Consider the following 57,671-nt stretch of genomic DNA (forward strand, 5'->3'; position numbering starts at 1 on the left):
AAAGATATGGCAGCTAACAACTTATGTCAAGGCGGAAAATAGAATGGTTACATCAAGAATGCAGATAACATCATAGTATTGGAGGAAGGGCGCATTGCCGAACAAAGTAAGCATCAGGAACTACTCGATAACAAGGGGCTATACGCCAAGCTATGGAATATACAGGAAAAGACATTGGGGTGGAAGTTGTAAATCTAAAATAACGAACGGCACATATCCCTCAGTCACCCTACAGGATATATGCCGTTCTCATCTAAAAACCGGTCTTAATTTTATTGAGTTTTTATCAAGAGTTCGTTATTCTTCTCTCCGTTATACCAATCTGTTTTATCCTGACCGCCACTCATCGCCCAAGCTGCAAAGTCTTTGTAAGCATCGAGGAAATTACCCTTTTCAACGACATGGGCTATCGGAGCCGGAACACTCAAGCCCCAAATCAAGCCTTTTTTGTCATAATAATAATCCTTTCCCAAACCTGAATTATCACTGGGATATGTATCGTATACCGGATTGTATCCTCCCAGATGGATTTCAGTACCCTGATTGGCTTTTGCCAGATAAAAGTCGAAACTTTCAAAGTCAGCTGAATTTACATCTACCTCGTTATTCATGTATATATTGATATTCAAATGCGGAAGTTCCGTAACAAGATATTCTTTTTCTGTATTAAAGAAGGTACTACCGGAAGGCTTTGAAACTACCGTAACCAATTTACGGAAGTCCATAATTACTTCGCCACTAGGACCGGCGAACCAATCTATAGTTGTAATGGATGTATCAAAACCCTGATATACTTCAATTTCGCCAATATCTTTTGCTTTAATATTCTTCAATCTTACGCACGGAGCATAAGGATAAGAGCCTCCCATAGCCCTCAACTCAATACCAAACTGTATGGCATCAATCGCACTCTCAACTTCTTCACCGTGATAGAATGGAATTTGTACCTTATAGCCAAGGACAAAATCATTAAAATCGTAATCCCCTAAACTCGGAAACATATCTTCGAACATGACAGTACCCCATCCATCATTAGGATACCAGATTTGACCTTCTCCTCCATTTCTGTTTCCCGCCCTTGTCTCAGGACTCGGTTTACTGTCCTTGGGGAGCGTGAAATGAACGATATTGTCCTTGTCGGCAGTAGCTGCCAGAACTGTTTTCTTACCATTTACCGTTTCGTATTGCAGGTAAGCTTCTTTAGAATTGGCAGGCAGGCTCAGAGGAATTGTTAAGATTCCGTCGTTTGTCTGTAGAGTTGCCAGCATTGCATTTTCGGTGCATTCGCGGTCGGAGTATACTAAAACATCCGATACACTTTGAGCCGTGATTTTGCATTGTGCATTTTTAGTCATTTTCCAGTCAAACCCGTTCGGGACGACCAGGTCGGCTACTGTTTTTTCTTTTTGCGGTTGTTTGTCTGCATCATACGCACTTTTTTCGCATGATGTGAAGATTGACGTGCTTAGCAATAAGAACAAGGTGAAAATCGATTTTCTTTTCATGTTGCGTTCTTTCTTTAATAATGTTTTTAATATTTAATTTCGTTTGCCATTATCTTTCCTTTTTAAAGTTGGTTCATATACTTGAATTTATTGAGGCGGATTTATATCCCCTATTTATTACTCTCGGGAAGCACAAAATGCAAACCAGTAGTTTAATCTTTAGCTATAAAATTGAGGTTACTTACCAAGTTACGACGGTAACGACGTACAAAGATGCACTTATTTTCACATACGGGCAAACGAATCTTAAAAAAAGTAGAAATAAAGTCAGTACGATGAAGAAACTCTTTGGATGAGTTTCTTCATCTTGTTGTAATCGGTACGGGTATTGGGGTCAATCATTTGCTCAGGTGCTTTTCCTAAGTTCATATAGTTTCGCAAATAATGCGAATCAGGAGTTGAAACTGATTCATAACGGAGAAGAAAGGAGGAAAAGGAGTAATAAGGCGGTAAGGTGATAAAGTGGTTGCACTATATATCACAGAGCGTTCTCCCGCTATCACTTTATCACCCTACCACCTTATCACATTTTGTTCATATCCGCTCAAGAAGGAGTTAAATTCAACTACTGATTCGCATAAATAATAAAACACCATATCACAGTTGAACATCTTCGAATCACGCCCCAGACTTTCTTTAGCAAAACAATAGTTGCCATACCCACGGCTTCATTTCCGTAATCATCGCCTCAATGTCTCCCGTTAGTTACCTGGCATCCTTATAATATTGGAATATCTCCCGTACATCATTCTTGCCGAAGGAACAAAAGAAACCGAAGGAAAGTTGTTGTAACTAACGGATATAAAAAACTCCGGCATCGCTATCGCTACACCGGAGTTTTTTTTAACACTTATGATAACTGGAATATTTTCAAATCATCCTCCACATCACTGACGGTGCCCAACTGGAAAGTATCAATCAATACCTTCGCCACATTAGGCGACAGGAATGCCGGCAACGTAGGTCCTACATGAATCTTCTTCACGCCCAGGCTCAACAGTGCCAACAGCACAATGACCGCCTTTTGTTCGTACCAGGCAATGTTATATACAATAGGAAGTTCATTAATATCGTTCAGTTCGAACACCTCCTTCAATTTCATTGCGATGACTGCCAAAGAGTAACTGTCGTTACACTGTCCGGCATCCAGCACACGAGGAATGCCATTAATGTCGCCCAAAGGCAATTTATTATAACGATACTTGGCACAACCGGCGGTCAGAATAACCGTATCTTTGGGTAATGCCTTGGCAAACTCCGTATAATAGTCACGGCTCTTCATACGACCGTCACATCCAGCCATCACAACAAACTTACGGATAGCGCCACTCTTCACGGCATCCACCACTTTGTCCGCCAGTTGCAACACCTGATTGTGGGCAAAGCCACCGATAATCTCACCATGTTCTATTTCCGTGGGCGGCTGGCATCGCTTAGCTATTTCGATAATCTCAGAGAAGTCTTTTCTGCCTTCCGCATCTGCCTGAATGTATTTACAACCGGGATAACCGGTGGAATTCGTAGTGAACATACGTTCTTTATATTCAGCATTTGCCAACGGGGGAACAATACAGTTCGTAGTGAACAAGATAGGGCCATTAAAAGTAGTGAACTCTTCACGTTGTTTCCACCAGGCATTTCCATAGTTACCCACAAAGTGAGCGTATTTCTTGAAAGCTGGATAATAGTGGGCAGGAAGCATTTCGCTATGCGTATATACATCTACACCCGTTCCTTCGGTTTGTTTCAACAACTCTTCCATGTCTTTCAGGTCGTGTCCACTTATCAGGATGCCCGGACGCTTCCCTACTCCGATATTTACTTTAGTAATCTCTGGATTACCGTAACGGCTGGTGTTCGCCTTATCCAGCAGAGCCATGGTCTTCACGCCATATTCTCCGGTTTGTAGCACCATCTTCACCCATTCGTCTGCTGAGGGTGACTTTGCAGCGCTGGCTGCCAAAGCATGTTGCATAAAAGTGTGAATAGAGGCATCATCATAACCCAGGCGCATAGCATGTTCCAGATAAGCAGCCATACCTTTTAATCCATAAGTCATCAACTCTTTCAGAGAGCGTAGGTCTACGTCCGGCTCACGCAACACACCAACCATCTCTGCCTTAGAAGCATATTCTTCACGGTCACCCCGCCATTGCAGTTCGTCAATTGACGGTAGGGAAATCCCCTTAGTTCCAGCTTCTTCCATCAACCGATTGCGCAATTCCAACCCTTTATCAACCCTGCGGAGAATACTTTCATCATCGAAGTTCGCATTCGTAATAGTACAGAACAAAGAATCTACAACGAAACTATTCACCTCAGGAGATACAGCATGTCCGGCATTCCTCAGTTCGTCAGCAAGTACCGATACACCACGCACCACAAACATCAGCAAATCCATTGCCTTTGCCGTATGACTTTCTTTTCCACACACACCTTTCAGGATGCAACCAGTTCCTTTCATGGTTTCCTGACATTGGTAACAAAACATTTTAGCTTCCATCATCATATTCTTTTTATTTAGTTATAAAATAATCTCTAAAGAAGATAAGCGGCATCTCAGCATAACTTTTTCATGCAAGCATGAAAGTTCTGCATTCGATTTGCATTATCTTTGTGCAAAGATGGAGCGTTTGCGACAGATAAATTGTCACCTATGTTACATCCAATCACAAAAAACTTAAAAAGAATGGAACCACATGTATTATTGCAGATGCCATTGTTTCAAGGTACAACAGAGGAGACGTTATTACGGTTCGTCCTCTCTCACCAACATATTCTTAAATCTTATAAACCGGGAGATTTCATAGCCTTGCAAGGAGACATATACCGTTCACTCTACATCCTGTGCAACGGAACCGTCCGCACACAGATGGTCAGTGCCGAAGGAAAGCAACTGACCATAGAGACTTTACGGGCTCCCAAGCTCCTTGCCCCTGCATTCATTTTTGCATCCGAAAACCGTTTCCCGGTAAATATCGAAACCCTGGAAACGGCCGAAGTACTTATCCTGAACAAAGACGCATTCCTGGAATTCATGCACCAGCATCCGATAGTCATGCAAAACTTCCTGAAACTGATATCCGACCGCAGCCTCTTCCTCTCCAAGAAGCTGAATGAGTTTGCCTTGCAGAGCCTGAAATCACGCTTACTTAACTACATAAAGATGCACGGTACCCTCACTTCACAACAGGAAGTCGCGCACATACTCGCCGTAGCCCGCCCATCACTGGCACGTGCCTTATCCGAGTTAACCAACGAAGGGTGCATACTGATAGCAGGAAAAGAGATGAGAATTGACGAGGAAAATGCAAAGAAATACCTGTAAGCTCAAAAACTCTTATGTTCATTTCGCATGGCATTCGCATATAATTCTTATATTTGCACAACCAAGCATCTAAATATACATAATGAGAAAAATCACTCTGACCGATGAATATAAAGAGCAATTGTTCCTCATTCCCCTATTCCGGGATTTGCCGCTCAACATCAAGCATTCATTGCTTGACAGATTGGACATCTCAGTATATGAAGTCAACAAGAAAGACATAATAGCTACCCAGGGAACCCTTTGCAAAAAACTATACGTATTGCTGGAAGGAAAACTGCGGGTCGATATCATCGATGGACTAGGCAATGAAGTCATGATTGAGTATATCGTAGCCGCGCGCGCATTTGCCACTCCTCACTTGTTCAGTTCGGACGGGACACTACCGGCTACTTTTACAGCCATAGAAGATGGAATACTACTCACGGCCAGTAAAGAATCTATGTTCAAACTCATCAGTGAAGAACCAAAGATATTACACAATTTTCTATGTATCACCGGTAACTGCAATGTCTGTACGGTAACGCGCCTGAAAACACTTTCACGGAAAACTGTACGGGAACGCTTTGTAGTCTATCTGTTGGAACACAGGAAAAAGAATACTACGACGGTCAACATTATACATAACCAGGCCACACTTGCCGAATATCTGAACGTAACTCGTCCGGCACTGTCGAAGGAAATCAATAAAATGATAAAGGAAGGAATTATAGAAATGGAAGGAAAAACAGTACGGATTCTGGATGAAGCATTATTAGAAAAGTACGTATAAGATACCTCCTATACGTACTTTCTTTCCATATTATCTTACCACTTTACAAACAATACACGGGGATTGATATTTACTGAAACCCACCCCCAGTCTTGCCAGCTTTTGTGATTACCACCTTTCACCACGTCCATAGTCTCTGTTCCGCGCATGATGGAATATCCGGCAGAGAGTTTCACATCTTTCATCACCGACCAGTTGATCTGGTAATCCACTTCCGAACCTAATGCTTTCTTCAAGCCTGATAACTTTGCTGCTGTAGAGAAGTGATGGTAGTTCAGGTCCATATCCACCTTATCGGAAGCACGGAAACGAACGCCCAGACGCTTGTCAAACAAACCGGGAGCATACCCGGATACAAAGTCGGAAGCATAGAAATAATCCATGGCACCATAGAATTTATGGTGCGTACCATACAGGGGATTGAATGCTTTATACTTGTCGCCGCTGCCGTTACTACCGCTCAGATAATCTGCACTTGCCACTACTGTCCAAGTTTTATCAATGGCATAGGCGGCTTGCAAGCTTGCCATGAAAGCGGATACTTTCACTGCTTTCTGGTTTTTCCCTGTCTGATAATAGAAGGCACCGTCTACGTTCCAGTCACTGTTTTTATAAGTAAGGTAAGTTCCCATCGTTTGCAGATAGCGGGTATGGGACGTTTTAGTGGCTGCATCTCCTGTTTCCAAACCCAGATTCATGAACAATAATGAAGCCCCGAAAGGCACCTGATCGGGCGTATAGTGATACCAAAGTGTTTGCATGTTCTTGTAGGGCTGTGCTCCGGCTTGATAGTAGGTGCCGCCTATCTTAGTCTCATCATTCTGGTTGAAAGCAAGGATAAGGTGCAATTGGTTATTTTTGTTGGCATACCCCAGTTTCAATGCATCATGGTAGCGTCCGGCTATGTTCCAGTCCAATCCACCCAAAATACGTTCGTCATCATAAACAAGGCTTTGACGTCCCAATTGGGCAAAGAAACCTTCGCCGAAGTTCAGTTTGGCCCATGCCTCGTTCATAATGAAACGGCCGTTCTTGTCAATCTGAGGGTCTTGTCCCCATACACCGACGTGCTGTGCAGAGATTTTCATCTGCAAGTCGGAACGCTTATACTCCATAGAGAGACGTGCACGATTGTTGATGAAACCCGCAGGCTCCTCCCCTTCATTGCGGGGAACCAAAGCACCGTTACGATACTCCGCGCGGGGTCTGATTTGGATAGACATTGAAAATTCATTCTCTTTTTCTGTAGTTTGCGTATACGCCATGCTTGGTAAAAGCATGAGAAGCATTGCCCAATAAGTAGTTTTCATGATGATTATCAGTTTTAATTATAAGTATGAATACTTGCTCCCTGTGCGGAAGGCAGGTAGTTGATGCCATACCAGCACATTTGCAGTAATACAAATGATATCAGAAGTAGAATTAAAGCCTTGCGATGCAGTAGCGGTTTGCCAAGACGGAAATGTACATATATAAGGTAAGAGAACCAGGTAGCAGCCGCCCAGGTTTCTTTCGGATCCCACGACCAGTAATGTCCCCAAGCCTCCTTAGCCCACACAGCCCCCGAAAGCATGCCCAATGTCATAAATGCCAGACCTACGTAAGTCAGGTTATCGCACAAGTCCATTTCCCGGCTCTCAATCGGTTTCTTCTTGAACCATAGCAGATAGATGGCCATCACCGCGGCCGCTCCCAACATGGCATAAGCAAACATATACACAATGACATGCGGCGTAAACCACGGACTTTGCAAAGCAGGCATCAGGGTTTTGTTGTGTATCTCCGGTTTGAAGATATTGATGCAGATAAATACCAGCGACAGGATGAAGCTGAAACTAAGTATCCACTTATACCTCCAGCGAGTGTACGTGATAAGTCCGGCCAGCGGGAGGAAGAAAGAATACCACAGGCGGGTCTCCCCCATCGTCCGCATAGGTGGGCGTTCCAGTGAAATCCACATACCCACAATGAAGCAGAAGAAGATGGCAAGTCCTATCAGAGTAAGCCCGCCTACTATCGCCGGTTTCCTCCCCCGCCAGGCGGCAAAAGCGCCGAAGCCCCAGAAGTGCAGGGCAGCAATGGCAAACGGTACAAAATAATCCCACGTCATTCAGTGTCCTCCTCTTTTCTCTTTTGTGCGTTAATAAACAGACAGACAGCGCCAAGCATCATCATAACGATACCTGTGTAAACAGCCGGCAACCACGGGTCGCGAACCAACTCAAATACACTGATGTCACTCCAACGTCCCTTCGTGTCATCATAACTCAATTGGTAGATATTCCATCCCGCCACATTCAGGGGGTGGTTCACTGCAATCGTATCTTCCACTTGCTTGCCGTCTTCCGTATAGACTTTCACTGTCGATGCAAAGCGTTGCGGCTCACGCTCCGGCATGATAAGGCTTGTCAGTGAGTCGAGACGCAATGCTTTATAAGGGAAAATGAAACTGCCGCAACTCACCCAACCTTCTTTCGCAGCTTTCGTCTTCTTGTTCAGAGCTTGCAGGTAAACGGCATACGTGGCACCTACGGAATGGAATTCGGTAAATTTCAATGTATCTTCCGTAGCAACGGAGGCCGCCCACGGGATAGTCTGTCGGATGGATATCAACCAGTCAGCTAACTGCCCGTCCGTCACACCTTCTTCGAGCAACAAATGTTCAGGTGTTTTTTCGGGTAATGTGCGTCCTGTTTCGTTGTCAATCAACATCAGTTTCGGAGGATATTCGTCAATTGTGAAGTCTTTCAACTCGATGGCAAGCGGAAGTTCGATTAGCTTGCCGTGTTCGTCGATTGCCCGCCACTCGGCATTGTCTATACGGGTAGTCATCCGCAACCTGTGCATATCGGCGTTGCCTAACGTGGCCGTAACCAAAGCGATGAACAGCCCAGCATGATTCAGCAGAAAAGAAAGCTTCTTCCACCTGAAAGGAAATCCTGCACGGAGCGTAGTCAGTCCCAACACCGTCACCAACCATATATAGAGCAATACAAAAGGCCATGCCGAAAGCATCCGCGAGAAACCTAACACATCCGCCGGATGACCGGAAGGTGCTTGGCGAATGAGTCCCATCACCACCGTAATGCCTGCCACCCACAGGAGGGAAGACACTGCCGCCGTATAATGACTCATCCATCCAAAGAAATAAACACGCTTGCGCAGGCAATGCATAGCTACTATCCCGCCCAGATACACCATCAATACAATGATGTTCACCGGGTAAGCGAACAAACTCCAATCTATTTCACCGATTGTAATCTGTAGCAGCCATCCCGTCACCAACAATCCTGCGCCTATCAGGCATCCTTCTTTAAATCCCCACGGTCTGATCCACATATCTCTGTTTTATTTCTGGGCCAGACGACCGTTAGCTTTCGCTTTTTCCAGCCAAGCAGGTACAGTTGTTTTCAGAAATTTCTCTTTAGCAGCTCTTTCCGCATCCATGTCGAGACCAATGTATTGTTGTGCTTTCTCTTTGGTTGAAATGTCCGGCATCGGCACATCATCCGTAAAACCATGCTTAGCCAATACTTTGGATACAGCCAGACGAGCCTGCATAGCCTTGTCCAGTCCGTGCGAAAGGATACGCTGAATCTCTTGCGGAGCATGGAACGAACCGCCATGAGAAGCCACGCCGAAATCCCAACGCCACTGAGCCTGACGGATAAGGGCGAGTACATCCTTCATCTGGTCGTCCGTAGCGCCTTTATCCCATGCAAACTTAGCCTCGATGTGAGCTTTGGCAAGTTCCTGCTCCAAGCGATTACGGATTTCATTAGCCTTACGCTGACGCTCGTACACATTATTACGCAATGTCGCCTCACTCTCACGGTGGCAAGTCTGACAAGTGCGGTCAATCATCGCCAACGGGCTTTGTATGTGATGGTCGCTGAACTTCACGCCACCCTCACTTTTATAGGGCATGTGGCAATCGGCACAAGAAACGCCTCTCTGCCCATGAATACCCATCTGGGCAATTTCATAATCGGGATGCTGTGCTTTCAGTATCGGTGCGCGGCTCAGTTTATGAATATAATCGTAGAAGCCTTCATTATCATAATAAGCCTCCATATCTTCCACCGTAAAGCCCTTATCCCAAGGGAAAGTCAGATACTTGCCATCCCCCTTGAAATAATATTCCACATGGCACTGCGCACATACCAGTGAGCGCATCTCCTGCGGAGTAGCTTTCGTGATGTCCCTTCCCTGGCGTGCGAAAGCCTCGATCAAAGCCGGACGGCTGATATGCAGATTCATATTCTCCGGTTCGTGGCAATCGGCACATCCGATAGGATTCACTATTTCAGAACCCATAGCGCCCCACTTATTATTATAGAAAGCATCCACACCAACGGCTTCCATCATGCGGGGAACATCCGGACTCTTGCACGTCCAACAAGTAGAAGGTTGCGGACCGTCTTCCGCCGTGGCAGGCGCACCCGTACGGAGGCTTGCCGTGATGTCTTCAATCGCATGCATGTGTCCGCGGGGAGTGGAATAATCTTTAGAGAAAGCATATCCCGCCCACAAAACCACCATTTCGGGACGTTGCTCCAACACATCAACGGCGATGTTTCCGTTGAACTCGCTTTGGAAATCAGTCTTTGCCGTCTCCGTCCAGGTCTGATATTCACGAGGGAAATCATCCTTAAAGACTTCATTACGGGCTTCGATGCCTGTAATTACGGTCTTGCGGTTATTGAACACGCTTGCCAGTTCCGCCCGTCGCTCTGTCAGTGCGGAAACACATAATCCTAATACAAACACGACCACCATCGAACCGCCGAACAGCAGCCAGCCTTGCCATGATTTCAATTTCTTTTCCATACGTATATTGATTTTATTTCATTTTCATTATTTCTTCAGCATCTTTTGCAGCCACTCCGGCACGGGCGACTCAGGATAGGGAACCAACGCATTAGGCGTAGCCGACAATGAGTTCTTTCCACCATGCGGCACGTCACGGTGGCAGTCCCAGCAAGCCTTGCCCTCTCCCACCTGAGACATCATATAATCTATTTTCCCGGTCTTCACGAACTCCGTGTTCAGCTCCGTATGGCAGCGGATGCAGTTGTTCATGATTACCTCCGAACTGGCCGCATGAGCCTTGATAACCTGCGGCTCACTCTTGGTGAGAAAAGCCGCCACGTGCTTCATACCGTCCATCCCCTTGAACGTCCATTTCTTGACGGCATTCTCATGGGGAACGTGACAGTCATTACAAGTGGCATCACGACTATGCGAGCTGTGAAACCAAGTGGCATAATAAGGTGCCATGATGTGGCAGTTCACGCATGCCGACGGATCATCCCCCAGATAGGTATGCGCCCGCAGCAGATACATGAACAAGCCTCCCCCGCCCACAACAATGCCACAGATGACAATCGCAGCCACTTTCCATTTGTACGAAGGTAAAAACCTGTTTATAAATGACAATTTCTTCATAGGAAAAAGTATTTTTCACAAAAGTAGCGGCTTTATTTTATAAAAAGTGTAATAAAGATTACTATTTTATTAGTGTCTTGCGCTATCTTTACATAGTTCCATTGAGTAAAAGTTAAGTCTCATCCGTATATCTTCAATAAACACTTAATGTAATTATAGAATATGAGAGTAGTAAGTTTATTGATATGCCTTTTCATTTCAGGAATATTGCAGGCGCAGAAAGGCCATATCACCTTTCAACAACAGTTACCGGACAGCCACCCGCGCTATCTGACGGATGCCAAAGGCAAAAGCGAAACCCTCCATCTGATAAAGACGGAAGCCTGGGCAAAAGATGTATTTGAAAAGTTGAAAAGACGAACGGACATCTACGCCAACCTGACAGACGCCCAACCGGACTGGTTGCTCTCCCGCCTTGCCATGTACTGGCAATCGCATGCCACGGACGTATATATAAAAGGTGAAACCTTCGACCATGCCGGAGGGGAAAAAGCCCCGGCACCCACCGTAAGATATACAGGTACGCGCGGCACCTTCGCCACCCACGGACGCCCGCGACTGGAAGACGTCGTACCCTACGATGACACCGACGGCAACGTCACCTTCTGCAACAACGCCTTGCCCGGACGTCCGATGGAAAGCGTACACCCCTCCAAGACCGGACGGAACATAGAGAATCTGAACCGCGAAATCATGGGTATCGCCCGTGACGCCGCCTTCCTCTATTGGCTGACCGGAGAAGAAAGATATGCAAAACTCGCCGCCGGAGTATTCGATACCTATATGACCGGCATCTATTACCGGAATGTTCCCATCGACCTCAACCACGGCCACCAGCAGACGCTGGTAGGAATGAGTTCTTTCGAGGTTATTCACGAAGATATTCTTTATGATATCGTTCCCCTTTACGATTTCCTGTATGACTACCTGAATGCCCGGCATACTGACAAAATGGATATATACGCAGAAGCTTTCAAGAAATGGGCGGACAATATCATCGCAAACGGTGTTCCTCACAACAACTGGAACCTGATGCAGGCACGCTACATCATGAATATCGGCATGATATTGGAAGATAACAAACAATATCCCGACGGAAAAGGGCGTGAATATTACATCGACTACGTACTCAACCGTTCCAGCATCCGCCAGTGGAGCCTGGCACGGTTGGCCGATTATGGTTTCGACCCGCAGACCGGCATCTGGGCGGAATGTCCCGGATACTGCAACGTCGTTCTGAACGATTATACCAGCTTCGCCACCCTCTTCGACCGCAATCTGAACTTTGATTTAGTAAAGGCATTGCCCGTCATTTCCAAAGCCGTGTCCGCCACCCCGCAGTATCTCTTCCCCAACCGGATGTTATGTGGCTTCGGTGACACCCACCCGGGTTATTTGAACACCGCCCCCATCTCCCGCCTGATACAGAATGCGCAACATAATGGTAAGAAGGAGCAGGAAGACTACTTCACCGCCATGCTGAAATGCTTCAACCCCAATGCCGGACAGGAGACAGGGATGAAAAAGGATGTACGCGTCTCCGTCAACTCCTTCTTTGACGACAAACCGCTGGAGCTGAACCCCGCCATAGAAGCCGGAAAGATAGAAGATTACGTTTCTCCCCTCTTCTATGCCCCCAACGTCTCCTGGCTGGTGCAGCGCAACGGCATGAATCCCCGCTACAGCCTGATGATTTCTCTGAATGCAAGCGAAGGTAACCACATGCACGCCAACGGCATATCTATGGAACTGTACGGAAAAGGCTATGTCCTCGGCCCCGATGCAGGCATCGGCCTCTATCTTTATAGTGGACTGGATTATCTGGAATATTATTCCCAGTTCCCCAGCCACAACACCGTATGCGTGGACGGAATTTCCAGTTATCCGGTCATGAAGAGCAATCACTCTTTCGACCTGAAATCCAGCTTCCCCGCCCCCGCCAAACCGGGCAGCGCATTCACACCCATCACTTACAGTGATGTCTACTTCCGCGAACCCGAAAGCCGCGCCGACCAGACCCGCCTGATGGGTATCGTCACCACCGGCCCCGAAACCGGATATTACGTAGACATCTTCCGCAGCCGTAAAGAGCAAGGCGGTGACAAGATGCACGATTACTTCTACCATAACCTGGGACAGACATTAACCCTGACCGCCGCCGACGGCTCGGACCTGAACCTGCAACCCACGGAAGAGTTAGCCTTTGCCGGTGCCCACCTGTATGCCTATTCTTATATATATGATAAGAAATCGGCCGCCACCGATAAAGACATCAAAGCCACATTCACCATCGACATGCCCGACAACGATGACATCTCCATGAATCTCTGGATGAAGGGAGAGGCCGAACGGGAAGTCTTCACCGCCCTGTCGCCCATGACGGAAGGCTTGAGCCGCACTCCGGGTATGCCTTATAACATCAGAGAGCAACCCACACTGACCTTCGTAGCCCGACAGAAAGGAGAAGCCTGGAACCGTCCGTTCGTAGCCGTCTACGAGCCCTCGTCACAGAAAGAACCCGGCTGCATTTCCGAAGTCAGCTTCCCCGAAGTAAACAGCAAAAATAAGAATAGTGCCGTCAGCGTATGCGTCAGACAAAAAGACGGACGTACCGACTATATCCTTTCTTCTGACCGCCCGGAAGAAACATGCAGCAGCGGAAACATGAGCGCACAAGCCACTTATGCGTTATGGGGCAACAAACAAGGAAATGACTGCACGCTGTTCTTGGGCAACGGTACCTTGTTGAGTACTCCTAACATAATCATCAAGTCGGCAACTCCCGCCAATGTACTACTGGAATATAAAAACGGAACCTGGCACTATACAGCATCTGCCGACTGCACCGTCAGCCTAAACAAGAAAACATATAGGCTGAAAGCTGTTTCAGAAGCAACAAAGTTGAAATAGGCAATACATTTTCAGTCGTTTTGTTGAGATAAATTAACGCCACGGGTCATTTTACAACTATCTGATTATCAATAACGTAAAATGACCCATAATAAGGTAACGACTGAATAAGGATGAAGTAACGACTGAATGGGAATGAGGTAACGACTGAATAGGGTTAAAGTAACGGCTGTTTCTCAAGGAAACCTCCCTTGTAAACAACTTTATACAATGCTGAAAAATAGTCGTCAAATCATCATTTCCATCAACTCCAATGCTTTTTATTCTTTTTTGCGTATATTTGCTGTGCTGAAACGAATATATAAAAACAAATGTCCCATACAGTGAAAAACATTTTAAGATATATCCTCCTGTTATTCTTGCTGTTTGGCTTCTTGCCGGGCTATTCCCACTCCTACGTTTTCCGGGGATTATCCGTCACCGAAGGACTGTCCGACCTGGTGGTCAACGCATTGTATAAGGATTCCATCGGTTACGTTTGGATAGGCACCGGAAATTCCCTGGAACGTTTCGACGGCACTTACCTGAAACATTTCCTCATCACCGGAGCCAACGAAAAAATAAAGCGGGTGAATGCCATAGCCGAAACCGCAGGAAATCAGATATGGATGGGCAACGGTATGGGACTTTGGCGGGTGAACAATGAAAAAGACATACTGGAACCCATTGCCGCAGAAACTTTGCGATATGGTGTCCGCAGCCTGTTGCCCGACAGCCGGGGCGCCCTCTACATCGGCAGCGAAGCGGGCCTCTTCATCTACGAGAACGGAAATCTGGAACAAATACTGATAGACCCTAATGTCCTTTCCGCATCCAACATCATCACAGGCCTGAGTCTCGGCGAAGACAACACCTTGTGGATGGTCACCAACGAAGGACTCTATGCCCTGTCGCTGACCGACAGGAAAATCACCCCTTATCACTACATTGTAGAAGACAAGCATCTCTGTTCCTACAACAATGTCACCCGCATCGGCACCATGCTCTACCTGGGCACCATGGGGCAAGGCATCATCTGTTTCAATACCCGGACTCACCAATTCAGTCACTTCATCGACGTAGGGTGCAATGTCATATCTTCCCTGTCCAGCGACGGAGAAGATGTTTTGTATATAGGCACCGACGGAAACGGAGTACATTTCGTCTCCACCCGGAAGATGAAGTCTATACGCTCCTTCCGCCACGAACCGGGGCAGGATGAAAGTATCCGCTCAAATTCCGTATATTCCCTGTTGGTGGACCGCGACGGACTTATCTGGATAGGCTTCTATCAGTTTGGACTGGACTACAGCCTATATCAAAGCGGGCTTTTCTCCACTTACAGTTATCCGCCTCATTTCGACTCAAAAGATATGCCCGTCCGCAGCATAGCGATCACGGAGAGTGAAAAACTGATAGGCTCCCGCGACGGTTTATTCTATATCAATGAGGACAAAGGGATTTTCAAGAATTTCAAGACACCCGAACTGCGTTCCAGCATGATATTCTGCATCTATAAGTTCCAGGATAAATATTACATCGGGACTTATGGCGGCGGCATGTATATATTCAATCCTTCCGACCAGAGCATCCATGATTTTGAACCGGACGAGTCACAGCCCTTCATGCGTGGACAAATCTTCTGCATCAAGTCCGACAGCAAGGATAATCTATGGATAGGTACGTCCATGGGGCTATATTGCTATAAGGACGGAAAGCAAGTGAAGCACTACACCAGCTCCAACTCCAAACTGCCGGAAGGCAACGTCTACGAAATATACTTCGACTCTACCCGTAAAGGATGGATATGCACCGAAAACGGCATGTGCATCTGGGATCCTTCATCCGAAAGTCTGAAAACCGATGTTTTCCCGGAAGGCTTCATACATAAAGAGAAAATCAGAGTGATATACGAAGACTCCGGGCACGACCTCTACTTCTTGCCGGATAAAGGCAGCATGTTCATCTCCGACCTTTCCATGAGCCGTTTCAGGAGATTGCAGCCCCACACACTGCTGGAGGGCAAGGACGGCATGTTCATATTGGAAGATGAAGAACATTGGCTCTGGATAGGCACCAACAATGGGCTGTACCGATATGATAAGAAAGAAACCTTTATCCCTTACAACTTTATAGACGGCATCCCCAGTTCCATCTTCACCCTGTGCCCGCCCATACAGGACAAAAAAGGCATCCTCTGGATGGGAAATTCAAAAGGATTGATCTGCATGGACTTCAAACAAAACAACCGGATGAAAAGCTATAATTATCCACCGGTAATCACTGATGTCTATGTCAATGGCAAAAAGTCCGTCCGCCCCGTAACCGGAAACAACGGAATACCGGAAATAGAGCTTGAGTCCTCTCAAAACAACCTGACCTTTTATTTCTCGGGCTTCACTTATACCGAACCCGCATACATGACGTATGAATACAAACTGGAAGGAGAAGACGACGAATGGCAGATTCTCACCGGAAAATCGGATATCACTTACTACGACCTTCCGGCTGGAAAGTATGTATTCAAAATCCGCCATATAGGAAATCCCGACTCGATGGCGTGCATAGCCGTTCAAATCCCCTACCCGATAGAAACATGGAGCATCATAGCCATTGCTATAGCCGCCGCTTTCCTGGGCTATGTCTATTTCCAACGGAAGAGGAAAGAGAAACAGGCAAAAGCCGTTCAGCCCCAAGCTCTGGTACGCGAAGAGGCCAAGGAAATCGAGAAGCAGGAGAAAACCGCGGAAGCCAAATACAAGACCAATAAAATCAGTACCGAAGAGTGCAAGCACCTGACTGAGAAACTGGAAGCACTGATGCTCCGCGAGAAGCCTTACACCAATCCGGAACTTAAAATAGCCGACCTGGCAACCATGCTCGGCCGCTCGGCTCACACCCTGTCTTACCTGTTCAATCAACACCTGAACCGGAATTACTACGATTACATCAACGATTATCGTATTGAAGAATTCAAGCGCCTCATCAATGAAGACGAGTATTCCAAATATACTCTGAGTGCCCTTGCCGAATTATGCGGCTTCAGTTCACGCGCCTCCTTCTTCCGGTATTTCAAGAAAACTACAGGCATCACTCCCAATGAGTATATCCGAAGCATCGGAAAGAACAACGAATAAGCCACTAATTAAAGTACATTGAATGTTTTTTAGCAATTATCTTTCAATATATTGAAAGATAATTGCTATTTTTGTTGCAGTAAACTAAGGAATCATGGAAAAAAGAGTCATCAAAAGCTTGATAATAGAGAAGCAACATGAGATTCCGCAAATGGAACTCATGCCCAGAAAATTAGAACTGGAGGATACATGTAACTACGTATTCGTAGGGTTACGGCGTGCCGGAAAGTCCTATCTTATGTTCCAGCACATACAAAGTTTACTTGCAGAAGGAAAAGCGCAAATCGAGGACATCCTTTACATCAATTTCGAAGATGAGCGGATAGCCTCTATACGCTCAGAAGAGCTTAACCTGATATTGGAAGCCTATCATGAGATGTATGGCAACAAGCCTTTGATATATTTGGATGAAATTCAGAATGTGGTAGGTTGGGAGAAATTCGCCCGTCGGCTGGCAGACTCCCAATATAAAGTATTCATAACCGGTAGCAATGCTCAAATGTTAAGCAAGGAGATATATACAACGCTCGGGGGAAGATATATTGCCATGGAAATATTTCCTTTTTCCTTTCCCGAATATCTTCAATACCACCGGTTCGCTCTGCCACGTAATTGGGAATATGATATTTCAGTAAAGACAAATCTGGTAAAACTGTTTCAACCCTATTTCTATTTCGGCGGATTTGCCGAGACATTCCCACTCAGAGATAAGCGCTCCTGGCTGAACTCCCTGTTCCAAAAGATTCTTTTGGGAGATGTGATTTCCAGAAATGATATACGAAACGAAAATGCCATCCGCCTGATAGTGAAGAAGCTGGCAGAAAGCGTCATGCAGCCTTTGGCATTGGCACGCATCCTGGGAGTCATCAAGTCGGCAGGTTGTTCACTCTCACACAATACACTTGTGGATTATCTGCAATACCTGAATGACGCTTACCTGATTTTCAGCATTTCCAACTACTCCGATAAGCTGAGTGAAAAGGAAAGTATTAAAAAGAGATACTTTTTTGACAATGGTTTACTAAACACTTTTATTATCGAACCCGAAAGTAAATTACTGGAGAATCAAGTAGCTATCACCTTAAAGAAAAAATATGGTGACGGTTTATACTACTATAATAAGAATATAGAAGTAGACTTTTATGTTCCCGAGGCTAGAACAGCCATACAGGTTTCCTATGCGTTATCGCAAAGTGATACCCGTGAGCGTGAAATCAAAGCACTACTGAAACTATCGCAAGTATATCCACTCGACAAACTACAAATCATCACATGGGAAGAAGATTCCCTTATTGAAGAAGGCGGACTCTCCATTGAAATACTTCCCCTGTGGAAGTGGCTTCTTGATTAATTATACACCACCAAATATTCCCTCAGAGTCTCAAATTATTATTTGACACAGCCAGTCTCAAATTATTAAGTCACTATATATTAGCGACTTAATTTATTTTTAGTCCAATGTAATGAGATGAGATTTGTTAAGCCCTGCAAAAGATTGTTTTCCTGTTTTTACCTTTTATATTTGCAATCGTAAAGCTAACGTAAAACGTAACCAAAGTCTGAAACATGGAAAACAAAAAGATGAAATCCGTTCAATTAATAGCTGACTCTTATATGAGTTATCATCGTTCAGTCTGCTTCTATATATATTATAGAATCAACAGTAAGGACGATGCCGAAGACTTAGCCCAGGATGTATTTCTACGTCTCATGGATTATAAGCAAATGCTTCGCCCGGATACCGTGAAGTTTTTCATCTACACCATAGCCCGCAATCTGGTGAACGATTATCTGCGCCGTCACTATAAGAAGCAGGAAGTGACTTCTTATATATACGAGCACACCGTGACCTACACCAACGAAACGGAAAACCAGATTATCGCCAACGACCTGCTGGCTTGTGAAAAACAGAAGTTACACACCCTTCCGCTACAACGCAGGAAGATTTACGTCATGAGCCGCTATGAAAACAAGTCGGCATCAGAGATTTCCGCAAGTCTGCAACTCTCACGCCGCACGGTTGAAAACCATTTGTTCATCAGCCGCAAGGAAATACGTGAATACATCAAGCAGTGCATCTAATTAGATTATAATCGAAATAATAGTGTTAATTTTAAATTTATAAATTATGAGGAATGAATTTCTAAAATTCTCATCGAAAAGAATTCTGTTCTCAGCGGCAATGGTATCTGCACTCTGTGTAGGTAGCCCGCAGCAGGCTGTTGCCAATGTTAATGAAGTGCAGGCTGTTGCGCAGACTGGTACAGTAAGAGGTACCGTAGCAGATGCTGCCGGTGAACCCATTATCGGTGCTAATATCATGGTGAAAGGTACCACGAATGGTTGCATTACTGATATTGACGGTAACTTCAGTCTGAGTAATGCGAAAGGAACTTTAGTGGTTTCATTTATAGGCTATAAATCACAGGAGATTGTGGTAAAAGGAAATGAGACTAACCTGAAAGTGGTTCTGAAAGAAGATTCGGAAATGCTGGACGAAGTGGTGGTTGTGGGCTACGGTACACAAAAGAAAGCTACAATGACCGGTTCGGTAACAGTGGTGAACCAGAAGATGTTAGAGAATAAAGGAACCATGTCCAGTCCTGTACAAGCATTACAAGGCCAGGTTCCCGGTGTCATTATTACACGTAATTCTACGGCTCCGGGCGATGAAAGCTGGAACATGAGTCTGCGCGGTGCAGTCTCAAAAAATACGACCAGTCCGTTAGTCATTATCGACGGTGTGGAATATGAAAGCGTAAACGAATTGCGTCTGTTGAATCCTTCCGATATCGAATCAATCAACTTCCTGAAAGATGCTTCGGCTTCCATCTACGGTAGTAAGGCTGCCGGTGGTGTGGTATTGGTCACTACCAAGAAAGCACAGGCAGGGAAAGTGCAAGTGGACTACAGCGGTTCGGTGACAAGCAAGTTCATCGGTCTGTCTCCTCATCTGATGAGCCTGGAACAATGGGCTTCCTCTGTAATAGATGCACGTACCAACGACGGTTACGGTGACGATGATACCTGGATGCGTTATGCAAAACTGGCGTTGGCATATAAGAATCAGTACATCAATCTTGACCATAGCACGAACCCGTTTGGAAATGCTTTTACCGATGTAGCTGACTTTGTATTCTTCGATACCGACTGGCAGGACATCATGTGGGGAACGGCAGCTTCGACCCAACACGAACTTGCCATTTCCGGTGGTACGGATGCCTCGAAATACCGTTTATCTTTAGGTTACATGTATGATGACAGCAACTTGAAGTGGGGTAATAACAATAACAACCGTTACAACCTGCGTCTGACAAATACCTTTAAACTGTCTGACCGTGCTTCTATTGAATCGGTAATTGCCTATAACCGCCAGGATCAGGTGGCACCCACACAGATCGGTTCGGCACTGACCACCAACTCGCAGCAACCGGGATTCCCGTCGGCTACCGCCAACGGCAAACCATACGCATGGGGAACTTGGGGCGCTCCCAACTGGTATTGTGAATTGGGCGGCGACAACAAGTTGAAAGTATCTGCCATCAACATCAGCGAAACATTCAGATATTCCATCCTGAAGAACCTGACAGCTTCTGTTACGGCCGGTTACAATACATCGACGGCTATTCGTGATAAACAAAGCAAAGCCATTGACTGGTACAACTATGCAGGCGACCGTGTAGTTCGCAGCAATCCTACAGAGGACAAGAGCTCGTATTCCAAGTCCAATTCACGTACTGACTTTTACTCATTGTCCGGGCACCTCGACTGGTCTCACATCTTTGCCGATGTTCACGATGTAAAGGTGATGGTAGGTTCACAATATAACTTGAAAGAGTATGAAGGCACTTTCCTCTATACAGAAGGTATACTGCCTTCCCTGGAAATTCCCAACAGTACCAAAGACGTGGTTTACCTGAAGAACGGCGACGACAAATCAAACAAATGGCAAGAAGCCGTGATGTCTTATTTCGGTCGTATCAACTACAATTACCGTTCTAAATATATGTTGGAAGCACAAGGACGCTATGACGGCTCTTCCAAGTTCCAACCCGAAAACCGTTGGGTGTTCTACTGGGGTACCTCTGCCGGATGGAGAATTTCGGAAGAAGCATTCATGAAGAATCTGACGTTTGTAGACGAATTGAAGCTAAGAGCTTCTTACGGTAGCGTAGGTAATCAGAGTGGCGTTGACCGCTATGATGGTGCACAGTTATACAACTTCACCCCCAGCGGCGGTGCGTTGATAGGTAATGGAAAAATCTCTTATGTAGACACTAACGGTAAGTTGCCGAGTACCGACCGTACCTGGGAACGCATCCATAACTACAATCTTGGTCTTGATTTTGGATTCTTACGTAACCGCCTGACAGGTACGGCAGAAATCTTCTGGAAGAAGAGTGACAATATGTTGATTGACGTGATTTATCCGGGCATTCTGGGTGACAAAGCTCCTACGGCAAACTATGGTGCATTCAAGGCACATGGCTGGGAAGGTATGATTAACTGGTCCGATAAGATTGGCAAAGTAAACTATCACATCGGCGGTACATTTACCTACACCACCAATGAGTTAGTAGATAACGGTGGCAGTGGAGCCATCAAAGCAGGCGTACGCTCCGACCGTGAAGGATATCCCCTGAACTCTGTATTCGGCCTCCGTTACTGCGGTAAGATCCAGACGGAAGAGCAACTGAAAAAGTATGTGGATAAATACAAGAATACCAGCACCATCGGAACACTCAACAATCTGCGCCTCGGCGATAACATGTTTGAAGACGTGAACAAGGATGGTAAACTGACAGAAGAAGATTTTGTATATCTGGGTACAGACGATCCTAAAGTACAATTCTCCATCAATGCAGGTCTGGAGTGGAATGGTTTTGACCTTGCCATCGTTTTCCAGGGAGCAGGCAAACGTACTATCTGGCGTGAGGAAAGTACATGGAGAATTCCCATGCGTGCCGTTTATCTGAACACGAGCGACCAGCACATAGGCAACACATGGTCTCCGGATAATCCGGGCGCATTCTTCCCTGCACTGACCAACCAGTCTGAACTTAACAACTACAACTACCAATGTTCTTCATGGTCGGTAGAAGACGGAGCATATTTGCGTTTGAAGAATGTAACTCTGGGTTATTCACTTCCGGCTTCCCTGCTTGCCAAGACAAAAATACTGAGCAAGGCACGTGTATACGTTACGGGCAGCGACCTGTGGGAACACAGCAAAATTAACGATGGATGGGATCCGGAAGCGAACCGTAAAGTGGACAACTCCAAGCGATATCCTTTCCTGCGCACTGTAACTTTTGGATTGAATTTAACCTTTTAATTGAAGACAAATATGAAAAAATATACAATCAAATCTATCTTGATACTGGCAATAGGATGTATGCTACATTCCTGTCTCGACCTGGATCCGAAAGACCAGATTGCCGATGGTAACTATTGGCAGACTGCTACAGACTTCAAGTTGTTCTCCAATCAGTTCTATGGCTGGACACGCGATTTCAAAAACAGCGTCTACGATGCTCCCCACTCCGATAAGCGTTCCGACCTTATCATGGATAAAGGCAGTAAGAATGTATTTGCTAACGGAACCAACAGCATACCGGCTTCCGACGGCAACTACACCGATGCTTACAATCGCATTCGTCGTACAAATATCCTCTTACAGAAAGCAGAGAGTTTTGCAAATCAGAGTGACATCGCACAATATATCGGTGAAGCCAAGTTTTTCCGCGCTTACTGCTACTTTGACCTGTTGCAGCTTTTTGGAAATGTCATAGTAGTCACTACACCGATTGATGTTACTGCTCCCGAAATGCAAGCAGCACGCAACGACCGCAGCGAAGTAGCCGACCTCATCATTCAGGATTTAAAAGATGCCGCCGAATTACTTCCCGTCACTTCTACTGTTGAAAAAGGACGTGTAGGTCGCGAAGGCGCCTGGGCAATGCTTTCCCGTGTAGCACTCTACGAAGGAACATGGCAGAAGTTCCGTGGTAACACAGCTCGTGGTAAAGACTTGTTGGACATTGCGGCAAATGCAGCAAAGGAAGTGATCAACACTAAAAACTTCTCATTGTTTGCACCTGCCATTCTGGGTGACAGTGCACAGAAGTATATGTTTATCCTGGAAGATACAAAGTGTAACCCTGCCGGATTGCAGAAAAGCGCCAATACAGAATACATCTTCTCCCGCCGTCACGACGAAGCATTAGCTCCCATCGGTTCCAATATCACCAAAGAATGTTTGGCAAATGCACAAATGATCTCTCATAAGTTTGCGGCAATGTATCTCTGCCAGGACGGACTTCCCATCGAGAAATCCGAAGTATATAAAGGAGACCAAAAGATATTGGACGAATATCTGAACAGGGATAACCGTATGGTTTATACCCTCTGCAAACCTTATGAATATTTTTGGAGTAACCTGAACTCACGTGTCAACTGGACAGGCGATGCTGTCGACCGCGCTTCTGCTTCCATCAAAGGCTTGGTGCCTACCAGCGGAAGCGGTTACAACAACCAGAAATGGGCTTGTGAACGCTATGTGAATGACACCTACGAAAGCTACGACTACCCCATCATCCGCTACGCAGAAGTTCTGCTGAACTATGCCGAAGCCGTATTTGAACGGGATGAAAAGATCTCTGACGAAGACCTGAACCTCTCTCTCAACTTGGTCCGTTGCCGCATCAATACCAAAATGCCCAAGCTGACCAATGCATTTGCTACAACTCACGATCTGGATATGAGAACTGAAATTCGCCGTGAACGTACCATTGAATTGTTCAACGAAGGTTTCCGTATAGACGACCTGAAGCGTTGGAAGACAGCTGAAACAGAAATGCCACAGGACTTCCTGGGTATCAGATGGACAGGTACAGAGTTCCAGAACAAATGGCCGGGCGTTACCAATGAAAGGAACAGCAACGGTTTCATCATTCTGGAGTCAGGACGTAAATGGGAAGATAAACACTATCTTTACCCATTACCTACCGACCAGTTGCAGTTGAACCCGAACCTGAAACAGAACCCGGGTTGGGGAGAATAAATCAATGTTTTTCATTCATAAAAAGAAGATAACAACATGAAGAATAGAAATTCTATATATCAAGGCTTGAGCCGGGCATCCATCGGGATGCTGGCGGCCTGCATGGCTCTGACTGCATGTGATAAGGATCAAGAATTTACTCCTGCCATGCCCGAAGCCAAACTGATCAACGGCATCACATTCAAGGTAAGTGAGAACCTGCCGCTTGCCATTGGCATGGACTCTACCATTGTTTTTGCGATTGATGCTCCCGAAGAACTGGAAGATCGTTCCATTATCTGGAAGTCAACCGACGAAACTGTTGCCAAAGTTTCGCAGCAAGGTACTATTACCGGTATAGCCGAAGGTACAGCCATCATTAGTGTGACTCCCGCCATAGGTTTTGGTCCATCAGCCTCAGTAACGGTCAATGTAATACCCGAAATCATAAAGGCTACCGATATGACGTTGGTCAATCCGAAAGAGGGAGAAGACATTTATGAAACAGACCGGATTCAGTTGGAAGCATCCATCCTTCCGGCCAATCACACCTATTCTTATTTGACATGGGCAAGCAGTAACCCAAGCATCGCTACAGTATCAGAAAATGGCCTGGTAAACTGCCTGACACCGGGCAAGGCAATCATTACAGCTTACACACACGACCGTAGTGGTGTATCTGCTTCTTATGAGCTGAATATCAAAGAGTACATTCCGGTAGAAAGCGTCTCTATCTCTGCTTTGACAGAACCGCTTTGTATCTCTCGTGGCCCAGTTCAGCTGGATATTGCTTACACACCCGCCAACGCTACCACAGGTTCAGTAGACTGGACTTCAAGTGACGAAAACATTGCTACGGTAGATTTGGGTGTTGTAACACCGAAGGGCTTCGGAACCGCCACTATTACGGCTACTTGCAAGGCAACAGGTCAGACGGCTTCCGTATCTGTAACCGTTGACAGCGGTTGGGTGATCTGGGATGGTCAGAATGGGTTCGACGGTTGGAAAATTGGACAGGCTTATTCGAGCTATGTGATAGAAGACGGTAAAATGGTGGTTACAGCCGGTGCTCAAAACGCTACCATGAGACGTGCGGACTTGAGTTTCAGAAATGTCCCCATCAACCTTGATTTCTCCAACTATCCGGTACTTGCCATGCGTTCCACATTGCCAGTTGGCGGAAAAGGAATCGGACAAGGTGGTGCATACACACTGGACATGGTAACTAAGTCCGGAAATGCCGGTAGAGCCCATGTCGGAGAACTTCTGAGTGATGGTACGAATCTGATATATTATGATGTACCGTCTATCAATGCAGCATTAGGCAATGGTGTGGTAGAAGCCAATACTTTCCAAATCAAGGTTGCGGACATTTATAATGAGAACCTGCCTACCGGCCAATATACGGTTTACTGGATTCGTACATTCAAGAGCATAGCCGAAGCGAAAGCATTTGCAGAAGCGGAGATAGCAACCGGAAACTAAAATACAACTCTAAAGAATACTCACAATGAAAAAGAATTTGATATTTGCATTAGGTCTCTCACTGGTAACAGGCTTCACAGCCTGTTCCAGTGAAATCGAGGACGGAACAACAGACATCGACAGTTGGGAGATGCCTTATGAAGAAGTGGTTGCCAAATACACCTACACTCACCCTTGCGCCATGTTCAACGAGGCCGACTTTACACGTGTGAAGACGATGCTCGATAACGGAAGCGCACCGCAGGCAGTAAAGGATGAATTCAATCTGCTGAAGAGCAGCCAATTTACAAATGTTACCTATACTCCTACGCCTACCGAAAAGATAGTACGTGGTGATGCTACAGGAACGGGAACGAATGAGAACTACAGCAACGCAATGCGCGATGCCGCCGCTGCCTACCAACTATCATTGTTATGGAAGCTGACAGGCGATACGAAATATGCCGATGCTTCCATCAAAATTATGAATGCTTGGGCAAAGGTGTGCAAGGAAGTAACCTCAAACGATTCCAATCACATGCTTGCCGCAGGTGCACAAGGTTATACTTTCGCGAATGCAGGTGAAATCATGCAAACTTATGCAGGTTGGGCAGCCAACGATTTGACCACCTTCAAGAAATGGATGAAAGATGTTTTTGCTCCTAAAAACCTGGACTTCATGAAACGTCATCAAGGTACTTGCAGCGATCACTACTGGTCTAACTGGGATTTAGTGAATATGTGTTCGTACCTTGCCATCGGTATCCTGAATGAAGACGACGAAATGGTAAATTATATAGTAAACTACTTCTACAATGGAGCAGGCAACGGCTACATCGGCAAACTCATTCAAGGCACTTTCACCGATCCGTTGGGAAGTGGAGAAGAAATAGCCCAAAACCAGGAAAGCGGTCGCGACCAAGGACACGCCATGATGTCGGTAGCTGTAACAGCTAATCTGTGTCAAATGGCCTACACCCTCTTCCAGTGCAATCCAACAGTGACTCAACTCGACTTCTTTGCCGCAAAAAACAATGCAATAATGAAAATGGGTGAGTATACAGCTCTCTTCAATCTGCGCAACGGTTCAGACCAGCTGAACGCCGCCGGTTCCTGGTTGGCAACTAAAGAACAGATGCCGTTCAACCGCTATGAATATTGCATTGATTGCAGCTGCGCCGATAAGAATCACGGTACTATACATACCGCCGTAGCTGACGACAACGGTCGTGGTAACCTGCGTCCGGGATGGGAAATTCTCTACAATCACTATGCTAAGGTGAAGAAACTGGGCAGTGGCTATAAATACGCCAAGATGGCCGCCGACAAGATGCGCCCCGAAGGTGGTGTGGACGGTGGGAACCGTTACGGCACCAACAGTGGTGCTTTCGACCAACTAGGTTGGGGAACGCTGATGCTGTATCGTGAATAAAAGCAAAGGTTGACAGTTAAACAAAACCAATGAGATTCTATAAGAAATAAAGAATAAATTCTCTCAACTTACAGGATCTCATTTTACATTTTCATTCAAGTAATACTAAAAGACGACATTTTTTCCTAAATTTGCATAGTATAAAGAAAAAATGCTTATGTCTTTAGGAAAACACATATTAATTCTCATAATACTTTTTATCGGGGCATTTAATATCTTTGCTTCCGACAATGACTATATTATCTATTCAATAGGAAACGAAGAAGAGAATTGCAAATTCGAGGACAATCGTGTCAATTGCATTTATAAAGATTCTGACGGTTTTATCTGGGTAGGTACGGGAGGCAGTGTAGAACGAATAAATGGAAAATATACTTCAGTATACCACTTCACAGAGAAACAAGTAGGAATAACTCCTGCCTCTTTTCTAGTCAACACATTGATAGAATACCAAAAGCACGACTTCTGGGTAGGTAACATTCAAGGCCTTTTCCACATAAACCATGAAAAGCGTACATTGGAACGGGTATTTCCCGAAGAAATTAATTTTTCAGTCCAGGCTTTGGAAAAAGATGAAGAAAACAGACTTTATATCGGAACAGTAAACGGACTCTATATTTATGACGGAAAGCAGCTCCGGCATATCATCATCGATGAAAAAAATATTCTCTCTGTCAACAACCGTATTCTGGATATTGCAGTATATAACCACACTTCCGTCTGGCTGCTAACTCCCAATGGCGTTGTTATTTGTGACGCCAAATCCGGTGCACTCAAACAATATAAATGTACGCTACCTTCATGCGGAGCTTTGAAATGCCTTGTGAAAGTAAACGATACATTATATATCGGCACTGAAAAAGGAAATATAATAACTTTTGATTTGCTTCGGCAAAGTTTTGCCCCTTACTGGAATGAAGCAAACGTCCCTATCTCTGATCTGGTTCATGAAAAAGAGATTTTAGGAGTTGCCACCAACGGACAAGGTATTTATCTCCTATCATTACCCGAAGGAAAGACCATCTATTCTGCTACCTGCGGCACAGAAACCGGACAGGACCTTTTATCCAACAATATATCCTCCATCTTACTTTCACAAGGTAATGTATGGTGCGGAACAGGATATTATTTAGGAATGAATCTACTGAGAAAGAAGAATGAATCTTTCAAACGATATGATAAAGGAATTTTCAAGACCAAAGATATTGCTGTCCGTAGTTATCTCCCCACAAAAGAATATAGCTTCATCGGTACGCGAGAAGGATTTTATTATGTACACGAAGCAACCGGAAAAATACAATACATAAATGTTAGGAATGACAACACCGGGAATTTACGTTCCAACCTGATATTCTCTTTTTATGAATATGAAGGAGATATATTAATAGGGACCTGCGGAGGTGGTTTGGCTACTTTCTACCCCCGAACCGGTACTTTTAAAGAAACACCTCTGACTCATGCCTGTGTATCGAATGACATTTTTATGTTTTTAGAAGATGAAGAAAAAAAATTATGGTTAGCAACTTCCGACGGTCTTTATTCATACGATAAGCAGACTCAAACAATCCGGGAATACAATGCCTCAAACAGCAATATGCCAGGCAACATCGTATATGGCATCTATTTAGATTCGAGCAATCGCTTTTGGGTAGGCACCGACAAAGGTTTGGCTATTTTTGACAAACATACGGGAAAATGCAGTCAAGATATGTTACCGGATATATACTGTAAAGAGGTAATCCGATACATCCATGAAGGGAGAGATGGAACACTCTTCTTTTGTCTGCTAAGCTATCGTTTGCTGGTGTCCGATAAATCATTGAATAATTTTCATTACCTCCCACTTCTTTGCCCCAATCTTATACAAGACGATCAGGGATTTTATTGGTTAGGGCAATGGGACGGAGTGTTACGAAGTGATGAGAGACTGGAACACTATACATTCTTTCCTTCCATTAATGATTTGAACACCAACGCCGGTCCCCCCATTCTAAAAGATGAAAACGGTATGTTATGGATATGTGGCACGAAAGGATTGTTCAGAGTAAACCCTCAAGTAGAGTTTACTCCCTCGCCCATACAAATCACAGAAATGCAAGTGAATGGGAACCTGTATGCTGACGATTATAAACTAAAACAGGATTCTACTCTATATTTAAACTCGAATGAGAATACTATTACTTTCCGGTTCTCCTCTTTAGGATATGAAAAACCTGAATTACTTAAGTATGAATATATGCTTCAAGGCAAAGATTCCACATGGATAATATTAGCCAATGAAGATAAAGTTTCCTATTTTGACTTACCTGCCGGAAAATATGTCTTTCAGATTCGTAAGTTTTTGGACTCTGATTCAACTGCTCAGATTTCATTTGAAATTAAGGTTAATTATTTCTGGATGATTTATACTATCATTACAATAATAGTAGTAATCGTATCATTCATCTTGTTTTTTAACAGAAAGAAAACTGCATCAACAGAAGTGGTTCTTCCAAACGCATCACCGGAAGAAATTCAGCCGGAAGTAAAAGTCACCGTACAGCCTACGGAAAGCTATGTGAAGCTAAGTGAAGAAGAAGCCAGCGAAGTAATTGATGCACTAAAGAAATATATGCAGGAACAACAAGCCTACCTGAATGTAGACCTGAAACAATCAGAAGTGGCGGCTGCTATTGGTTACCCCACCTATCTCCTTTCCGCTATATTCACCCATTATCTCAAAATGGGATATTACGATTTTGTCAACAGCTACCGTGTTGAGCAATTCAAGCAGTCGGTCAGCGAAGGCAAACATAAAAAATATACTCTGGTTACATTGGCCGAAAAATGTGGTTTTAAATCAAAAGCATCATTTTTCCGAGCTTTCAAGAAGTTTACAGGCACTACCCCCAACGAATATATCCAGCAATTCGACAAAGAATAACCCATTTCCTACATTACCGGCGGTATCACTCATTTGTGACACCGCCTTATTCTTTTGATAATCAGAGCAGTTCAATATTAATAGTATCTTTCATAAGTTTGATACACCTTCCATGCTTTTTTCGTTTTCAGTCTGTTTCTTACTACTTATTTTTGCATTGAACTTCTTGACAAAGAAAGGTTCTATAAACAGCAAATTGTAAAACCAAAAATCGAAAGCATGGAAGACTTAAAAGCAACAACACCCTGCCTCATTAGCGATTCTTATAAAGAATACTACTCATCAGTATGTTCTTATATTAATTATAGAATTAATAATTGGGAAACAGCAAGGGACTTATCCCAGGATGTATTTCTACGTCTTATAGACTATAAACAAATGCTTCGTCCCGACACTGTGAAATATTTCATTTTCACCATCGCCCGTAATTTGCTGAACGATTATCTGCGCCGCTATTATAAGAAGCAGGAAATCACCTCTTATATATATGACCATTCTATAACTTATACAAATGAGACGGAAAGTCTCATTATAGCAAAAGAACTTTCTCTCTTAGAGAAACACAAATTAGAGATGCTATCCGACCAACGCAGAAAGGTTTATACCATGAACCGCTTCGAAGATAAGTCCATCTCCGAAATTTCCTCCGAACTCAGCATATCTCCTCGTACGGTCGAAAACCATCTGTTTGTCAGCCGTAAGGTAGTACGCGATTTCATCAGACAATGCATCTAATTAGATTTATAATAATAGTGTTAATTTTAAATTTACAGTTTATGAAGAAAGATTTGCTAAAGTTCCCGCTCAAGAGAGCCTGCTTCTCTGCGGTGATTTTGTGTTCTCTGTCTGTCATTTTCAACTCATGTAACGATGATGGAGAAGGACGAATAAAACTCAATGACAAGGCACCGGCCAAGGTAACGAATGTAACCACAGAATCCGGTCCCGGTGAAGTATATCTGACTTGGACTAACCCCACCGATGAAAGTTTCATGTACACCAAAATTGAATACACAAATACGAAAGGAGTAAAAAAGTATAAACTCATTTCTAAAGAAAAAGCGAATGACAGTGGAGTGGCACAAACCACTATCAGTGGTTTTGGCAATACCAATGCAGTTTCTTTCTCTCTATTTTCTTGTTCTGTAAGGGGCAACAATGAAGGAGCTGTCGAAGTATCTGCGTCCCCCAAAACACCTGCATTTGCAGATGTAGCTAAAACTATTACTTTAACTCCCGACCTTGGAGGAATATATGTAAATTGGAAAAACATCTATAATACTCCGGTTTATATTGTCCTCAATTATTACGCGGCAAGTGATTCTAAAAAAACAGGTACGTTCAAATTCCAAGTAAACGGAAATAGCGAAAGCAAGCAATTTGTCCAGCTTTCCTACGGAAAAGATGATTTCTTATCTGGCGAAGAATGTATTGTAAATGTAACTACCGAAGACACAGATGAAAATGCATCTGAACCGACAGAGTTTAAAATTACTCCTATAGCTGTAGTGAAAATATCCAAGGCTAACTGGTCATTCCCGGGTTATAACGACGGTTCAAACGCCGGTACTATCGGTTATAGCTCACAAGAAACAATCGGAGAAGGTGGTGGCAAATCACCGGCGGGACGTGTCATTGCAATGCTTGATGATAATTTAGAAACCTATTGGCACGCTTCTTGGAAACAATCCAGCAGTTATCCTCACTGGTTTATTGTTGATATGGGTAAGAACGTTACCATCAGCAGCATCGAACTGACACGGCGTCAAGGCGATGCTAGAGGACAGAAAGGTCAGATATTCTATACATGTTCTGACGAAGATGCAGCAAACAAAGATAATCCCGACAGTTGGGCATGGACCAACCACGGTGCCTTTACTTTCAACCCGGGTATTGATGATCCACAAGTATACCGTATAAATTCAAATCCGGTTGCCAGATACATAAAAGTGTATTTCGGAACAGAACATAAAGGTACAGGCGCTCAGGCAATGGTTTCCGAAATCAATGTTTATGGTGCTGAATAATAAATCCAATACTAAAACGTAAATATGTTTATATCATGAGAAAGAAATTTATATTTGCCGCAGCTTTATGCCTGACGACATTATCTCCTGTATATAATGTCAATGCAGCAGTACAAGTGACGCAGGAAATACAACAAGATGGACAAACCATACGCGGTAAAGTGATAGATAATACAGGTGAACCCGTTATTGGTGCAAACGTAACAATAAAAGGTACAACGAACGGTGTCATTACCGACATAGATGGCAATTTTGTCCTGAATAACGCAAAAGGTACATTAGTTATTTCCTTTGTAGGTTACAAAACCCAGGAAATCCCCATTGCAGGAAAGACTACGATTAATGTCAAATTGATGGAAGATTCAGAACTGTTGGATGAAGTTGTAGTCACCGGTTATGGGGCACAAAAGAAAGCATCTCTGACTTCCGCTATCAGCCAGATTAAAGGTGATGAAGCTTTCGCCAATAAAGGTATTGCCAATGCTACGGTAGCCTTGCAAGGTGAGATTCCGGGCTTAACCATTACCCGTAGTTCTTCTCGTCCGGGTAGCGAGGGAGCAGCCATGAAAATTCGTGGTGACATCTCCATCAACGGCAACTCTTCACCCCTTATTATCATTGATGGCATGTCCGGTTCAATGGATGAATTGAACTCAATGGATGCAAGTGACATCGAAAACATCTCTGTATTGAAGGATGCTTCCGCTGCTATTTATGGTGCCCGTTCTGCTTCGGGTGTTGTATTGGTGACCACTAAACGTGGCAAGAAAGGCAAAGCGCAAATTTCTTATAACGGTTCTGTCAGCAGAACTATCAATGGTATTCAGATGCCCCTTACTACCAATCGTGAGTGGTTAGATATGTTCTATGAGGCACAATACTATGATGCGGTTGCCAATAATCCAAGCCTGACTACTCCGGAGGAAATTCATAAGAATATCAACTGGTGGATTTTCAACTCTTTTGGTGGTCCCACACTGGACGAGACAGATATTGATCCGGCAACAGGACAACCGACTATTTATAAGGGAGAAAAATTATTCAATGCCCTTAGAAACGGAAATGTCCTCACACTTCAAAATGGTACTAAAGTAGAGCGTTGGGATCCCAACATATATATGCAAGACTATTTGTATGGTCAGGCTACCTCGCAAAAGCACTCGGTAAGTATTGCAGGTGCTGATGACAGATTCAGTTATCGAGCATCTTTAAGCTACTCTGAAAACAACTCACAATTGAAAGTTGCGGAAGATGGAGACAAGAAGTATGGCGCACGTCTGAATGTAGATTATAATGCTACTGATTTCCTGAAATTTGAGACAAGTATGTCTTATGACAAGCGCGATATCACCACCCCGACTACTGACGTAGGAGCAGGCTGGAAGGATCCTTGGTTTTGGACTGTTTATAATCAGAATGGAGATGCATATGACACCTTTAGCGGTAACCGCAACCCGGTAGGCGGACTTATTCAGGGAGGACAGAAGAAAAATTCACTGACTACTTTCCGTGGTAACATGAAAGCTACGTATGACTTTTCAAAATGGGTGAAAGGCTTCTCTCTCTCAGCTTCCGGTAATTATAAACTGGTGGAAAGAAGTATTCAGGAAGCCAAGAATCCTGTGTATTATTATGACTGGGTAGGCACTGCTACCGGTAATAAACAAGGCCCCGGCTCATTGGATGAGAATATTGAAAAATGGGAAAATGTCACTTTGGGAGCTTTTGCCAATTATGAGCGTACCTTTGCCAACGTCCATGCCGTATCTGCCATGATTGGTATGACCGCAGAGCAAGAAACATCTAAAAAGATAGGTGGAAAGCGCAACATGGGTCCTCTCTACCCAGGATCCGACCTTACCGACCTCGATGTATGGATCAGTGGTACCAATAATGAAGCTTATGGCGGACAAAGTTCCTGGGGATTCGTTTCCTATTTAGGGCGTGCAAACTATATTTACGATAACAAATATTCAATCGAAATATTAGGCCGTCGTGACGGTTCTTCCAAATTATCCAAGCAGCAACGTTGGAAAAACTTCTACTCAGTTTCCGGATTCTGGAGAATCTCACAAGAAAATTTCCTCAAAGAGTATTCCTGGTTGAGTGATCTGAAAGTGCGCTATAACTATGGTAAGACCGGTAGTGTAGAAGGAATAAGCAACTACGAACGCTATTCGGCAATTAAGACTGGAGGCACTCTTTTCGGAGAAGACCCATCAAGCCATACTTCTTTATGGATTGACGGTATGAGATCTGACCAACGTACCTGGGAAACAATCGACAGCCACAACTTCGGATTGGATTTTGCTTTCCTGAATAATCGTTTAAGAGGTTCGTTCGACTATTTTATCAAGACCAATAACGGCATGTTCATCGGGGTAGATTATCCTTCCGTTCTGGGTGCCGGTGCTCCGAAAACCAATAATGGTAAACTCCGTGCCAAAGGTTGGGAACTTGCTCTTAACTGGAACGACCAGGTGGGACAAGTGAGATACAACATAGGTGCTTCACTTTCTGATGCATCGTCTAAAGTACTTGAATTGACTAATAATAACAATGTACCTAATCCGGGAAAGAATACAAGCCGACTGATAAACAAGCCTATCAATGCTATTTATGTCTATCAGACAGACGGTATCTTCCAAAATCAAGAGGAAGTAGACGCTTTCTATGAAATGTATTATTATACAGCAAACGGAGGGGTTAAACCAAACAATATTCTTCCTGCACCGGGAGAGACAGGTCTCAACCGCCTTCGTCCGGGTGCTCGCAAACTCGTTGATCTTAATGGTGACGGTGCCATTACTACAGAAGACCTTTACTATGCAGGAGATGCCGCTCCCCGTTTAGCATTCAGCATCAAGGCAGGACTGGAATGGAAAGGCATAGATTTCTCCGCATTCTTCCAAGGAATTGGTAAACAGGTCACTTTAAGAACCGGAAATATATATGCACCGTTTGTGACGAACTATACCATGCAAAACAGTACGTTTATGGGTAAAACCTGGACTCCGGAAAATCCGGACGCACAGTACACCATCCTGTCACGCGATAATGGTTTCAACCGATTCAACTATGAGAACAAGGATATCAGTGTACAGAACAACAGATACATCCGCCTGAAATCATTGGTAGTAGGTTATTCGCTCCCCAAACAATGGATTGCCAAAGCAGGGCTTAATAAGCTCAGATTTTATTTCTCAGGTGATGATTTGTGGGAATGGACAAAAATCAAAGACGGTTACGACCCTGAGCATGGCGAAGGTGGCAATAATACATTCCCATTCAGCCGCCTGATTACATTCGGTGTGGATCTTACATTCTAATCTAACATAAAAAAATATGAGTATGAAAACCATAATAAACAAAATATTCTTAGCCTCAGCATTGACTTTGTCACTGTCTGCATGTAGCGACTTTCTTGAAAAAGAGCCATTGTCGCAAGGAACCGAAGCAATCGTCTTCAAGACTCCGGAACATTTTGTACAGGCAGCCAACGCCCTGTACAATATGGAAGGATGGAAAAATTACGATAATAAAGCCAATTATGACGTCATGGACCGCAACCTTGATATTTCAGGATTAGGCAGTAATGGCGGTGGTTCGGCACCGGAAAGCAACTGGCAATGGGACAAGCCTTACGGACACATCCGCACTTGCAACATCCTGTTGCAAAAAGCAGAAGAGTTCGGTGACAAAAACGCTATCGCCCAACCCATAGGAACGGCCTACTTCTTCCGTGCATGGCAACACTTCTACCTCCTAAAACTTTTCGGTGGTGTACCCATCGTAGACCATGTACTGGACGTTAATGACGGAGTAATATACGGTCCGCGTAAGAGCCGCTATGAAGTAGCTAATTTCATCATTTCCGATTTGGAAACAGCCATTCCTTTATTGCCTAAAGAAAAGGATATTCCTGCCGCTTCCAAAGGAAAAGTCAGTAAAGAAGCTGCCAAAGCATTTTTAGCGAGAGTACTGCTTTACGAAGCTACATGGGAAAAATACGTTCCGACCATCAACTACGACCTGGATGGAAACGGCAATGAATCAGGTGCCGGCACAGCTAAACCGGAGGGATATTACTCTATCGAAAAGATGCTGACTGAAGCAAAGAGACTTTCGGGTGAGGTCATCACCGAAGCCGAAACCGGAACTTTCAAGCTTTGGAATGAATGTGATTCTTTGAGTTATTTCTACCTGTTCAATATTGATGACGGAGCAGAAAATATCCCCAACTTCAGAAACGCAGGAAAGAAAACGAACAAAGAGTTTATCTTGTACAAAAAGTATGATTATAATTTAGGTCAGGGCGGTATCAACTTATCACATACAGTTGCCACCTGGCAAGGATCGAACATCAGTTCTTCATTTGGTGAAAGTTTCTTGTGCCGCAACGGATTACCCATCCGCATCAGTTATACAGGCAATATGTCCGATGCACAAGATAATCCGCAATTTGAAGGATATGATACATTCGTGGGTGAATTCCGGAACCGTGACTACCGTTTTGTAGGTTGCGCCATGTCAATACCCGACCGTACTTTCTGGAGCAGCCGCACTGAAGATGGCAGACAACTTACAGCAGCAGGGAAACCATACCCCGATCCTGTATTCCCACAAAACAACGACGTATACAATGCCAATGACCCTGCCTACAAAAGCTCTTGTGGAGTATTCAAACCTACTCTTCGCAACAACAGCACAGCCGGTTCTTACGGTAGCCGTAAGTTCTTAATTGAAGGTGCAGGCAGATCTGTATCCAATAGCGAATCGGCAGATTTTCCGCTGATCCGCCTGGCAGAAGTACATCTGATTTATGCAGAAGCAGCTTGTGAATTGGGCAATGGCTCCATCTCCGATGAAGACCTTAACTTTTCAATCAACAAAAACCGAGAACGTGCACGTGTTGCTCCTTTGACAAATGCTTTGATTGCCAATGTTTGGGATGCCGGATGGTTCGATCACGCAACCGGCAAGACAATCTGTAAGAAAATGAACATGTTGGATGAAATCCGTCGCGAAAGAGCATGTGAACTCTTCGGAGAAGGTTTCCGCCTGGATGATTTGAAACGTTGGGGCATTGCTCACATTAATCTTACCGGTCAGAAATTAGGTCACCGCATCTTAGGAACAGCCTATGAAACTGAAAAGGCCAATGACGCCAACTATTTCGGTGAACCTTGTTACTATCCGGAAAAATATCCTCTGCTGTATGGCATTTATGAAGGAACCGGTCCTAATGATCCCGACTATGGACGCTCTATTGCCACCTTAGCAGGAAATCTGAATTTCAGCCAACGCGATTACCTGCAACCCATTCCACGGGTACAGATTCGTCTGAATCCACAGTTGAAACAAAATCCGGGATGGTAATCTATATAATCTGTTTCTATTTGAGACTGATTTATTAAGAAAATATTTTAAATAAATACTATCCATTAGCGATATACTTTTAAGAAAATTCTTAGCCACTAAGGTTATTTTAAAAGCCTTAGTGGCTTTCTTTTTCTCATGAAATTTATACACTATGAGGTGTATATAATTATCAAAAAACAATCTAATATTCTTCCTTTTGAATAAGTGGATTCTTCTCATTATTCGTATTCTCAATAAAGTAATATAATACCATAAAAATGACACTAAAAAAGTATATATTAATTACGAGTATTCTATTAGGTACAATACCCAATATAAACTCTAAAAATCAATTAATCTCCTACTCAATACCAGGAGAATCCAAACTGAAGAATGACTTCACTGACAAAATAAAAAAAAGTGAAAGTACCATTGACCTAAGGCTATGGTACAATGAACCGGCTAAGGAATGGATGACCTCAGCCCTCCCCTTAGGCAATGGTACATTCGGAGCCATGTTCTTTGGAAATGTAGAAAAAGAGCAAATTCAATTCAACGAAAAAACTCTTTGGACAGGCAATCCTACTACAAGAGGCGCTTATCAGAATTTTGGAGATCTGTTTCTTGAATTCCCTAATCACACACTTTATACGGACTATCATCGAGAGCTATGCCTCAATAATGCTATAGGCACTGTTTCCTATAAAATAGGAGATGTAACCTATGTGCGGGAATATTTCGTCAGTTACCCGGATAGTATGCTTGTGGTCCATATCTCTACTCCGGGACATACAGGCAAAATTGACCTGTCTGTTATTTTGAATGATGCTCATGACGGAGTTGTCAAAGTAGATAAGAATAAAATAACAATGACCGGTAAACTTGATGTATTGTCATATAAAACTCAGGCTGAAATTAAAAATGAAGGTGGTACTGCAAAATCAGATAATAATAAGGTATCGGTATCCGGAGCCAATACAGTTACTATATTCTTGAGTGGAGGAACTAACTACAATATATCCTCCGATAACTACATTGGCGAAAATGAAGCGCAACTGCACAAAAGAATTTCCAACCGTTTTCCACCTGTTATAAAATCATCTTATACAGAATTGAGAAACAGGCACATTATGGATTACAAGACATTTTTTGACCGGGTTATTTTAGACCTGGATGCACCGATGCCCACTATTCCCACAGACGAACTTGTGAAACTGCACAACGAAAGTACATATCTCGACCAACTGTACTATCAATATGGACGATATCTGATGATCAGCTCATCCAGAGGTATGGATTTGCCCAATAACCTGCAAGGTATATGGAATAATACAAACACCCCTCCCTGGCAATGCGACATCCATACCAACATCAATATACAAATGAATTATTGGCCTGCCGAGAATACCAATCTATCCGAATTCCATAAGCCATTTATTCATTATATAGTCACCGAATCCTCTAAAGAAAACGGTTCTTGGAGAAAGTTAGCAAAAGCCATCCACTGTAGAGGTTGGTACGTAAACACCCAGAGCAACATATTCGGCCATACCGACTGGAATGCAAACCGTCCCGTAAACGCCTGGTACTGTATGCATTTATGGCAGCATTATGCGTATACTGATAATATAGATTACTTAAGAGAAACAGCATTTCCTGTCATGAAAAACACCTGCGAATTTTGGTTCGACCGTTTAACAGAAGATGCTTCCGGCAAACTTATTGCTCCCGATGAATGGTCTCCGGAACAAGGAGAGTGGGAAGATGGAGTATCTTATGCACAACAACTGATCTGGGAACTATTCAATCAAACCCTAAAGGCTACAAAGATATTGGGCAAAAACAATAAGTTTACATCCACGTTGAAAGAAAAGTATTCACAGCTTGATAATGGATTAGCCATTGGAGACTGGGGACAAATTAAAGAATGGAAAGTTCAACCGGATATAAAGGGTAATGAACATCGGCATCTTTCACATCTGATGGCACTCTATCCGGGCAATCAAATTTCCTACCACTTGAATCAAAAATATGCCGATGCGGCCAAGGCATCATTAGAGTCCAGGGGTGACTTAGGTACAGGATGGAGCAGAGCTTGGAAGATAGCCTGTTGGGCCAGACTATTTGATGGAGATCATGCCTACAAATTATTAAAATCCGCCTTAAAATTTACAGATCATATTCCTCTCAGCATGGATAATGACAAGGGGGGAGTATATAAAAATTTGTTGGATGCTCATCCCCCATTTCAGATAGATGGCAATTTTGGAGCAACAGCCGGAATCACCGAGATGTTGATACAAAGTAATTTAGGATTTATTCATGTGTTACCAGCTCTGCCTTCTGCCTGGAAAAAGGGAAAAGCAAAGGGACTGAAAGCGGAAGGGAACTTTACCGTCAACATGGAATGGGCTGATGGTTCTCTCAAAGAATGCAGCATATATTCCGGTTCAGGAAAACCATGTAAACTATATTTTCCGGACACCTCCAATGTGCAAAAAGTAGTAACAGATAAAGGAGTTTCTGTCAAATATAAAATCATAGATTCCAACTTTTTAAGTTTCGAAACAAAGAAAAATGGAAAATATGAAATCATTATCAAAGCACCCTATTCATACTAAACAATCCACTATTTATGAAAACTAAAGCATTATCACTTATTGGGATATTTCTATGTGCATTCAGCTTTAACATAATATCCCAGAATATCCGGACGAAACAAATTATCAATCGTGAATGGAAATTCATATTAGCAGATGTGGCAAATGCAGAGAGCATTGACTTTAACGACTCAGAATGGGAGAACATCCACCTGCCACATTCTTTTTCATTGCCCTATTTTATGTGGAATAGTGTTTATCAGGGATATGGCTGGTATAGAAAAGAAGTAGATATTCCGGTCGACTGGAAGAATAAAAATATCAATTTAGAATTTGAGGGCGCTTTTATCGAAAAAGAAGTGTACATCAATGGCAAGTATGTGGGTAAACATGTAGGAGGATATACAGGATTCAATTTTGATATAACAAGATATTTGCAAACCGGGAAAAATGTCATTGCTGTCAGAGTAAACAACCTACACAATCCTGCCGTAGCACCGCGCACCGGAGATCATCAATTTAGTGGTGGCATCTATCGCGACGTATATCTGAACGTAACGGACAAATTACATATTGACGTAAATGGAACATTTGTCACAACACCCGAAATCAATGAGAAATCTGCCACATGCCAGATTCAGACCGAAGTTCGCAATAATTATGCGGAAGATAAAACCTTTATTATAGAGACAGAAATTAAGAACCCAAAGGGAAAAGTCGTAGCAAGAACCCAGTCAAAAGAAACTGCAAAGAAGTCTGCAGTAACAATCATCTTACAAAAATTACCTGCTATCAAATCTCCTAAACTATGGTCTCCCGAATCACCAGAGCTATACAATGCCCTCACCACCATTTACTGTGAAGGAAAAGAAATTGATAATTATCAGACCACTTTTGGAATCCGCAAGTTCGAATGGACTGCCGATAAAGGCTTTTTTCTCAATGGCAACCACTACTTCCTGCGAGGAGCCAATGTACACCAGGATCAAGCCGGTTGGGGCGATGCTGTGACCAATGCAGCCATACGCCGTGACGTAGAAATGATAAAAGATGCCGGATTCAATTGTATCCGTGGCTCCCACTACCCTCACGATCCGGCTTTTACTAAAGCTTGCGATGAAATAGGAATCATCCTTTTGCAGGAAAATGCCTTTTGGGGAATGGGTGGAGGTTCAGGAGACCAAACTGAATTCAAGTTACCTCCCCCCAGTTGTTATCCTGTCGATTCCAAATATCAAGATGCTTTTGACCAAAGTGTAATAAGCCAACTGAAAGAAATGATAAAGACACATCGCAATGGAGCTTCCATAGCGGCATGGAGTCTATGCAACGAGCCTTTCTTTACGGACAACTCAACAGATAAAAGGATGAAGAACCTACTAAACATGTGTACAGACAGCGCCAGAATCTGGGACCCTACACGTGAAGTAGCTATCGGCGGATGTCAGCGTAAAGGAATAGATGTACTGGGCAAAGGGGCAATTGCTTTCTACAATGGAGGAGGCGAAGATTTTTATATGCCCGGCGTTCCCAATTTAGTGTCGGAATATGGTAGTACGGTTGCCGAACGGCCCGGACGTTTCATTCCGGGGTGGAGCAATATTGCCCAAAAGGTATTTGAAGGAGGCGGAGATCCCTGGAGTCCTCCTGTTTGGAGGAGCGGGCATATTATATGGTGCGGTTTCGATCATGGCACTATTGGAGGACGCAGACTGGCAACAATGGGTATGATAGATTATTTCAGAATACCCAAAAGACAATATTATTGGTATCTGGATGCTTACAAAAATGGAAACCACAACCCCGTCGAACCGGAATGGGCTAAAGAAGGTATTCCTGCCAAACTAAAACTGGAAGCAAGTAAAACCACACTATCTTCAACCGATGGAACAGACGATACTCAATTAATAGTGACTGTGCTTGACGCTTCGGGTAAACACATAAACAACAGCATCCCTGTTGAACTGTCCATCGTATCCGGTCCGGGAGAATTTCCTACCGGAACTAAAATAAAATTTATGCCACATTCGGATAATGAAGAATCTGATATTACCATTTCAGACGGATTAGCAGCTATTTCTTTCCGTTCTTATTATGCAGGAAAAACAGTAATCAAAGCTGTTTCACCCGGACTGGAAAGCGCAGCGATAGAAATTACTACGCATGGCTCTCCTGAATGGGTAGAAGGTATTACCCCCAAAGTGAAAGAAAGACCTTATAAACGCTTTGTTGCCTCCAAAGAATATCGCGCTCCTAAAAGCACCGGTGAAATGCTCTTAGCCAAAAACAGACCTTCATGGGTCAGTTCAACAAAAGCAGGAACAAATAAAACAAATGTCAACGATGATAATAAGCAAACCATCTGGCAACCTGCAAAAGAAGACCAAGAAAAGTGGTGGAAATTAGATTTAGAAGCAGCTTACTGTATTAACCAAATACAAATAGATTTTCCGGATGAAGATAATTACAGCTATCAAATAGAGGTATCCTCAGATGGAAGAAACTGGAAGAAGATAGCGGAAAACAACTCTAAAGTTCAAGCATATACGCATAAATGCCATGAATGTAACATTGCTTTTGTCAGAATCATCTTTCATTCCGAGCAAGCCGGCCTTGCAGAAGTTAAAATCGGAGGAACTCCTATTTGATTTAAGAACCATTAATTGCAAAAGAGAAAAATGAAAAAGAGAATATTACTATTAGCTATTCTGGCAATAAACATTTCCTTGGGGATTGCACAAAAAGCAACCTATGACCCTTTGCTGGATAAACATGCAACAATCATTACCCGTGAACCACAAAAAACAGGACGCAGCAGTTATATGTGGTATCCGGGACAACTTGCCGCCTTTCAGCAGCAGAAATGCAAAGAAATATCCCAAAGTCGTTGTGTAAATGTCGGCTATCCGGGAAAATTCTTTGCTGCTAACACTCAGGCATATTTCAAAAAAACAATCAGACTTAAAGAGGCTACAGCAATCAGATGGACAGGCCCCGAAAAGATAACCCTTTTTGTGAATGGAAATGAGATAACTTCACCCGAGCGCAATACCGTCTTGCCACCTGGAAAACACACTCTCTTATTCCAGGTAAAAACCAACAAAACCCTTCCATGCATCATTGTAGAAGGAAACAAGGAAATCGAAGATGATAAAGGTTGGTACGCAAGTATGGACAATTCATATTGGACAATACCCGAAAGCTCAGATAAATACAAGAATCCGGAAATCTTGCCGGATGATGCCTCGCAAAACTTAGTTGTAGAATTGAAACCCATTCAAATTCGTCTCCTGCACAACTCTACCTCAAATGCTCCGGATGCAGTTACAATAAAGAAGAATGGATATGCAATAGTCGACTTCTTCCACCTCGAAGTAGGAACACTTTCATTTCGGGCAAAAGGAAAAGGAGCGGTCACTGTACGTGTAGGAGAAACACCGGAAGAAGCATTGAATACCAATGAGAAACTGTTTGAACAATTTGCCATACCTCCATTTACTCTATCAGAAAATGAATCCGAAATCAGGCTTCCCGAACGCGCACTCAGATATGCTTCTATAGAGTGTAGCGAAGAAGCCGAAATTAGTTCAATAAAATTTAGTGCAGCAGTTTGGCCTGTAGAACATCAAATGCAATTCGAGTCAGACGATACATATATCAATAACCTGTTTAATATGAGTAGTGCCACCCTCCACACCAGTATGCACTATTTTTATCTGGACGGCATCAAACGAGATTTCTTACCGTGGGCAATGGATGCCATTGTCAGCACCTTTGCAGGTGATTATCTATTCGGTGATCAGCAAGTTTCGAAAAATGGAATTTCGATATCGCTTATGCCCTTTCATCCACAATTATCTGATTTAGGCGTAACAGATTATCCACTACATGCTCTTATCGGTCTGAAGCAGAATTACAAACGATATGGAGATATAGAAACTTCATATCAATACAAAGACAGAATTATTCAGCTAATAAACTTTTACGACTCAATAGTCAATGAAGATGGATTTCTTCCGGGAAAAAGCGGTTCGGCAGGCTATATTCCCGGATGGTCTACCAAGAATGGTCCCACAGCAAGAGGTATCGCTTCATATCCTCAAATCATGTTGTATTGCAATTATCAGATTGCGGCTGATTTTGCAGATAGATGGAAAGAGAAAGATAGAGCGAAGGAGTATCGTAAAAAAGCGGAGAGAATTAAAAAGAATATTTTCGAGAAATTCTGGGATGAAGAAAGAAAAGCTTTCATTAACGGTACGAACGATAAAGGAGAAATAGACAAACGCATCTCACACCATGCCCAGTACTGGGCCATTTTAGCCGATATTTTTCCGGAAGAATACTATGACAACCTTTTTAAAAACATATTGCCCAATATTCCCTATTATTATGAAGACATAAGCTTCGAAAAAGGATATGAAATGTTGGCTTATGCCAAAGCGAATAAAATTAAAGAGTTATGGAGTTTTATAGATAGAGTATTCGGTGATTGGATGCATCAAGGCCATAGCAGATTTCCCGAAAACTTCAGTCCAAAAGCATCAGGCGAAAAACAACTTACATTTTATAATCGCCCTTACGGATTGAGTCTTTGCCATGGAGCCAACGGTGTGCCAGTTGTTGTAGGCGTATTGAATGGATTGATAGGATTCAGCCAGTCAGATAAAAAGACAAACGAATATACCATACGCCCGGAACTGCTTCATTTACAATGGATCAATGCACGCATTCCGATAAAAGAAGGATATATAAAGCTCAAGCTCAAGGCAAATGGTGAGAATGAAATTGAAATACCGGCAGGATGCATAGTGAATGTCATCAATCAAGATGAGCAGAAAACTATCAGACTGAGAGAAGCGGGAACATATAAATTCGCCCTCTCCTCATCTGTACAAGCCAGTTCACAAACGAAAAGAACCAGAGACAATTTTGATTCCGATTGGCTATTCCACTTAGGAAACCTCAGGATTGAGCGCGCCGTGAAAGCTGGGAAATATGGTGGCATCACTGATACCGACAAAAAGGTAGTAGATGGAGAAGTCATTACCATTGCTTATAACGACAAGGATAAAGCAGAACCTTTCAACCGGAAAGACTGGACAGAGGTTACGCTCCCGCACGACTGGTGTGTAGAGGAACAGTTTGTTAATGACAAGTCCGTAACCATAGACGGAGCACCTCAAGGACTGGTGTCACATGGTTTCCTTCCGGTAGGCGTTGGCTTTTACCGGAAAGAATTTGCCATACCCGAATCAGATAAAGGCAAGAAAATTTCTATTGAGTTTGATGGCATTTTCAGGAATAGCACCGTATGGGTAAATGGCCATTTAATGGGAAATCACCTCAGTGGCTATATCCCCTCCCACTATGACTTAACCGACGTTTTACGTTATGGAGATGAAGGTGAAAATGTTATTTTAGTAAAAGTAGATGCTACTGATTTTGAAGGATGGTGGTATGAAGGCTGTGGCATCTACCGGCATGTATGGCTTATTAAAACTGATAAATTGCATGTTGCCCGTTTCGGAACCTACGTCACCACTCCACAGATATCAGCAGAGCAAGCTACTGTAAACATTCAGACGACACTGGAAAACGAATACAGAGAGGAGAAAGAAGTAACAATCATTTCTAAGATTAAGGATGAAAAAGGAGTGGAACAGGATGTTCAGCACACAACTCTTACTATTGGTGCTTTCGATAAAATAGACATCCAACAAAAAGGCAACATTCAACATCCACAACTTTGGTCACCCGAAACGCCCAATCTGTACACACTGACAACAGAAATCATGGTAAACGGAAAAGTGGTTGACACTTACCAGACTTCTTTTGGAGTAAGAACCGCTGAAGTAAGAAAAGATGGTTTCTATTTGAATGGGGAACGTTATCTTATAAAAGGAACAGCAAACCATCAGGATTTTGCAGGTGTCGGTGTGGCAGTTCCTGACAAGATAAACCAATATAGAATTAAGTTGCTGAAAGAAATGGGATGCAATGGTTATCGAACCGCCCATAACCCGGCAGCTCCCGAATTACTGGACATTTGCGACCGTATGGGAATGTTATTCCTGAACGAAAACAGAATGCTGTCAAGTACAGAAGATGGTCTGAAAGATTTGGAAACATTGATTTTACGTGACCGGAATCATCCTTCTGTCTTTATGTGGTGCCTCGAAAATGAAGAGCCTATTGAAGGTACTCCCATAGGAGCACGTATACTCCAAACCATGGCGGACTTAACCCGGAAACTGGACCCCGGACGCCAAATCACCGCCGGAATGAATCATGGTTGGAATGCTGCCGGCTACAGCAACCTGCTCGATGTGGTAGGCTATAATTACGGGCAACGGGACAGTCAATATGTGAAAGATAAGGAACAATATCCCGATCGCCTAATGATCGTTACGGAATCAACAAGTTTTGTTGCTACACGTGGAGAATATGAAGATAATTTCCAGAAAGGATATGTTTCAAATATGGGAAAAGGAGTTGGTTGGGGTATGCTGCCCGGAAAAGACTGGGAACAGATTGTAGATTATCCATATCTTGGAGGACAGTTTACCTGGACGGGATTTGATTATCGTGGAGAGCCGACTCCCATATACAAATGGCCGAGCGTAACTTCTCATTTCGGCATCATGGACCTGTGCGGTTTTCCAAAGGATGGCTATTATGCCTACAAAGCAGCATGGACCGAAAGTCCGGTAATACATATATTTCCACATTGGAATTGGCCGGATAAGATTGGCAAAAAAATAAAAGTAATGGGTTATACCAATTGCGATGAGGTAGAACTACTTATCAATGGAAAGAGTATCGGGAAACAAAAAGCTATACCCTACAATCGCCTGGAGTGGGAAGTAGTCTATACACCGGGAAAGATAGAAGCAAAAGGTTATAAGGCCGGAAAAGTTATTATTAAACAAGTCAGAGAAACGACAACAGCACCGGTACAAATAGCGCTGACAAGCGATTGTGGCAGACTAAAAGCAGATGGATGTGATGTTGCCATCATTAATGTAGCGGTAAAGGATTCAAAAAAACGTGTGGTACCCACTGCCGATAATCTCATTAAATTTACGCTTAACGGACCAGGGAAAATAATCGGAACCGGCAATGGCAACCCTAGTAGTCACGAACCGGACAAAGCGAACCAACGCAAAGCCTTCAACGGATATTGCCAAGTTTTAGTCCAATCCGGCAAGACAGCTGGAGAGATAGTATTAAAAGCAACAGCGAATGGCCTGCAAGAAACTGAAGTAGTGCTCAAAGTCGAATAATAATTTAATATTTATAAAACTGAAATAAGTGGATTTCCCGTGCAATTCGTATTCAATAGAAATTAATGTAATACCATAATATGAAACTAAAGAAAATTATATTCATCACCAGTATCCTGTTAGTTGCAATCCAAAGTGCAACTTCGCAAAATCAGTTAGTTACCTATCCGGCACCTCAAGGAGCCGAACTCATGAATGACTTCACCGTCAAAGTGAGGGAAGCCGGAAAAGAGTGGAAACCGGTAGCTACCTACATGGTCAAAGTAGATGAAGTGCGGAATACCAAGCATAATGTAGAAAAGGCTTCCATGAGCTATTTCGATTTTTCGGGCGAAGTAGAGGTTTCAGTCACGTTCAATCATGGAACAATTCAGACTGGCAGAGTCCGCCCGTTATCTTACGGAATAACCCCTGCGATAAACGGCAATACCATGACCTTCAAACTAGATCGTCCGCGTAACTTGTCAGTAGAAGTAAACGGAGATATTTTCCATAATCTTCATCTCTTTGCCAATCCGATAGATGAGAAGAAACCCAAGAAACAGAAGGATAAGAATCTGATTTACTTCGGTCCGGGCATACACACTTTTCCCGGAGACACACTGAATGTTCCGTCCGGAAAGACGGTTTATGTAGCGGGAGGAGCTCTCGTAAAAGGATGCATCCAAGTGGTAAATGCTCAGAATGTGAAGATTCTGGGAAGAGGGGTCGTTATTCCCGAACGCTGGGCAGGGTTACGTATCGTCAATTCCAAAAATGTATTAGTAGAAGGAGTTATCACTACCCAATGCCCCACAGGAGGATCGGACAGCATAACGATACGCAATGTAAAATCCATCAGTTCTTACGGTTGGGGCGACGGCATGAATGTATTTGCCAGTAACAATGTATTGTTCGACGGCGTATTTTGCCGTAACTCCGACGATTGCACCACTGTCTACGGAACTCGTCTGGGATTTACCGGCGGTTGCAAAAATATCACCATGCAAAACTCCACCCTTTGGGCGGATGTAGCGCACCCCATCTTTATCGGTATTCACGGAGACGTTGAAAACCCTGAGATTCTGGAAAACCTGAATTATATCAATATCGACATTTTGGATCATAAAGAGAAGCAATTGGATTATCAAGGCTGCCTCGCCATCAATGCAGGCGATAATAATCTGATCCGCAATGTGCGTTTCGAGAATATCCGGATAGAAGATTTCAGACAAGGACAGTTAGTCAATTTGCGCATCTTCTACAATGAGAAATATTGCAAAGCACCGGGCAGAGGCATTGAGAATGTATTGTTCAAGGACATCTCCTACACGGGAGAGAATGCGGAAGTTTCCATGATTATCGGTTATAACAAAGAACGGAAAGTGAAAAACATTCGTTTTGAAAACTTGCAAATAAACGGTGAAGTGATTTATGATGACATGCCCGATAAACCCAAATGGTATAAGACCGGAGATATGGCACGCATCTTTGTGGGTGAACATACAGAAGATATTACTTTCCGGAAGTAATGCTGTCATGCTGAGCGCAGTCGAAGCATCTCTTCTTCATGCAAAAGGAGAAGAGATGCTTCGACTGCGCTCAGCATGACAGATACCCTGCCTTACCCCTCTCCCCTCATCAACTAATTTATCATTGCAAAGCAGTTTCTTATTTCCCTCTTCTCTGTCCTCTCTGAGGCCTCATGCTCTGATACTTTTTATACTGTTCGTCCGTCAGAATCTTTTTGAGTTTCGCATCTGCCTCATTACGTTTTTTCTCCATTTCCTCGCGTGAAGGTCTTTCGCCCGAAGCATCTCTGTTTGGTCTCATTTCCTCCATTACCGCCTTAAATTCTTTAGCCTGAGTTTCATTCAGTCCCAGATCCGTCACCATCTGTTCGATACGCTTTGACATGTCAGGACGTTCACCTCTGTTATCCTGAGCCATACATACTGCCGAGCCCATAAACAGAACAACGGCCAAACCTAAAATTTGCTTCTTCATAATTCTAATGCATTTAAAAGTGAGCTATATTTTCATTGAATTCACCAAATATGCATCTATGACTCTTTTCACATGAAACAGTTTAATCCCGCCAGCAAGAAAATCGACCAAGAGGAAGTTTTTATAGATGAAACAGAAACTATTCTCTCACCAAGTCAAGGGGGATGAGAACAAATTTCTTATATAAAACTCCTTTCTTATACACAAAACAATTATTTTTGCAGATATAACTTTTTCTACTATGGCACGAAAACTTTTCCTCCTCCACCTCCTGTGCTTCTGTTGCCTCCTTTCAGCCCAAGCAACCGGACAGATATCCGATCTCATCATTATCGGAAAAGACACTTTTATGTTGGAAACGTGCCCGATAGAGCACGATTCAATCATTAGCAGACAGGTGCGCGAACGTCTCTCCAACGAGAATTTCTGTACAGCCTGCTGGAGAGGATACCAGGCCACGTGGCAAATAGAAGATGATAAGCTAATTCTGAAAAGAATCGAAGACAGCAAAAGCCTTTTTATATACCCCGACACTGTGCCGGAAGTTACCGTTGATTTAAATGGAATCTTCAATCAGTATCAAGACAAACGAGGCCGGGTGGTAGCCTCCTGGTTCAGCGGAGAACTGAAAGTCGTCTCCGGTGAACAGATCTATTATGTCCACATGGGCTTTAATAGGGAATATGAAAATGAAACGGACTACCAGGTGGAACAAGGCAGAATCATTTCTAAAACCAACTACCGGAATTCTATAAAAAAGGGAACATCTATAAAAGATGCTATGGTTTTAATTAAGACACAGTTCAATAGAGATTATTTTCCGGAACTGGCAAATACAAAAGTGGTAATATCATGCGCAGTACTGCCCAAAGCGGACGGCAGCATCGATAGTATAGAAGTTCACATAATTCGTCCGGACAGTATCATGGAAGAACGTAAAAATCTCTATATAGAACACATCTGTGAAATTTTGAAAAAAGTTCCGCAATGGGAAGTACTCACCGTACGCAATAAAATCCAGAAAACCGAACGGTGGGCAATAAGTTTGTCACCCCCCAAAAAACAAACAAGAGGAATTTCTGCACAATGAAAGTTTTTTCGATAGTTGTCAGCACTCCAGCATCAAGACAGCTAATATACAATAAAACAAACGGTTGCCTTGTGCTGGCAACCGTTGCGACCAGTGCTGACAAACTGTTTATCAGCACTGTTTTTTCGATATATTTACGAATTTTCCGATTTAACATCCTGTGGTTCAGCACGTACATACACTTTATGCGAACCACGCCCGATTGTGCTCAAATATCCCTTTTCCACAAGCAAATTGAGGTCATCCAGCGCTTTATTCTTCAAAAGTCCCGTGATACTGCTGTAATCTTTGCGTGTAATGAAGGGATGCGTCTCCAAAAACACCAGTAAACGGTGGTAACGCTCGGCACCGCCAAGCTCCGCACTCTTACGGAAACCATATTTGGCACGCTCCACGGAACCGGCACACCGCTTGCGGAAATCGGGTGATACACGGAAATGCACTTTGCCGAAAAAGATAGTCTGCGCGTGGATTTCTTTCGGATCCATCACCGGACGGCCTTGCAGGCCTGCCGAAAAATATCCCATGTCGCCCAACTGAACGTGGTGTCCTTCGGATAAATAATATGAAACCCGATCCTCTATCGCCGCCAACAAACCATGGATGTCACCGGGGCTGAAACTGGACATTCGGGAAATGTCACTAACCAAACGTTCTGTGTCAATCGTACCCTTGTTCACGATGCGAGGATACAAGGGTTGTGGTTCGCCGTCACCCTTCGGGTTAGGTCTTCTTTGGAAGTCATACTGTGCTGCCATTGTTTTTTGTTTCTGTTTAAAGGGTTAATACTGTTCTTCTTAAGTGATTGAAAGCCAAAACGAGGCAGAGAAATGTGCAGATAGTCTGTCGTTTTTGTGCTTTTGGCTTAGGATAAATGTTCTTATACCTATTCCAAAACTTCGTCCTACGATTGCGGGCTGTCCGGTGGGCAGTTGCAGGCTGGTCGGTTCCCATATCGAAACCGTCGGGCCCGCAATTGCAGGGCGAAGTTTTAGAGTAAGCAAAGATACGAAATCAATAGGGCAAAAGCAAGTTTTCCCTTAAGTATTCGTTAATTTTTCTCATGCATTTAGGACGACAGTCTTTAAGGATAAATAGAATCATAAAAGGCATTTATAATTTGCTTTCAGCGCATATTATGCGTACCTTGCGGTCGCTAAGGAATAACCCTTATTGCTCAATTATTTCAAAACACATATACGGATGAAAATAACTCTTATCAGAGAAGACCGGGAGAGTGGAAAAGAAACCCTCAGCACCTGCGAAGCTGACGCATGGATAGACCGGATAAAAACAGAAACCAAAGAGGAACACGTCACAAGATTGCGCTCCATGCTTCTTTACACGAATCCTGACAGCGGAGGATATTACGAACACATCGACAAGTTGCCCCGCATTTATCCCTCCGTGGAATTCGGAAGAAGCAGGGAAAACGGGCGAAAACTGAAACACTACAACGGCGTAGTGATGTTGGAAGTAAACCATTTGGCTGGATTGTCCGAAGTGGAACTGGTGAAACGGCAGGCGGCTTTGTTACCGCAAACCTGGGCGGCTTTTGCCGGAAGCAGTGGACGGAGCGTGAAAATCTGGGTGAAATTCGCCCTGCCGGACGGAAATTTGCCGGTGAAAGAAGAAAACATGGAGTCTTTTCACGCACATGCCTACCGCATGGCCGTGCAATGCTACCAGCCCATATTGCCGTTTCCCATCACGCTGCGAGAGCCTTCTATGACGCAAAGCTGCCGCATGACGCTTGATGCATATCCTTACTTCAACCGGCAAGCCATTCCTTTCTGCCTTGAGCAGCCCTTCGGTATGCCCGGTGAAGAAACTTTCCGGCAACGCCAACTGACGGAAAAGAACCCATTGTCAAGACTGAAACCGGGTTACGAAACCTCACAGACCTTCACATTATTGTTTGAAACAACCCTCAGCAAAGCACTGAATGAAATGGAAGAATGGAAACGGGGCGACGACTTGCAGCAACTGCTGGTGTGTCTGGCAGAACACTGTTTCAAGGCAGGCATACCGGAGGAAGAGACTGTACGCCAAGTCATGATACATTATTTCAAGCAAGCGGATGAAACAACCGTGCGGACAACTATCCACAACCTCTATCAGGAATGTAAGGGGTTCGGCAAAAAGAAATCCCTGACACCGGAACAGGCTACCGCCTTCCGGCTGAACGAATTTATGGAACGCAGATTCGAATTCCGCTTCAACGCTTTGACGAACGACCTGGAATACCGGCAACGGGACTCCATTCATTTTTATTTCAAATCCGTAGACCAACGCGTAAAAAACAGCATAGCCATGGATGCCCTGCAAGAAGGCATCCGTGTGTGGGACAGGGATGTGAACAGGTATTTATCCTCCAATCGAGTACCGCTTTATAATCCGGTGGAAGATTACCTCTGCAACGTGGGCCGCTGGGACGGGAAAGACCGCATCCGCGCACTGGCCGACCTTGTGCCCTGCAACAATCCTCATTGGAGGGAACTTTTCTACCGCTGGTTCCTGAATATGGTGGCGCATTGGAGGGGGCTCGATAAGTTGCATTCCAACAGTACATCTCCCCTATTGGTGGGTGCACAGGGTTTTCGGAAATCGACCTATTGCCGCATCATCCTTCCTCCCGAACTCCGTTTCGGCTACACCGACAGCCTGGACTTCAAGAGCAAACGGGATGCAGAACTATACCTGGGGCGCTTTATGCTGATCAACATCGATGAATTCGACCAGGTCAGTATCAATCAACAGGGTTTTCTGAAGCATTTATTGCAAAAGCCTGTTGCCAACCTGCGCAAACCGTATGGCAGCAGCATACAGGAAATGCGGCGCTATGCCTCGTTCATCGGGACAAGCAATCAGAAAGACTTGCTGACCGATCCGAGCGGCAGCCGCCGTTTCATCTGTATAGAAGTGACCGCACCGATTGATACCAACGTAACCATCAACTACCGCCAACTCTATGCACAGGCGATGGAAGCCATCGTAAAGGGCGAACGTTATTGGTTTGATGATGCCGATGAGGCTATTTTGCATGAAACGAACCGGGAATTCGAGCAAATGAGTCCGATTGAGCAGTTATTTCATTGTTATTTTCGTTCACCGGAGGAGGGAGAAGAAGGCGAATACTTGTCTCCCATGCAAATACTGGAACATCTACGGAGCAAGAACAGGGATATAAAGCTGACAGCAAGCAATGTAAATCACTTCGGAAGGATATTGCGGAAGAATAACCTGGAATATAAGCGAACTCGCAAAGGTATTATATACCGAGTAGAAAAGTTATAATAATTTATTTTTCAATGTGACGACAAACGGTTTGTCGTCACTTATCACAACGGTTGCCGTCATAAGGCAACCGTTTCTGTTTCAACAGATTAAATGGAGTTGTGCTGAAGTGCTGACAAACTATGCAAACTTATTATTGAAAAAGGTTTCCAGTTGTCCACTACACCCCTAATAATTATTGATAAGTATCTTTATAGGTGTATATAACCTTAACATGTTCGTTTATTTCGCTTTCGTATATGACTTTAGATTTCAACATTTTTGTTTCTTAAATAAGTGCAATAATTGTATCCCTATCCCCATTGTGAGCATACGTTCTTTTTTATTTGCCAATAAGTTTTGAGTCCAGTTAAGTAATCCTCCATCACCTATTTCATGTTCTACCCCATCAATAATAATCTTAGCTTTAATTCTAATGCCGTAGTAATAATTATTATGTGAATCTGATTTGGCAATACGAATATCCAAACCGCTATTTTTAGTATAAAACAATGTATCTGATACCAATTGACTTTTTTCATCATATCCTTTGCAGGGTATAATTTCAAAGAATATATTTTCAAACCCAAAGACTTCTTTGCAGACCTTCTGTGTTATGGCTAAATGTTTATGTAATTCAGTTCTTTCAAATTCAAAACTACCCGTATCCATACCGCACGAGATTAGGCACAAAAGAGGAAAATGAGGCGTAAAATTGGGGTTTGAGAAAACCTGAGTTCTTATAACTCTTGATACATTACCAAAATTATATGTTTTCTCAGACAGTTCATTACTTTTCTTTAATGAAGCATAATGCAAAGCTATTGCATTTGTTGGGTCGGACTGAACTTCCGTGTTTCTTAGTGCTGTAAGAACTTTTTTTTGATTTACTGTTGCCATTACACTGCTTGTACCTAATTGAGCAACAGGGGATAACTCAATTAATTCATAGTTATTATTCGCAATTATTTTACAGCATTCCAATTCTTCCTCTTTAAATTCCAGAAAATCTAATTGTGCAGGTTTAGCCAATTTGTTTTTACTGTATTTACTCAATAAGGAAGATGGCGTTTCTTTTGTGGTACGCCTGTCAAACACCTCTAATAGCAAAGAGTTTAACTCTGAACCACTCAATTTATCGGACAGTATATCAACTATTTCATTTAGATTACACCTGCTAATTATATGTTTTATTGCTTCATCTTTCATATATTCATAATGCTATATATGTATTCATTAAATATTCGTCCTTCTTTTATGACGGACAATTTAATAATTGCCTCTTTCTCAAATCCAATTTTCTCTAATACCCTCATTGATGCGATATTATACTCAAAAATGTGACACATGTTCAATTTTACGTAATTCTACCATATCAATACATTTATCTTCTCACAAAGATATGCCTATTTATGATTACTACCGGTTATGTATATATCGTTATTCTCACTTAGCAACAAAGAACGAATTACTCTTTCAAAATTTACTATTTCTTGTATTTCATCAACAAAAATGTAGTTATACTTCTCTTTCCGGACTTTAGAAATGATATAAGCGTGCATATCTTCAGCCGTCTGAATATGACTAAATGCAAAGTCCTCAAAGTTTATGTATATAATATTGGCATCCGGCTCTTCTGCAAGTAATTGCTCCATAAGTTGGTATAGCAAAAAACTCTTACCCACACGTCTCTGTCCCGTAAGGACTTTGGCTATATTTTTCCTCATGAATGGCTTTATCCTTTCTATATAGCCATTTCTTTTAATCAGTGTCTTAGGAAATTCCATACGCTAAAAGTTTTAAGTATACTTAAAACTTCTACAAAGATAAGGAAAAGTTTGAAGTATACTTAAAACTTTCAAGAAACATAGTTGATACATTCCAAAGATGATGCGCATTTCCTTGGGATACTGTCTTATTTAGTATCCTCTTCACTTTTTATCTTGTTAATACGGAGCTCGTGATGAACTCCGCATTCTTTTTTTAATCACATACTGTATGTTCTTCACGCAACAGCACACCTTCTTTCCATTCTTCCATCTTTACGGCAGGTACACCTCCCTCCTCTTCCATTCCTGAAAAATAGAACCGTTGTTCCCTGCCATCCTTCAATGTTACAATCAGTCTATCTGCCGAAGGAGCAAATACAGACTGTACACTATTCTCTTTTTCAAAAGGCTCTATGACAGTCAGGTAACGAACCTGAGCAGCGTCCATGCGCACCCCGAAAGTAATGCGCCTTTCAGCCTCATCACCCAGAGGATAATCTCCACCGATAACTGTTTTCAGACGGACGGCCTGAAGCCCATCCAAATCAAAAGTATATTGAGCAGGAGTTTCAAAACCTGCATTCACAGGTTCGGCAGGAAGCCCCCAACTGTAATTTTCTCCACTGATATTGATGCGGCCATCGGCATAGTCTCTAGTATTCCCAAAAAGATTATCCTGCACGTTGTTCTTGACAACCGGAAGATCGGCAAGGCGAATTTGTTTACCGTCTTTCGTTTCCAGAATGGCTTCTGCCCAGAATAGAGTCTTAGAACGGTTAGCATGTTGAGTGGCAGAGGACAGAGTTAGTTTCCGGATACCCGTAATATCAATATCCACCTTTCCTTCGCCCAAAATCCAGGCACCGAAATTGCCTCCGGCAAGTAGTTTACCATCTCCCTCTACCGTGTACTTCAGGTTGCGCTGCGTTCCGTGATCTTCGGGAGCACGCCCGGTGAAAGCTGTTCGTTGGGTATTGGGCCAGGCATTATAAATGTCCATATAAAGATTTCCCGGCTCACCGGATATGCGCGTTCCACGGTTGTCGGCATCCGGACCGAACTTCGTCAGGAAGCTGGCTTTCAGGGTTCCTGTTACAGAATAGTGGTTGACATCCGTCACCAAAGGGGCGGCACTTAAAGGGTCAGTGCCGAGCTGTGCCGTATGAGAGATATGCTCTTTTTGATCCGCAGTAAGTCCCAGCAAGCCTTTCACCTGGAACAGTAGGTCGAAACGGTGCTGCTTGTCCTCCATGCTCTTGTCATAGTCGGCAAGAACAACATAATCATCGGTAACTACCATCAACCGGCGTTGGAAAATGGGTTCGGTAAATCCGGTCAGCACACCGAACTCCGGATGTTTATCGGGAATAGGGAAATAGCGGGCTTCCCATTCCGTCTTTTCTTTAAAATCTCTCGGACCTTTCATGCTGTGGCGGAGTCCGCCGTATGCCGGATAACTCCATGCGGCAGTGCCTTCTACACAACCCGCCTGAAACAAATCGCCCGTATGGAACAGGCTACGCTTACTATCGTCAGCTTCCTGCTGTTTCAAGTCGACGGTAACCATATTTTTGGAGATGCTGGTCTGCACATAGAAGTTGTACATGTAGGGGGCATAGCTGTACCATACCATTTCGGGATTGTAGAAGCTACGTCCGTAGCGCATCAATGACAGTAATCCGGTCCGGTCGAAATGTCCGTGATAACCTCCATGGGTTCCATACTTCAATACAGCCTGAATCTTCTCGCGGGCATCCTTTTGAGTGGAACGCAACATCAGTGCTCCGGCATTGTCGGCATAAGCTCCGCGCACTTCGGCGGGTTCCGCATCGGGCAGTTCCGGTACGCCGTAAATCAGATCGTTCCTTTTAGGCGTCATACGTATGAATGCCGCATATCGCAGATCACGAAAAGCGTAATAGGCCATTTCGAAACTGTCTCCACCCACTTCACGTTCCGTAGCGTCGTTGATGCCGAATATCCAACCGCGATAATCAAGAAAGGGAAGCAAGGCATCGGACATCATCTTGATGGTGACATAAGGCTGATGAATAGGGCCGCGAATACGGAAACTATGACCGTGATGCAAATTACGGCGATCTGCGTCTTCATTAGCACCTACCTTATTATATTCAGGGGTAAGATTATAATCTACCGGAAATTTCTCTGTCAATAAGGAATAGCCGAAAGGATTCAAAGCCAACCCTATCTGTACATATTCACTTGCCACCCACAGGTTGTAACTGACGGTACACTCGTACCACCATCCATCGGGCATAGTGTAGGTGCGGAATTTATCTATCAGACAGGAGGGAGCATAGAGCACTTCATCCACA

Annotated in this window: 33 protein-coding genes and 1 pseudogene (1 of these 34 running past the window's edge); 21 read left to right on the forward strand and 13 right to left on the reverse strand. The window is 43.6% G+C overall.

The window, feature by feature from the left end:
• Positions 1-272: 272 nt before the first annotated feature.
• The 3 genes and pseudogenes from DW182_RS07580 to hcp all read right to left on the reverse strand — a co-directional run bounded on the left by DW182_RS07580 (position 273) and on the right by hcp (position 4,008).
• On the reverse strand, positions 273-1,505 hold the full coding sequence (locus DW182_RS07580; protein WP_118295176.1) for an LruC domain-containing protein: 1,233 nt from the start codon (positions 1,503-1,505) through the stop codon (positions 273-275).
• Between the two features lie 584 nt (positions 1,506-2,089).
• Positions 2,090-2,258 (reverse strand): annotated as a pseudogene (locus DW182_RS22445) (AAA family ATPase); the annotation flags it as partial.
• 97 nt (positions 2,259-2,355) lie between these two features.
• Entirely contained in the window at positions 2,356-4,008 is a 1,653-nt protein-coding gene (gene hcp / locus DW182_RS07590) for a hydroxylamine reductase (protein ID WP_199678567.1), read from the reverse strand.
• Positions 4,009-4,194: 186 nt separating this feature from the next.
• Here hcp and DW182_RS07595 point away from each other — a divergent pair, with 186 nt between their 5' ends.
• Together DW182_RS07595 and DW182_RS07600 are read left to right on the forward strand one after the other, a co-directional pair.
• Positions 4,195-4,833 carry a Crp/Fnr family transcriptional regulator gene (locus DW182_RS07595; RefSeq protein WP_118295177.1) on the forward strand — a complete coding sequence of 213 codons (639 nt, stop codon included), beginning with the start codon at positions 4,195-4,197 and terminating at the stop codon, positions 4,831-4,833.
• A gap of 82 nt (positions 4,834-4,915) precedes the next feature.
• Positions 4,916-5,605, forward strand: a complete 690-nt coding sequence (locus tag DW182_RS07600; protein ID WP_118295178.1) for a Crp/Fnr family transcriptional regulator — start codon at positions 4,916-4,918, stop codon at positions 5,603-5,605.
• A 35-nt stretch (positions 5,606-5,640) separates the two neighbouring features.
• Here DW182_RS07600 and DW182_RS07605 read toward each other — a convergent pair whose 3' ends face one another.
• Genes DW182_RS07605 through nrfH form a run of 5 tightly spaced genes read right to left on the reverse strand, consistent with a single transcriptional unit; the run spans position 5,641 to position 11,053 of the window.
• Complete coding sequence (locus DW182_RS07605) at positions 5,641-6,915, reverse strand: alginate export family protein (protein ID WP_118295179.1); 1,275 nt, start codon at positions 6,913-6,915, stop codon at positions 5,641-5,643.
• A gap of 14 nt (positions 6,916-6,929) precedes the next feature.
• The gene (ccsA, locus tag DW182_RS07610; protein ID WP_118295180.1) at positions 6,930-7,715 is read right to left on the reverse strand and encodes a cytochrome c biogenesis protein CcsA; all 786 of its coding nucleotides are present in this window, start codon (positions 7,713-7,715) and stop codon (positions 6,930-6,932) included.
• Entirely contained in the window at positions 7,712-8,944 is a 1,233-nt protein-coding gene (locus tag DW182_RS07615) for a cytochrome c biogenesis protein ResB (RefSeq protein WP_118295181.1), read from the reverse strand. The genes ccsA and DW182_RS07615 overlap by 4 nt, the downstream gene beginning before the upstream one ends.
• Positions 8,945-8,953: 9 nt before the next feature.
• Complete coding sequence (gene nrfA, locus DW182_RS07620; RefSeq protein ID WP_118295182.1) at positions 8,954-10,435, reverse strand: ammonia-forming cytochrome c nitrite reductase; 1,482 nt, start codon at positions 10,433-10,435, stop codon at positions 8,954-8,956.
• 27 nt (positions 10,436-10,462) lie between these two features.
• Positions 10,463-11,053 carry a cytochrome c nitrite reductase small subunit gene (gene nrfH, locus DW182_RS07625; RefSeq protein WP_118295183.1) on the reverse strand — a complete coding sequence of 197 codons (591 nt, stop codon included), beginning with the start codon at positions 11,051-11,053 and terminating at the stop codon, positions 10,463-10,465.
• 162 nt (positions 11,054-11,215) lie between these two features.
• Between nrfH and DW182_RS07630 the strand changes: the two genes are divergently transcribed.
• The 17 genes from DW182_RS07630 to DW182_RS07710 all read left to right on the forward strand — a co-directional run bounded on the left by DW182_RS07630 (position 11,216) and on the right by DW182_RS07710 (position 48,725).
• On the forward strand, positions 11,216-13,963 hold the full coding sequence (locus DW182_RS07630) for a heparinase II/III family protein (protein ID WP_118295184.1): 2,748 nt from the start codon (positions 11,216-11,218) through the stop codon (positions 13,961-13,963).
• Positions 13,964-14,274: 311 nt separating this feature from the next.
• Positions 14,275-17,079 carry a two-component regulator propeller domain-containing protein gene (locus tag DW182_RS07635; protein WP_118295185.1) on the forward strand — a complete coding sequence of 935 codons (2,805 nt, stop codon included), beginning with the start codon at positions 14,275-14,277 and terminating at the stop codon, positions 17,077-17,079.
• 94 nt (positions 17,080-17,173) lie between these two features.
• Positions 17,174-18,430, forward strand: a complete 1,257-nt coding sequence (locus tag DW182_RS07640; RefSeq protein ID WP_118295186.1) for an ATP-binding protein — start codon at positions 17,174-17,176, stop codon at positions 18,428-18,430.
• Positions 18,431-18,645: 215 nt separating this feature from the next.
• Positions 18,646-19,161, forward strand: coding sequence for a sigma-70 family RNA polymerase sigma factor (locus tag DW182_RS07645; protein ID WP_118295187.1), 516 nt, complete (start codon positions 18,646-18,648; stop codon positions 19,159-19,161).
• A 46-nt stretch (positions 19,162-19,207) separates the two neighbouring features.
• Complete coding sequence (locus tag DW182_RS07650) at positions 19,208-22,414, forward strand: TonB-dependent receptor (protein ID WP_118295188.1); 3,207 nt, start codon at positions 19,208-19,210, stop codon at positions 22,412-22,414.
• Positions 22,415-22,426: 12 nt separating this feature from the next.
• Complete coding sequence (locus DW182_RS07655) at positions 22,427-24,142, forward strand: RagB/SusD family nutrient uptake outer membrane protein (RefSeq protein ID WP_118295189.1); 1,716 nt, start codon at positions 22,427-22,429, stop codon at positions 24,140-24,142.
• Between the two features lie 36 nt (positions 24,143-24,178).
• Complete coding sequence (locus DW182_RS07660) at positions 24,179-25,606, forward strand: Ig-like domain-containing protein (protein WP_118295190.1); 1,428 nt, start codon at positions 24,179-24,181, stop codon at positions 25,604-25,606.
• A 25-nt stretch (positions 25,607-25,631) separates the two neighbouring features.
• Complete coding sequence (locus DW182_RS07665; RefSeq protein WP_118295191.1) at positions 25,632-27,017, forward strand: alginate lyase family protein; 1,386 nt, start codon at positions 25,632-25,634, stop codon at positions 27,015-27,017.
• Between the two features lie 157 nt (positions 27,018-27,174).
• Positions 27,175-29,940 (forward strand): two-component regulator propeller domain-containing protein, encoded by a 2,766-nt coding sequence (locus DW182_RS07670; protein WP_233564107.1) that lies wholly within the window; start codon positions 27,175-27,177, stop codon positions 29,938-29,940.
• 219 nt (positions 29,941-30,159) lie between these two features.
• Positions 30,160-30,675: a sigma-70 family RNA polymerase sigma factor gene (locus DW182_RS07675; protein WP_118295193.1), complete on the forward strand. Its 516-nt coding sequence runs from the start codon at positions 30,160-30,162 to the stop codon at positions 30,673-30,675.
• Between the two features lie 41 nt (positions 30,676-30,716).
• Positions 30,717-31,967, forward strand: coding sequence for a DUF4959 domain-containing protein (locus DW182_RS07680; protein WP_118295194.1), 1,251 nt, complete (start codon positions 30,717-30,719; stop codon positions 31,965-31,967).
• Positions 31,968-32,002: 35 nt separating this feature from the next.
• Positions 32,003-35,296, forward strand: coding sequence for a TonB-dependent receptor (locus DW182_RS07685; RefSeq protein ID WP_118295195.1), 3,294 nt, complete (start codon positions 32,003-32,005; stop codon positions 35,294-35,296).
• Positions 35,297-35,318: 22 nt separating this feature from the next.
• Positions 35,319-37,346 carry a RagB/SusD family nutrient uptake outer membrane protein gene (locus tag DW182_RS07690; protein ID WP_118295282.1) on the forward strand — a complete coding sequence of 676 codons (2,028 nt, stop codon included), beginning with the start codon at positions 35,319-35,321 and terminating at the stop codon, positions 37,344-37,346.
• A gap of 260 nt (positions 37,347-37,606) precedes the next feature.
• Positions 37,607-39,949, forward strand: a complete 2,343-nt coding sequence (locus tag DW182_RS07695; protein ID WP_118295196.1) for a glycoside hydrolase N-terminal domain-containing protein — start codon at positions 37,607-37,609, stop codon at positions 39,947-39,949.
• 14 nt (positions 39,950-39,963) lie between these two features.
• Positions 39,964-42,576 carry a glycoside hydrolase family 2 TIM barrel-domain containing protein gene (locus DW182_RS07700; protein WP_118295197.1) on the forward strand — a complete coding sequence of 871 codons (2,613 nt, stop codon included), beginning with the start codon at positions 39,964-39,966 and terminating at the stop codon, positions 42,574-42,576.
• Between the two features lie 30 nt (positions 42,577-42,606).
• Complete coding sequence (gene galA / locus DW182_RS07705) at positions 42,607-47,214, forward strand: beta-galactosidase GalA (RefSeq protein ID WP_118295198.1); 4,608 nt, start codon at positions 42,607-42,609, stop codon at positions 47,212-47,214.
• A gap of 80 nt (positions 47,215-47,294) precedes the next feature.
• Positions 47,295-48,725, forward strand: a complete 1,431-nt coding sequence (locus tag DW182_RS07710) for a glycosyl hydrolase family 28 protein (RefSeq protein ID WP_118295199.1) — start codon at positions 47,295-47,297, stop codon at positions 48,723-48,725.
• Between the two features lie 139 nt (positions 48,726-48,864).
• On the opposite strand, the gene DW182_RS07715 is transcribed toward DW182_RS07710, so the two are convergent.
• On the reverse strand, positions 48,865-49,200 hold the full coding sequence (locus DW182_RS07715; RefSeq protein ID WP_118295200.1) for a Spy/CpxP family protein refolding chaperone: 336 nt from the start codon (positions 49,198-49,200) through the stop codon (positions 48,865-48,867).
• A 241-nt stretch (positions 49,201-49,441) separates the two neighbouring features.
• Between DW182_RS07715 and DW182_RS07720 the strand changes: the two genes are divergently transcribed.
• Entirely contained in the window at positions 49,442-50,290 is an 849-nt protein-coding gene (locus DW182_RS07720; RefSeq protein WP_118295201.1) for a hypothetical protein, read from the forward strand.
• Between the two features lie 134 nt (positions 50,291-50,424).
• Here DW182_RS07720 and DW182_RS07725 read toward each other — a convergent pair whose 3' ends face one another.
• Positions 50,425-51,048 carry an HU family DNA-binding protein gene (locus DW182_RS07725; protein ID WP_118295202.1) on the reverse strand — a complete coding sequence of 208 codons (624 nt, stop codon included), beginning with the start codon at positions 51,046-51,048 and terminating at the stop codon, positions 50,425-50,427.
• Between the two features lie 445 nt (positions 51,049-51,493).
• Between DW182_RS07725 and DW182_RS07730 the strand changes: the two genes are divergently transcribed.
• Positions 51,494-53,587: a BT4734/BF3469 family protein gene (locus tag DW182_RS07730; protein ID WP_118295203.1), complete on the forward strand. Its 2,094-nt coding sequence runs from the start codon at positions 51,494-51,496 to the stop codon at positions 53,585-53,587.
• 252 nt (positions 53,588-53,839) lie between these two features.
• Here DW182_RS07730 and DW182_RS07735 read toward each other — a convergent pair whose 3' ends face one another.
• From DW182_RS07735 to DW182_RS07750, 3 genes are all read right to left on the reverse strand, one after another.
• Positions 53,840-54,775 (reverse strand): hypothetical protein, encoded by a 936-nt coding sequence (locus tag DW182_RS07735; RefSeq protein ID WP_117707177.1) that lies wholly within the window; start codon positions 54,773-54,775, stop codon positions 53,840-53,842.
• Positions 54,776-54,972: 197 nt separating this feature from the next.
• Positions 54,973-55,353, reverse strand: a complete 381-nt coding sequence (locus DW182_RS07745) for an AAA family ATPase (RefSeq protein ID WP_233564108.1) — start codon at positions 55,351-55,353, stop codon at positions 54,973-54,975.
• Positions 55,354-55,549: 196 nt separating this feature from the next.
• Positions 55,550-57,671 carry the 3' portion of a hypothetical protein gene (locus DW182_RS07750; protein WP_118295204.1) on the reverse strand. It continues 1,685 nt past the right edge of the window, so only the last 2,122 of its 3,807 coding nucleotides appear in the window; the start codon falls outside the window, past its right edge; the stop codon is at positions 55,550-55,552.

The organism is Bacteroides sp. AM16-24, assembly GCF_003471885.1.
Taxonomy (GTDB): Bacteria; Bacteroidota; Bacteroidia; order Bacteroidales; family Bacteroidaceae; genus Bacteroides.

Coding starts and splice junctions, on each gene's coding strand:
- DW182_RS07745 (WP_233564108.1), bottom strand. CDS start 55,353: ATGGAATTTCCTAAGACACTGATTAAAAGAAATGGCTATATAGAAAGG.
- DW182_RS07600 (WP_118295178.1), top strand. CDS start 4,916: ATGAGAAAAATCACTCTGACCGATGAATATAAAGAGCAATTGTTCCTC.
- DW182_RS07675 (WP_118295193.1), top strand. CDS start 30,160: ATGGAAGACTTAAAAGCAACAACACCCTGCCTCATTAGCGATTCTTAT.
- DW182_RS07665 (WP_118295191.1), top strand. CDS start 25,632: ATGAAAAAGAATTTGATATTTGCATTAGGTCTCTCACTGGTAACAGGC.
- DW182_RS07595 (WP_118295177.1), top strand. CDS start 4,195: ATGGAACCACATGTATTATTGCAGATGCCATTGTTTCAAGGTACAACA.
- DW182_RS07580 (WP_118295176.1), bottom strand. CDS start 1,505: ATGAAAAGAAAATCGATTTTCACCTTGTTCTTATTGCTAAGCACGTCA.
- DW182_RS07730 (WP_118295203.1), top strand. CDS start 51,494: ATGAAAATAACTCTTATCAGAGAAGACCGGGAGAGTGGAAAAGAAACC.
- ccsA (WP_118295180.1), bottom strand. CDS start 7,715: ATGACGTGGGATTATTTTGTACCGTTTGCCATTGCTGCCCTGCACTTC.
- DW182_RS07645 (WP_118295187.1), top strand. CDS start 18,646: ATGGAAAACAAAAAGATGAAATCCGTTCAATTAATAGCTGACTCTTAT.
- DW182_RS07630 (WP_118295184.1), top strand. CDS start 11,216: ATGAGAGTAGTAAGTTTATTGATATGCCTTTTCATTTCAGGAATATTG.
- galA (WP_118295198.1), top strand. CDS start 42,607: ATGAAAAAGAGAATATTACTATTAGCTATTCTGGCAATAAACATTTCC.
- DW182_RS07640 (WP_118295186.1), top strand. CDS start 17,174: ATGGAAAAAAGAGTCATCAAAAGCTTGATAATAGAGAAGCAACATGAG.
- nrfA (WP_118295182.1), bottom strand. CDS start 10,435: ATGGAAAAGAAATTGAAATCATGGCAAGGCTGGCTGCTGTTCGGCGGT.
- DW182_RS07690 (WP_118295282.1), top strand. CDS start 35,319: ATGAAAACCATAATAAACAAAATATTCTTAGCCTCAGCATTGACTTTG.
- DW182_RS07605 (WP_118295179.1), bottom strand. CDS start 6,915: ATGAAAACTACTTATTGGGCAATGCTTCTCATGCTTTTACCAAGCATG.
- nrfH (WP_118295183.1), bottom strand. CDS start 11,053: ATGAAGAAATTGTCATTTATAAACAGGTTTTTACCTTCGTACAAATGG.
- DW182_RS07670 (WP_233564107.1), top strand. CDS start 27,175: ATGTCTTTAGGAAAACACATATTAATTCTCATAATACTTTTTATCGGG.
- DW182_RS07680 (WP_118295194.1), top strand. CDS start 30,717: ATGAAGAAAGATTTGCTAAAGTTCCCGCTCAAGAGAGCCTGCTTCTCT.
- DW182_RS07695 (WP_118295196.1), top strand. CDS start 37,607: ATGACACTAAAAAAGTATATATTAATTACGAGTATTCTATTAGGTACA.
- DW182_RS07615 (WP_118295181.1), bottom strand. CDS start 8,944: ATGTGGATCAGACCGTGGGGATTTAAAGAAGGATGCCTGATAGGCGCA.
- DW182_RS07715 (WP_118295200.1), bottom strand. CDS start 49,200: ATGAAGAAGCAAATTTTAGGTTTGGCCGTTGTTCTGTTTATGGGCTCG.
- DW182_RS07660 (WP_118295190.1), top strand. CDS start 24,179: ATGAAGAATAGAAATTCTATATATCAAGGCTTGAGCCGGGCATCCATC.
- DW182_RS07720 (WP_118295201.1), top strand. CDS start 49,442: ATGGCACGAAAACTTTTCCTCCTCCACCTCCTGTGCTTCTGTTGCCTC.
- DW182_RS07685 (WP_118295195.1), top strand. CDS start 32,003: ATGAGAAAGAAATTTATATTTGCCGCAGCTTTATGCCTGACGACATTA.
- hcp (WP_199678567.1), bottom strand. CDS start 4,008: ATGGAAGCTAAAATGTTTTGTTACCAATGTCAGGAAACCATGAAAGGA.
- DW182_RS07710 (WP_118295199.1), top strand. CDS start 47,295: ATGAAACTAAAGAAAATTATATTCATCACCAGTATCCTGTTAGTTGCA.
- DW182_RS07725 (WP_118295202.1), bottom strand. CDS start 51,048: ATGGCAGCACAGTATGACTTCCAAAGAAGACCTAACCCGAAGGGTGAC.
- DW182_RS07635 (WP_118295185.1), top strand. CDS start 14,275: ATGTCCCATACAGTGAAAAACATTTTAAGATATATCCTCCTGTTATTC.
- DW182_RS07700 (WP_118295197.1), top strand. CDS start 39,964: ATGAAAACTAAAGCATTATCACTTATTGGGATATTTCTATGTGCATTC.
- DW182_RS07735 (WP_117707177.1), bottom strand. CDS start 54,775: ATGAAAGATGAAGCAATAAAACATATAATTAGCAGGTGTAATCTAAAT.
- DW182_RS07655 (WP_118295189.1), top strand. CDS start 22,427: ATGAAAAAATATACAATCAAATCTATCTTGATACTGGCAATAGGATGT.
- DW182_RS07650 (WP_118295188.1), top strand. CDS start 19,208: ATGAGGAATGAATTTCTAAAATTCTCATCGAAAAGAATTCTGTTCTCA.